This window comes from Dysosmobacter welbionis (genome assembly GCF_005121165.3).
Classification (GTDB): domain Bacteria; phylum Bacillota; class Clostridia; order Oscillospirales; family Oscillospiraceae; genus Oscillibacter; species Oscillibacter welbionis.
In genome coordinates this window covers 400656-457897 of the sequence record NZ_CP034413.3, presented here as the reverse complement: position 1 = coordinate 457897, position 57242 = coordinate 400656, and the positions used below count along the sequence as shown (strand labels likewise).

Annotated in this window: 63 protein-coding genes and 4 pseudogenes (1 of these 67 only partly in view); 63 read left to right on the top strand and 4 right to left on the bottom strand. The window is 54.2% G+C overall.

The annotated features are described in order from the left end of the window. Positions 1-56 precede the first annotated feature (56 nt). The 45 genes and pseudogenes from EIO64_RS02420 to EIO64_RS02205 form a co-directional block, all read left to right on the top strand. A complete protein-coding gene (locus EIO64_RS02420) occupies positions 57-716 on the top strand; it encodes a hypothetical protein (protein ID WP_006874039.1) in 660 nt (219 codons plus the stop codon). 85 nt (positions 717-801) lie between these two features. Then, the gene (locus EIO64_RS02415) at positions 802-1515 is read left to right on the top strand and encodes a hypothetical protein (protein WP_006874038.1); all 714 of its coding nucleotides are present in this window, start codon (positions 802-804) and stop codon (positions 1513-1515) included. Continuing rightward, on the top strand, positions 1500-2705 hold the full coding sequence (locus tag EIO64_RS02410) for an antirestriction protein ArdA (protein WP_021631398.1): 1206 nt from the start codon (positions 1500-1502) through the stop codon (positions 2703-2705). Before EIO64_RS02415 ends, EIO64_RS02410 begins: the two co-directional genes overlap by 16 nt. Positions 2706-2890: 185 nt before the next feature. Further along, complete coding sequence (locus tag EIO64_RS02405) at positions 2891-3838, top strand: DUF6329 domain-containing protein (RefSeq protein ID WP_238073982.1); 948 nt, start codon at positions 2891-2893, stop codon at positions 3836-3838. A gap of 75 nt (positions 3839-3913) precedes the next feature. Next, positions 3914-4474 (top strand): LPD28 domain-containing protein, encoded by a 561-nt coding sequence (locus EIO64_RS02400; protein WP_249390773.1) that lies wholly within the window; start codon positions 3914-3916, stop codon positions 4472-4474. Further along, the gene (locus EIO64_RS02395; protein ID WP_227127590.1) at positions 4444-5250 is read left to right on the top strand and encodes a hypothetical protein; all 807 of its coding nucleotides are present in this window, start codon (positions 4444-4446) and stop codon (positions 5248-5250) included. The genes EIO64_RS02400 and EIO64_RS02395 overlap by 31 nt, the downstream gene beginning before the upstream one ends. Beyond that, positions 5251-6245 (top strand): annotated as a pseudogene (locus tag EIO64_RS02390) (DUF4314 domain-containing protein). Between the two features lie 17 nt (positions 6246-6262). Next, positions 6263-7261: a hypothetical protein gene (locus EIO64_RS02385; protein WP_006874033.1), complete on the top strand. Its 999-nt coding sequence runs from the start codon at positions 6263-6265 to the stop codon at positions 7259-7261. A 343-nt stretch (positions 7262-7604) separates the two neighbouring features. Continuing rightward, positions 7605-8831 carry a hypothetical protein gene (locus EIO64_RS02380; RefSeq protein ID WP_227127593.1) on the top strand — a complete coding sequence of 409 codons (1227 nt, stop codon included), beginning with the start codon at positions 7605-7607 and terminating at the stop codon, positions 8829-8831. A 3-nt stretch (positions 8832-8834) separates the two neighbouring features. After that, a complete protein-coding gene (locus EIO64_RS02375) occupies positions 8835-9872 on the top strand; it encodes a hypothetical protein (RefSeq protein ID WP_006874030.1) in 1038 nt (345 codons plus the stop codon). Positions 9873-10046: 174 nt separating this feature from the next. Then, positions 10047-10379 carry a hypothetical protein gene (locus EIO64_RS02370; RefSeq protein ID WP_006874028.1) on the top strand — a complete coding sequence of 111 codons (333 nt, stop codon included), beginning with the start codon at positions 10047-10049 and terminating at the stop codon, positions 10377-10379. Positions 10380-10387: 8 nt separating this feature from the next. Continuing rightward, positions 10388-11224, top strand: coding sequence for a DNA adenine methylase (locus EIO64_RS02365; protein WP_006874027.1), 837 nt, complete (start codon positions 10388-10390; stop codon positions 11222-11224). Beyond that, entirely contained in the window at positions 11208-11633 is a 426-nt protein-coding gene (locus tag EIO64_RS02360; RefSeq protein ID WP_227123568.1) for a hypothetical protein, read from the top strand. Before EIO64_RS02365 ends, EIO64_RS02360 begins: the two co-directional genes overlap by 17 nt. A gap of 13 nt (positions 11634-11646) precedes the next feature. After that, positions 11647-12189 carry a hypothetical protein gene (locus tag EIO64_RS02355; RefSeq protein ID WP_006874025.1) on the top strand — a complete coding sequence of 181 codons (543 nt, stop codon included), beginning with the start codon at positions 11647-11649 and terminating at the stop codon, positions 12187-12189. After that, positions 12182-12601, top strand: a complete 420-nt coding sequence (locus tag EIO64_RS02350; RefSeq protein WP_006874024.1) for a hypothetical protein — start codon at positions 12182-12184, stop codon at positions 12599-12601. Before EIO64_RS02355 ends, EIO64_RS02350 begins: the two co-directional genes overlap by 8 nt. A 10-nt stretch (positions 12602-12611) precedes the next feature. Beyond that, entirely contained in the window at positions 12612-13343 is a 732-nt protein-coding gene (locus EIO64_RS02345; RefSeq protein ID WP_006874023.1) for a DUF3849 domain-containing protein, read from the top strand. Positions 13344-13366: 23 nt separating this feature from the next. Further along, positions 13367-13918 (top strand): YodL domain-containing protein, encoded by a 552-nt coding sequence (locus EIO64_RS02340; RefSeq protein WP_006874022.1) that lies wholly within the window; start codon positions 13367-13369, stop codon positions 13916-13918. A 54-nt stretch (positions 13919-13972) separates the two neighbouring features. Further along, positions 13973-14368, top strand: a complete 396-nt coding sequence (locus EIO64_RS02335; protein ID WP_006874021.1) for a SpoVG family protein — start codon at positions 13973-13975, stop codon at positions 14366-14368. A 52-nt stretch (positions 14369-14420) separates the two neighbouring features. After that, entirely contained in the window at positions 14421-14684 is a 264-nt protein-coding gene (locus EIO64_RS02330) for a DUF6133 family protein (RefSeq protein ID WP_006874020.1), read from the top strand. Positions 14685-14690: 6 nt separating this feature from the next. Beyond that, positions 14691-15110 carry a prepilin peptidase gene (locus tag EIO64_RS02325; protein ID WP_006874019.1) on the top strand — a complete coding sequence of 140 codons (420 nt, stop codon included), beginning with the start codon at positions 14691-14693 and terminating at the stop codon, positions 15108-15110. A gap of 5 nt (positions 15111-15115) precedes the next feature. Then, on the top strand, positions 15116-15244 hold the full coding sequence (locus EIO64_RS18740; protein ID WP_006874018.1) for a hypothetical protein: 129 nt from the start codon (positions 15116-15118) through the stop codon (positions 15242-15244). Positions 15245-15291: 47 nt separating this feature from the next. Continuing rightward, complete coding sequence (gene cpaB / locus EIO64_RS02320) at positions 15292-16137, top strand: Flp pilus assembly protein CpaB (protein WP_055244980.1); 846 nt, start codon at positions 15292-15294, stop codon at positions 16135-16137. After that, a complete protein-coding gene (locus EIO64_RS02315) occupies positions 16137-16952 on the top strand; it encodes a CpaE/TadZ family protein (RefSeq protein WP_006874016.1) in 816 nt (271 codons plus the stop codon). The genes cpaB and EIO64_RS02315 overlap by 1 nt, the downstream gene beginning before the upstream one ends. A gap of 260 nt (positions 16953-17212) precedes the next feature. Further along, complete coding sequence (locus tag EIO64_RS02310; protein WP_021631406.1) at positions 17213-18739, top strand: CpaF/VirB11 family protein; 1527 nt, start codon at positions 17213-17215, stop codon at positions 18737-18739. After that, entirely contained in the window at positions 18736-19665 is a 930-nt protein-coding gene (locus tag EIO64_RS02305; RefSeq protein ID WP_006874014.1) for a type II secretion system F family protein, read from the top strand. The genes EIO64_RS02310 and EIO64_RS02305 overlap by 4 nt, the downstream gene beginning before the upstream one ends. Then, positions 19662-19982: a hypothetical protein gene (locus EIO64_RS02300; RefSeq protein WP_006874013.1), complete on the top strand. Its 321-nt coding sequence runs from the start codon at positions 19662-19664 to the stop codon at positions 19980-19982. The genes EIO64_RS02305 and EIO64_RS02300 overlap by 4 nt, the downstream gene beginning before the upstream one ends. Positions 19983-20088: 106 nt before the next feature. Continuing rightward, on the top strand, positions 20089-20961 hold the full coding sequence (locus EIO64_RS02295) for a secretion protein F (protein ID WP_006874012.1): 873 nt from the start codon (positions 20089-20091) through the stop codon (positions 20959-20961). Between the two features lie 15 nt (positions 20962-20976). Continuing rightward, on the top strand, positions 20977-21330 hold the full coding sequence (locus tag EIO64_RS02290; protein ID WP_006874011.1) for a DUF3848 domain-containing protein: 354 nt from the start codon (positions 20977-20979) through the stop codon (positions 21328-21330). Beyond that, positions 21327-21722: a DUF4320 family protein gene (locus EIO64_RS02285; protein WP_154250560.1), complete on the top strand. Its 396-nt coding sequence runs from the start codon at positions 21327-21329 to the stop codon at positions 21720-21722. Before EIO64_RS02290 ends, EIO64_RS02285 begins: the two co-directional genes overlap by 4 nt. Further along, positions 21719-22264: a TadE/TadG family type IV pilus assembly protein gene (locus EIO64_RS02280; RefSeq protein WP_006874009.1), complete on the top strand. Its 546-nt coding sequence runs from the start codon at positions 21719-21721 to the stop codon at positions 22262-22264. Before EIO64_RS02285 ends, EIO64_RS02280 begins: the two co-directional genes overlap by 4 nt. 196 nt (positions 22265-22460) lie before the next feature. Further along, the gene (locus EIO64_RS02275; RefSeq protein WP_006874008.1) at positions 22461-23018 is read left to right on the top strand and encodes a DUF6550 family protein; all 558 of its coding nucleotides are present in this window, start codon (positions 22461-22463) and stop codon (positions 23016-23018) included. A gap of 67 nt (positions 23019-23085) precedes the next feature. Continuing rightward, the gene (locus EIO64_RS02270) at positions 23086-24783 is read left to right on the top strand and encodes a DUF8193 domain-containing protein (RefSeq protein ID WP_006874007.1); all 1698 of its coding nucleotides are present in this window, start codon (positions 23086-23088) and stop codon (positions 24781-24783) included. A gap of 15 nt (positions 24784-24798) precedes the next feature. Beyond that, complete coding sequence (locus EIO64_RS02265; protein ID WP_006874006.1) at positions 24799-25272, top strand: hypothetical protein; 474 nt, start codon at positions 24799-24801, stop codon at positions 25270-25272. Between the two features lie 14 nt (positions 25273-25286). Then, positions 25287-25751, top strand: coding sequence for a hypothetical protein (locus tag EIO64_RS02260; RefSeq protein WP_006874005.1), 465 nt, complete (start codon positions 25287-25289; stop codon positions 25749-25751). 132 nt (positions 25752-25883) lie between these two features. Further along, positions 25884-26225 (top strand): DUF3852 domain-containing protein, encoded by a 342-nt coding sequence (locus EIO64_RS02255; protein WP_006874004.1) that lies wholly within the window; start codon positions 25884-25886, stop codon positions 26223-26225. 34 nt (positions 26226-26259) lie between these two features. Further along, positions 26260-26724: a hypothetical protein gene (locus tag EIO64_RS02250; RefSeq protein ID WP_009261079.1), complete on the top strand. Its 465-nt coding sequence runs from the start codon at positions 26260-26262 to the stop codon at positions 26722-26724. A 44-nt stretch (positions 26725-26768) separates the two neighbouring features. After that, entirely contained in the window at positions 26769-27314 is a 546-nt protein-coding gene (locus tag EIO64_RS02245) for a DUF4259 domain-containing protein (RefSeq protein WP_006874002.1), read from the top strand. Positions 27315-27331: 17 nt separating this feature from the next. Further along, on the top strand, positions 27332-27760 hold the full coding sequence (locus EIO64_RS02240) for a hypothetical protein (RefSeq protein WP_009261080.1): 429 nt from the start codon (positions 27332-27334) through the stop codon (positions 27758-27760). A 119-nt stretch (positions 27761-27879) separates the two neighbouring features. Beyond that, the gene (locus tag EIO64_RS02235; protein ID WP_006876414.1) at positions 27880-28785 is read left to right on the top strand and encodes a conjugal transfer protein TrbL family protein; all 906 of its coding nucleotides are present in this window, start codon (positions 27880-27882) and stop codon (positions 28783-28785) included. After that, positions 28782-29171, top strand: coding sequence for a DUF7768 domain-containing protein (locus EIO64_RS02230; protein WP_006876466.1), 390 nt, complete (start codon positions 28782-28784; stop codon positions 29169-29171). The genes EIO64_RS02235 and EIO64_RS02230 overlap by 4 nt, the downstream gene beginning before the upstream one ends. Then, positions 29171-29725: pseudogene (locus tag EIO64_RS02225) on the top strand (DNA cytosine methyltransferase); the annotation flags it as partial. The gene EIO64_RS02230 and the pseudogene EIO64_RS02225, both read left to right, overlap by 1 nt. Before the next feature lie 164 nt (positions 29726-29889). Next, positions 29890-31110 (top strand): site-specific integrase, encoded by a 1221-nt coding sequence (locus EIO64_RS02220; RefSeq protein ID WP_136890739.1) that lies wholly within the window; start codon positions 29890-29892, stop codon positions 31108-31110. Then, positions 31107-32105, top strand: coding sequence for a tyrosine-type recombinase/integrase (locus tag EIO64_RS02215; protein ID WP_158629672.1), 999 nt, complete (start codon positions 31107-31109; stop codon positions 32103-32105). The genes EIO64_RS02220 and EIO64_RS02215 overlap by 4 nt, the downstream gene beginning before the upstream one ends. After that, positions 32098-33138 carry a tyrosine-type recombinase/integrase gene (locus EIO64_RS02210; RefSeq protein WP_158629671.1) on the top strand — a complete coding sequence of 347 codons (1041 nt, stop codon included), beginning with the start codon at positions 32098-32100 and terminating at the stop codon, positions 33136-33138. Before EIO64_RS02215 ends, EIO64_RS02210 begins: the two co-directional genes overlap by 8 nt. A 92-nt stretch (positions 33139-33230) precedes the next feature. Beyond that, positions 33231-34151 (top strand): annotated as a pseudogene (locus EIO64_RS02205) (DNA cytosine methyltransferase); the annotation flags it as partial. 199 nt (positions 34152-34350) lie between these two features. On the opposite strand, the gene EIO64_RS02200 reads toward EIO64_RS02205, so the two are convergent. The 3 genes from EIO64_RS02200 to EIO64_RS02190 are packed head-to-tail and all read right to left on the bottom strand — an operon-like array spanning position 34351 to position 37591. Next, the gene (locus EIO64_RS02200) at positions 34351-35385 is read right to left on the bottom strand and encodes a tyrosine-type recombinase/integrase (RefSeq protein ID WP_136890736.1); all 1035 of its coding nucleotides are present in this window, start codon (positions 35383-35385) and stop codon (positions 34351-34353) included. Further along, positions 35376-36347, bottom strand: a complete 972-nt coding sequence (locus tag EIO64_RS02195) for a tyrosine-type recombinase/integrase (protein ID WP_136890735.1) — start codon at positions 36345-36347, stop codon at positions 35376-35378. Before EIO64_RS02195 ends, EIO64_RS02200 begins: the two co-directional genes overlap by 10 nt. Next, on the bottom strand, positions 36344-37591 hold the full coding sequence (locus EIO64_RS02190; RefSeq protein WP_136890734.1) for a tyrosine-type recombinase/integrase: 1248 nt from the start codon (positions 37589-37591) through the stop codon (positions 36344-36346). The genes EIO64_RS02195 and EIO64_RS02190 overlap by 4 nt, the downstream gene beginning before the upstream one ends. A gap of 175 nt (positions 37592-37766) precedes the next feature. On the opposite strand from EIO64_RS02190, the pseudogene EIO64_RS02185 reads away from it, so the two are divergent. The 16 genes and pseudogenes from EIO64_RS02185 to EIO64_RS18735 all read left to right on the top strand — a co-directional run. Then, positions 37767-38111: pseudogene (locus EIO64_RS02185) on the top strand (DNA cytosine methyltransferase); the annotation flags it as partial. Between the two features lie 25 nt (positions 38112-38136). Next, the gene (locus EIO64_RS02180; RefSeq protein ID WP_006876464.1) at positions 38137-38685 is read left to right on the top strand and encodes a hypothetical protein; all 549 of its coding nucleotides are present in this window, start codon (positions 38137-38139) and stop codon (positions 38683-38685) included. 8 nt (positions 38686-38693) lie between these two features. Further along, the gene (locus EIO64_RS02175; protein WP_006876463.1) at positions 38694-38984 is read left to right on the top strand and encodes a hypothetical protein; all 291 of its coding nucleotides are present in this window, start codon (positions 38694-38696) and stop codon (positions 38982-38984) included. Beyond that, positions 38981-39562 (top strand): hypothetical protein, encoded by a 582-nt coding sequence (locus EIO64_RS02170; protein WP_006876462.1) that lies wholly within the window; start codon positions 38981-38983, stop codon positions 39560-39562. Before EIO64_RS02175 ends, EIO64_RS02170 begins: the two co-directional genes overlap by 4 nt. Before the next feature lie 183 nt (positions 39563-39745). Further along, on the top strand, positions 39746-41524 hold the full coding sequence (locus tag EIO64_RS02165; RefSeq protein ID WP_227127601.1) for a VirB4 family type IV secretion system protein: 1779 nt from the start codon (positions 39746-39748) through the stop codon (positions 41522-41524). Then, positions 41521-42330: an adenine nucleotide alpha hydrolase family protein gene (locus EIO64_RS02160; RefSeq protein ID WP_006876459.1), complete on the top strand. Its 810-nt coding sequence runs from the start codon at positions 41521-41523 to the stop codon at positions 42328-42330. The genes EIO64_RS02165 and EIO64_RS02160 overlap by 4 nt, the downstream gene beginning before the upstream one ends. Before the next feature lie 18 nt (positions 42331-42348). Next, the gene (locus EIO64_RS02155; RefSeq protein WP_006876458.1) at positions 42349-43743 is read left to right on the top strand and encodes a hypothetical protein; all 1395 of its coding nucleotides are present in this window, start codon (positions 42349-42351) and stop codon (positions 43741-43743) included. Continuing rightward, entirely contained in the window at positions 43740-44822 is a 1083-nt protein-coding gene (locus EIO64_RS02150) for a M23 family metallopeptidase (protein WP_006876457.1), read from the top strand. Before EIO64_RS02155 ends, EIO64_RS02150 begins: the two co-directional genes overlap by 4 nt. Positions 44823-44826: 4 nt before the next feature. Then, positions 44827-46161 (top strand): hypothetical protein, encoded by a 1335-nt coding sequence (locus EIO64_RS02145; protein ID WP_009261384.1) that lies wholly within the window; start codon positions 44827-44829, stop codon positions 46159-46161. Positions 46162-46207: 46 nt separating this feature from the next. Continuing rightward, on the top strand, positions 46208-47665 hold the full coding sequence (locus EIO64_RS02140) for a hypothetical protein (RefSeq protein WP_006876455.1): 1458 nt from the start codon (positions 46208-46210) through the stop codon (positions 47663-47665). Between the two features lie 13 nt (positions 47666-47678). Continuing rightward, positions 47679-47939 carry a DUF6103 family protein gene (locus EIO64_RS02135; RefSeq protein WP_006876454.1) on the top strand — a complete coding sequence of 87 codons (261 nt, stop codon included), beginning with the start codon at positions 47679-47681 and terminating at the stop codon, positions 47937-47939. Next, positions 47939-49381, top strand: coding sequence for a hypothetical protein (locus EIO64_RS02130; RefSeq protein ID WP_006876453.1), 1443 nt, complete (start codon positions 47939-47941; stop codon positions 49379-49381). The genes EIO64_RS02135 and EIO64_RS02130 overlap by 1 nt, the downstream gene beginning before the upstream one ends. A 165-nt stretch (positions 49382-49546) precedes the next feature. Continuing rightward, complete coding sequence (locus EIO64_RS02125; protein WP_006876452.1) at positions 49547-50002, top strand: hypothetical protein; 456 nt, start codon at positions 49547-49549, stop codon at positions 50000-50002. Positions 50003-50565: 563 nt separating this feature from the next. Further along, positions 50566-50973 (top strand): hypothetical protein, encoded by a 408-nt coding sequence (locus EIO64_RS02120; protein ID WP_006876451.1) that lies wholly within the window; start codon positions 50566-50568, stop codon positions 50971-50973. 22 nt (positions 50974-50995) lie between these two features. Then, complete coding sequence (gene mobP3 / locus EIO64_RS02115) at positions 50996-53992, top strand: MobP3 family relaxase (protein WP_006876450.1); 2997 nt, start codon at positions 50996-50998, stop codon at positions 53990-53992. Positions 53993-54005: 13 nt separating this feature from the next. Next, complete coding sequence (locus tag EIO64_RS18735; protein ID WP_255654015.1) at positions 54006-54140, top strand: hypothetical protein; 135 nt, start codon at positions 54006-54008, stop codon at positions 54138-54140. Here the strand turns inward: EIO64_RS18735 and EIO64_RS02110 are convergent. Then, positions 54134-54394: a hypothetical protein gene (locus EIO64_RS02110; RefSeq protein WP_136890733.1), complete on the bottom strand. Its 261-nt coding sequence runs from the start codon at positions 54392-54394 to the stop codon at positions 54134-54136. The two genes, EIO64_RS18735 and EIO64_RS02110, sit on opposite strands and share 7 nt — an antisense overlap. On the opposite strand from EIO64_RS02110, the gene EIO64_RS02105 reads away from it, so the two are divergent. Further along, positions 54388-55833 (top strand): DUF3991 and toprim domain-containing protein, encoded by a 1446-nt coding sequence (locus tag EIO64_RS02105; protein ID WP_006876448.1) that lies wholly within the window; start codon positions 54388-54390, stop codon positions 55831-55833. The genes EIO64_RS02110 and EIO64_RS02105 overlap by 7 nt on opposite strands. 290 nt (positions 55834-56123) lie before the next feature. Beyond that, positions 56124-57242 carry the 5' portion of a type IV secretory system conjugative DNA transfer family protein gene (locus EIO64_RS02100; RefSeq protein WP_009261382.1) on the top strand. It continues 696 nt past the right edge of the window, so the window shows 1119 of its 1815 coding nt (coding positions 1-1119); its start codon is at positions 56124-56126; the stop codon falls past the right edge of the window.

The window sequence follows — 57242 nt, the reverse complement described above, 5'->3', positions numbered from 1 at the left end:
AATCTCCGCTTTTTTGTTGTCGTCCCAACAGATAAAAAAGAAATGAGGTTTAACCATTGAAAAAATTTTTTGAAGAACTTTCCCGGCGCCTGAGAGAAGGCGGAGTTGAATCATCCAATGTAGAGGATAGGCGGCTGGAGATTTTCCTCCATGGTCAGCCTGTCCTCTTTGTTTCTCCAGGAAACGATGTGTTCCTTTTTCCTGCCGGAAGCAATAATCCGGAGGCCAGTGAATTGTACCACAGAGTCGCACAGACCGCAGATGAAGTGTACACTTATGTTGAGGAGGTTCAAACTGCGCCCACCCTTCATATCAGCGGTCTGAGCGAAAAATTCCATCTGCTGGCGGATTTTGGCGGCGCAGTGCTGGCTGGCCGGGAGTTGGAAAATGGCAGGGGCTATCAGTTTGTCACTTGGATCTGGGACTATAACAGAACCGGCGTGAGCTACGGACATTATTATGATGAAGATTTTTGCGGGGCCAAGCAGGATTTTGCCGTCCGCTCCGGGCTGATCTCCAAGACCCAGCTTTTCTCACCGGAGGAGCTAACTGAACTCTACCGGGCCACAGACTACCTGCTGGATGAAGGCCCAGAGCTGGAAGATGGACACCTCAAAGCCATGCAGACCGCAAGGACAAAGATCGAATACACTGTCCCAGATCTGGCGGACAGACTGGAGCAGGGACAAGCACAGGAGCCACAAATTGATATGTGACATCAGAAAAAGCGGGAGCCGCATCTGCACACACTGTGCAGCATAAGCAGCTCCCGCTTTTTTGTTTTGAAAGAAGGAGTGTGCCATGACAAGATATTTCGCTCAGAATACCCCTCGAGCTGGTCTGGAGCATATGATGATGAGCGTCCCTGGCTTCCAGAAGCGCGGCGGCGGGATGATGATCCTCAGCCGCTTCTGCTACAAGCCGGAGGATGTGGATTGCCGGTACTGCCTGCATTACCGCCGCCGATCCTGTCAAGTCCGCACCTGTCCGTATATCGCGGAGCGGTTGAAGTCCGGCGCGATTGAGTACCTGGATTTGATTCTGGAATATTTCGGACACATCCCTCATGCCGGCCTGCACAAGAGGATTCAGGCTGTGGAACACTGGAGCGGGCCGGATCAGGCAGTCCTGCACACAGTGTCCGTCCACCTCAGAAGCCGCTTTGCGGACAGGGTATGGGATGATGCGCCTCCTGGCTATCTGGCGGCGCTCTATCTTCTCGCCTCAAAGGAGCGACTCTGGCAACCGGCGCTCCCCGCTCTTTCACACGATTCCATTGATTTCAGCCGCATCGTATCCAAACCCCATGGATTTGCGATACAGGATTACCCCATCTTTTATTCCGCCAGACGGCTGTATGACCTGAAGTCACCCATGGAGGCAGAAGATTTGGCACACCCAAAACTGGTGAGTGATCTGGACTTCCACAATATTATTTACGCAACCATGATTGCCAGATATGGAAAGGCGGTCATGGATGCGAGTAAGGAGGCACCAGAATGGGCTATGTGCTGAAAGCGGTACTGAGCAGCGCTCAGCACCCGGAATATGGGCAGATTACGGTTCCATTCCCTATCCCCGATGAGAAATATGACCGCATGATCGAACTGCTGGAGCCATTGGAAATCGGTGACGCGCTCCGGCAGGATTGCCGGGTGGATGAACTGGACAGCTTCTATACCGTACTGAACAGGCTGGTTGGCTCATTGGTCAATTTTGATGAGCTGGACTATCTGGCCAAACGGCTGGACAGTTTTGATGACGGTGAGGCTGCCCAGTTCCAGGGAATGGCCTGCAAATTGGGCGTCTCAAATATAAAGGATTTCATCAATCTGACCTTTTGCTGCCAGCAGGCCACGGTCATCACAGACTTCTCCGACCTGGACGCCATTGGGCGGCAGCACTACATGACGATGCAGGGTGGGGGCTGCAGAATCGAGGAGCTCGAGCGGCTGGATGGCCGCAAGTTCGCTCTGGACCTGATCCTCAATCATCTTGAGGGAAGGATTACCCCTTATGGCGTGGTCTATGATAACGGGATGAAACTGGAGCAGCTCTATGACGGCCGCCACTTCCCCTGTTACCACTACCAGCCGAATCTGCTGGCGGTAGGGCTTTCCTCCCGGCAGGAGCCGGAAAATACAGATCAAATCACTTGGCTGCTCCTGCCCTGCTCCGAGCAACAGCTCCAGCGTGGAATTGCACGCTCAGGCGTTAACATCCACGATGCCCGCATCTGGTATGAGGACAGTCTGCTTCCATCCGAGGTGGAGGAGGTCCTGGAGGGACAACGGGAGGATCTATTCGCGCTGAATGATATGGCGACGGCCATCGCTGCACTGTCTGATTTGGAACAGAAAAAGTTGACGGCGGTCATGGAGATGGCCAAGCCGGAGTGTGCCGGCGAGATACGCGAACTGGCCAAAAATCTGGAGCTGTTTGAGTTTGCACCCAAAGTCCGCACTCCCGCCGAATATGGCAGATACATGATCCAGGACTCCGGCCATTATGAATATGACCCCAATCTGGAGGAGTTCTATGATTATGAGCGTTACGGCAAACTCCGTATGGAGAAGGAAACAGGAGCCTTCACGGAGAAAGGATATGTGGCCTACTGTGGCACATTGACATTGGGGGAGCTGATGGCCGGCGGTCCGGCAGAGCAGCACCAGCGGGAACAGGAATTTCAGATGGGAGGAATGTAACGATGATTCTGTTGACTCTGAGCCGGGGAAAAGGAGAAGAAACTGTCCGTCTGCAACTGCCCGCCAGTCCCGCTGAGATTGGGGAGACATTTGCCTTCCTGGACAGAATCAGCCTCGATACCACAGCCACCGCCATCCTGGATGTGAGCAGCAATGTACCGGTCCTTTACCGATGCCTGTACGATGTGGATGTAGAAGATTCGGAGCAGTTTCAAAAACTACAAAAACTGGCGGAACGCACAGAGGCACTTTCTCCGGCGAAAGCCGCCATCTTTTCCGGGGCATTGGATGCGGAGTGTGTCTGGAACTTGGAGGGGGCCCTTACTGTGGCGGACAGGCTGGATGAGTATATGCTCGTCAACAATGTGTCGTCTGATTCAGAATTGGGCATCTACCTTGTGAACAAAGGGATCACACCATTTCCGGATCGCTTCAAGCCCTATATCAATTATGCCCGTGTGGGGGCTGAATATCGGGAAAAGCATGGAGGAGAATATTCCAGCGGCAATTATGTGCAGAAAAAGACACCTGAACTTTTGGAGAACGAGAGATTGGACGGCGTTTTCCGGATATGGATGGAAAACCCCTGCCCTGTTCGTGTACAGAGCGAAACAGCGCAGATCACTCTGCCTGCGACCTTTGAGCAATTGGAGAGCGCCAGACAACTTCTGGGAGTGGACAGCCTCAATATGGCGAAACTCACTCGGGTGGAGGCCCTGCGGCCTTATCTGGGGGAATATCTTCCTCTCCAGGGGATGGATCTGAGACTGGAGCAATTGGACGAGTTGGCGGAAAATATCCGGATAATGGATCAGGAGGATGGCGCATTGCTGAAATACCTCTCTGTCCTTGAGGTGGAACAGCCGGCAACGCTCCAGGAGGCTTTGAGGTTTTCCATCGAACTGGATGACTACGAGCGTGTACCGGACGATCCGGAGGAATATGGCAAGCAGGTGTTGGAGCGGATCGGGGCGGACGAGGAGCTGATCTCTACCCTCGATGGCTTTACGGATTTCGAAGCAATGGGCAACTTTTATATGCGGGAGGATGGTGTGAGAAGGACCGAATTTGGCCTGCTCCGAAAGCTCAGTGATCCGTTCCCTGAAGTACAAGATGGGTTGCAGATGCATTAATCCCTGTACGCAGATACAAGATACGCTGTGGAACCAGCACGAGTGGGAAAACACTGTGAATATGGGAGGGATTAAATGAGCATTAACATCTGGACAGACTCCATGCAACACGCAGCGTTGCTTGGAAAACCTGTGCTGTTCACCAACTGGCTGATTCAGCGGGATATCATTCCTGATGGGTGGTACTGCTATGACCTGCGGGGGACACATAAATCTCCCAGCACCCGAACCACTCTGGTGGATCATGCCGCTGACTATCATGCAGGAACCGTACTTTCTCCAATCCCTTTAAAGCATGAAGGTACTGCTTCGCGCCGGGTCAACGGCACATTTTATCTGCTGGGAGAAGAAATGACGCTGGAGCAGTTTTGCGAGGAGCATGATCTGGCCTACCCCCAGGATAATCGTGAGTTTGTACTGCGCCCCGCCTCCCTGGATGAGGTGGGGCTGTTCTATTCCGAAGAAAAGCTGGACGAGGCACTGGGTACTGTAGGCCACCTCCGCATGGATTTCGGCCATGGTGAGAAGGAGTTCTGGCACACCTGGTGGCCCATAACGAGGATAGGTTCAACACCCCGGAGTTCAAAGAGGTGCTGTAGCGATTTGTGGACGACCTGCGTCAGACTGGACTCCTGAAGAATCTGGGGGCCATGGACGCCTACTGCTGGCAGCATGGCGGCTCCATCACAGAGGACCGCAGGAGTTATGGCTATATTGCGGAAACAGAAAATTACCGTTTCTGTCTACGCTGTACTCCCTTTCCCGGCGAGTATCAGGGGTACCTCTATTGCTATGATCTTTGCCAGCAGGAGATGTACCGACAGGAACACCCTGTGGTAGGTCGGGTAACCTTCGCCAGCGGCGAACAGCAGGAGTTCACGGATTCCAAGGCGTTGCTCCAGGCCATCCGGGAGGAACTGCCCTTCCGCAGCACAACCGGCTTCCGCTTTGAAACGCTGACAGACGATCCGGAGGTCAAAAAAGCGGTAGACGATATCCTGTTGGATTTTGCCGGTGAGGACAATTCACGCCGTACCTGCAACTATGGACTGACTGAAACTGGGAAGCAGGCTCTTAGGAAAGCCGCAGATCCCAGCATTCCCCACACCTATGCCTGGTTTGTCATGGCGGACACCAATACCCCGCAGGAGATAATCAGGCAAGATCTGACTCTGGAGGAAGCAATCCAAATCTACCAGGACAGCAATACCAGTGAGAAACGGCTGGGCGTTATTAAGGACGGTATCGCCACAGTGGACTTTGTTCATTTCCAGAGCGGTGAACAGCAATTCTTTACGGATCACGAAAAACTGGAAAGCTTCCGGTCGGACCTCGTGGTGGCGGAGGCGATGGAACGGCTCTATCAACAATTAAATCAGCCGGATATTGGGATTAGAATGGGAGAGATGTAAATGCAAAGCGTACCGAGAGAGTGGCTGGACTTCTTGCGGCAGCAGTTCCCCAAGGATTCCCGCATCCAACTCACAGAGATAGGCGGTAATCCCCGGCCCATTTCCCCCGGCAGTACCGGGAAACTGGATTATATCGACGATGCCGGGCAATTCCATGTAAAGTGGGACAATGGATGTACCTTGGCTCTGGTGCTGGGAGAAGACCGATTCTCGGTCTATCTGCCAGAGCCTCAGACATTCAAATTGTATATGCCGCTCACAGCGGACTTCTATGGACGGGACGAGTGGGGGATATGTCAGAGGACGGTGAGGAGTGGGATGGCCACACCCTCATGGATTATGAGGGACAAATTCTGTCCGCTCTGGTAAAAAACCGGGTACCAGAGGAAAACGAGAGCGGCCTCATGCGCTGGTACGGTGAGGACGACAGTGTAGATCACAAGGTCCGCTCGGCGGTGTTTACTGTTGAGGTCAGGAATCGCCAGCTCTGGGGCGTAGCGGAGTGCCGGGTGGCCGGAGAGCTGACTCCGGAAGAGCTTACCATCTTAAAAGAGTACCTGGGTGGACAAGCCTCTGACGGATGGGGCGAAGGCTTCGAGCAGCGCCCCATCGAGGTGGACGGCGGCGAGCTGTATGTCCATCTGTGGCAGCCTGATGATTGGAGCATCCAAACCGAACAGGAACGGTTTGCCCCCAAGGTGGCCGAGGGGTTGCCGGAACTGTGCTTCTCCACCCTGCGGACCACCGGACAGCTTATCTGCATCAAACGGGGTGAAACTGGCTACTACCCCTCCGACTGGGATACCGGCGACAAGGAAGGGAATGTGGAACTGGCGGATGAGTTGAACGAAGACCTGGGCGTCACCCCCATCCAGCGGCAAGCTATGGAGATAGGAAGCATGGCTGGGTGGGATGTGCCTGGTGCTGACCCCAAACACTATGAAGAGTCATACTCGGGACAGACAAGTTGTGCAAACTTTGAGCAGAAACAGTAAAATGGGAGGATTTTGTAATGTCGCAGCAAAAGCAGGCCCCACTTCCCCGGCAGGAGTTTCAAGAGTGGCTGGAAAATGCCGCTGTGCCAGTTTTAGTTCTGCAAAAGGGCAAGCATTTGGGCTCAGTAGTGAAAGTTCCCGCAACGCCAGAGATTGATTACCTCTTTGGATGCGAAACATTTTATGGAGAGAGGATCAGCTGGAGCGACCGTTTGGAGTTCTGCGGCCTGTACGACCGGCAACACCAGGCGCTCCATCTTCTGGATGACCCCCTTCCCAACTTTGTCTCCGGACTGACGGAAGAAGAATGCCAGGATTCTACGGCGTTTGGGAAGCGCATCGCTCAGGAGGTCGACCGCTATGTTGAGGCGGCCATTTCCAATGAGCGAAGTCGCCTCTCTGTCAGGGAACTCACCAGTGAGAGGAACATCAATTCATACCGGTATTACAAGGGAACCGAGGCAGGGCGGGAGGCAGCTTCCCTCGTTTTTTCTGGGGAGAAACCCGATGTACAGTTTCACAGTGAGTATTATACATCCTTGACAGAAGACACCCTGCTCTCCTACCTCAAATCCCCGGAGGATTATATAAAAACAACTGCGGAACAGTACATGCGGGACAACCAGGAGGAATTTCTGGCGCAGTTTCTAAAGAAGGATGCGTTGCTGGCAGAGTATCAGATGCTCAGCCAGGACAGCGATGCACCGGTCTATCGGATGCGGGCGATTACAGATGCCCTCCAAAAAAGTGGCGCAAAGACGGTCAATGTCACGGTACAGAAGGACGGAGTGGAACTGACCTTCAAAACATCGGCTGAATCCCTGAAAGGGCTGAAGTCTCAGTATTCCACATGGTACATTGCTCCGTCAGACCGCCTGCAGTTCAGGCATCTTTTTGGCGCTGGCTCCGACTACTCCGCAGAGGATATCATCCGCATCGCTTATGGCCGAAGCACACTCTATGAGGCCCCTTCCGCTCCTGCAGAAGATATTGAGATGCAGGGAATGAGTTTATAGAAAGAGGCGTATAAAATGGATCTTGATGGGAGAACGCGGCAGTTTTTTTCGGTATTGTCGGAGCGGTTAAAGGAAAAGGGCTTCTCCTCACGAATTGCCGATGACGGATGCCTGGCAGTGAAATCGAAAAAGATGCGAGGCAAAGAGCAGACACAGTGCTCTGTGGGAAAGGATGGCGAAGTATACTGCCGCTCCGTGGATTTTGCGAATATTTCTCGGAAAAGAGACTTGGAATCCATATTGGAAACCGTAAACGAAGTTCACTCAGACATGGAACCGCCCGAGGCTCCTGAGCAAGAGTCTACACAGGGAGGGATTACTCTTAGATAAGACAATTTTCGAGGTGGAGATCAGCAACAGTGGACCTAAATCTTATGAGACGGCCACGGTAATGAAAATGCCAGCATCCTTTGCGGAGTTCAGCGACGCACTCCAAAAGGCGAGAATCAAAGACGGTAGCTTCTGCAAAAATGAGCTAACCTGCATCCATTACAATGGCCTCACGCATGCCATGATTGGGTGGAATGCTAATCTATACGACCTAAACCTGTTTGCCCAGCGATTGGCCTCACTGACAGAGGAGCAGAAAAAAGGGATGGATGCTCTTTTGAAAATCAAGCAGAATCACCGCGTCGCTCCCATTCCGCTGAACCAATTGATTAACCTGACCTACAATACCGATATCTGCTGTTTTGCGCCCCGAGTTTCCAATCATGAAGAACTGGGGGCGTTTTTATACGCAAATGAAATGCTCTCAAATGAGGCTATGGCTCTGCTTGACACCACAGAGGAGGGCAGCGGCTTTCAAGAAAGACTGCTGGAACTGTTGGGAGAACAGCATCAGGAGGATCATGGCGGCGTGTTCACCGACTTCGGCTATGCGGAACTGGGTGGAGAAATCAAGGACATCTATGTGTGCCAGTCCAATGAAACGGCTTGCTTCCATCGCTCCGATGCTCCGGTGATGCTGGAGGTGCGTAAGGGATTTTTCAATGACCCAAGCTATGATAACGACAAAACCGCAGTGCTGAATCTTCCCGCAGCGGATGCCGGTATATGGAGAGCGGTGGAAAAAGTAGATGCCGCCTCAGTGGATGAATGTGCATTCCGCTGTGTGGATTGCCTGATCCCCTTCCTGCGAGATGCTATCAACAACGCTATCGACGATGAGGATGGCATTGAACAGGCCGACGAATTTGCCAAGCGGTTGGCTCAAATAGAACGGGAGTGGCCCGAATCGGATATGGTCAAGTATAAGGCGCTTTTATCCGTGGTTGACCACCCCAGTCTGCAGGACGCCACACGGTTGATGGGCGAGATTGACCAGTACGAACTCCGTCCCGAGGTAGCGCAGACCTGGGGCTATGCGGAGATGATGTTCCGTGAGAAGTATTCTGCTTTACCAGAGGAGCTGTTCCAGACCCCGCAGGCGGCCCAGATCGGCCAGAAGATGCTGGATGACCGGCTGGGGGTTATCACAGAGTATGGTCTGATCCGCAGAAAGGACGGCCAGCCTCTCCCGGTATTTCAGCCGGAACAGGAAATAGGACAAGGACTGGAGATGATGTGAGCGATGTCAGATCAAAACGCCGCCCTCTTTGACAAGCTGGACGGCTTCTATGTTACAAAATCGGAGCATGACTGGCTGGAGCGGCGCTTTTCCAATATGACAGAGAAAGAAAAGATCCTGTTCCAAGGGGCGATGGAGTTGGAGAAGCCCCAAGAGATCGGCCATGTGATGCGGATTGCGTCCCAACTGGACTGTTACGACCTCTTCTATGGCGCGGGAGACGAGGCCGCGCTTGGAAAATTTGTCATGGAGAGCATAGAGTGTTCCTCGGATGCCGCCCGTCCATTCCTGAATGCGGAGCATTTGGGGGCCGCCTACCACCAGTCGCAGAATGGAGCCTTTTGTAACGGTCACTATGTGCGGAACATCAAACTGGCAGATCCCTTCGTAGAGGAAGATCCCACCCTCCAGCCGGTCGCCGGTGACTATGCCATACGAGTTAAACTGGCCAGCCGGAGCAATATGGAGGGGATTTGGGTTGGCTTCCCGGATTCCGGCGAGTATATCGACTCAAACCATCCGGACGAACTCCTGCTGGGGCTGGACTCGCTACAGGCAGAGAGCCTCAGCGAGTGCATCGCGCTGGAGGTGGACTGCTGCCTGCCCCAGCTGACGGGTATTCTCGACCAGTACGACTCAGCCAGCGAACTGGTTCGCCATGCCATTGACTTCGGTTATGTTTGGGCGGAACAGGGTCAGGGGGCACCCCACTGGTTGGACAAATGGCAGGCGGTGCTGGAGCTGGAGGACTGCCACCGGCTGGATTTGGCTCTGGATCTCGCCCAGAATCTCCAGCACTATGAGTTCTTCCCCCGCGGCATGGACTTGGCCGCATACGGGCGGGAACTTGCGGTCCGAAACGGCGTGATCCCGCCCAGCAGACTGATAACAGACGCCTTTGACGGGGCTGCCTACGCAGAGGCCAATATGGGTCAATATGGCCTCTCGACCACCGACCACGGCTATGTAGCCTGGAACGGTGGAGAGCGCCGGTATGAGTATAGCCAGCCTGAGCACCACAGTCCCGCTCTGTCAATATAGCCGATCTATTGCCAAGTCACAAAAACCGCATCTGTCCGCTGCGGGAGCTGGGGGTGATTCGATGAAGTAAAAACAGGATATAGAATATGACACAGGGGCCGTTTTCCGAAAGGGGAAAACGGCCCCTTCTTTTTATGCCCTTTTTCGGAAAACAGGCCCGGAAAGGAGGCATTCATGGAGAAAGAACGGCTGGCGGAATATCTGGAGCAGTACCACATGGGAGCTCTCAACGCCGCCACCAGCCGGGAGTTGGAACTGACCTTCGGCATCAAAGGGATTCAGGTTCGACACATGGTCAATGCCCTGCGGCGGGATGGCGTCCCCATCGCCAGCAACGGGAGTGGATACTTCTATGCCGCCACGGACCAGGAGGTGCGGGCCACCATCGCCCATCTGACCAGGCGGATCAGCGGAATCGCGGCCGCCATCCGGGGACTGGATCGGACTCTGGAGCGAGAGGATACCGCACAGACCCGCCTGCCGCTGGATGGGGGTGATACGCCCTGAACAGTTTCATGTCCTGGATTGGAGGCAAGAAGGCCCTGCGGGAGTTGATCGTCCGGCTGTTCCCCCTCTACTATGAGCGGTACATTGAGGTGTTCGGCGGCGGGGGCTGGGTACTGTTCCACAAGCCTCCCGGCAACGACTTTGAGGTCTACAATGACTTCAACGGCCTGTTGGTCAACCTGTACCGCTGTGTGCGGGACAAACCGGAGGAACTGATGGAGGCTCTGCGGTATGTACTCAACGCACGGGAGGACTTTGACCGCATCCGCTCCGCCTTGGCGCGGGACAGCCCCGCCAGCGATGTCCAACGGGCGGCATGGTTCTATCAGCTCATCCGCTACAGCTACGCCTCCGGGCTGACCAGTTTTGGCAGCCAGCCCCACGATATGCGTAGCAACTTTTCGCTCATCGAGCAGGCCCACCGGAGGCTTGCCAAGGTGGTTATTGAGAACAAGGACTTTGAAAAACTGCTCCATCAATATGACCGGCCAGTGAGCTTTTTCTATCTCGACCCGCCCTACCATGCCACCGAGGGGTATTACCAGAACATTGGTGAAGACGGTTTCACCGAAGCCGACCACATCCGCCTGCGGGACGCCCTGATGCGGATCGAGGGCAAATTCCTGCTCTCCTACAACGACGACGCCTTTGTCCGCGGGCTGTACGACAGGCCAGGCATCTACCTCATGGAAACCACCCGTATCAACAACATCAAGCAGAGGTACGACAATGGGGCTCAGTTCCCGGAACTGCTTATCGCCAACTATGACCTGCGGGAGCGGAGCCGGGCGGTTCCCTCTCAAATGACGCTGTTTGACTGGAACGGGGGTGAGGCAATTGGATGAACAGCTCTCTGAACTGGAAAAGCTCCAGCAGGCGGCTCAGCTGATTGAGGAAATGAGTCAGGGCCGCCTTCAGGTCTGCCCCAGCGTAGTGGGTCAGGTCTATATCCGCCCGCAACACGATTCCAACTTGGGAATGGATATGCGGATCGACAGCATCCCCGGCCAGCCGCATTACCGAATCACCTTTACCGTGCAGCTCCGCCGGATGGGGACGGATATGGTTGCGGACGATCTTCGGGCACTGCTGTCCGAGGTTGGCCAGACCTATGCGCTGATGGCCGCCCTTGAAGCAAGACGCTATACGCCGACAGGAGAAGATCTGACAGCCTTCCGGGACGGGCTGGCTGCCCAACAAGGACAGGAATGGCCGGGAGCATCCAATCCAGCCCGTTCTACAATTTCAATGTAATAAGGAGAAGAAGATGAAATTCAACAAACAGATAAACAATGGTACTCTTTTGATTCCCGGCGGAGCGTTCAAGATCAGTGGCTTTGAGGGCGGAGAAAAGGTCGAGATCCACACGCTGGACAGCGCGGTGGTCGTTCTGAAAAAGCAAATGACCACCATGGAACTGATCCAGGCGATGGATGCCCTGCACCGGCTGGCCACGGAGCTCACCGTCCATCTGGCCAGAGTCTGTGGCACCTGTGATGACTGCGAGGATGGCTGCCCATTCGATGATCTGGAGGACGGCATGCTGGAACTGCCAGACTACCTGCGGGAAGAAGCCGGCATCCCTGCCGGGGCCAAGCTCTGTGTCTATGTGGATGACGAAGAAAAGACCGTCACCATTGCCGAGGCCGGATATGACCATGACCTGCGGGATGTGCCTCCCTACCTGCTGGAGATGCTGGGTGAAGCCGGAATCTGCCTGGGCGAGCTGGAGGAACAGCTGATGGTGGGGAATCTCATCTACGGAGAACGCACCGCATGCAATGGGCAGGAGGAACACGGCGATGAGTAAGATCCATACAACGGTTCGGGTCGGTGTAGACGGGTCTCTGACCCTGCCTGCATTTTTCATGCGCGGAATGGGCTATGAGCCGGGGGAAGAAGTTCCCATCACCACCCCAGCGAACCAGTACATCTGCGACTGTGACGCAAACAGACTCCTGGTGACCAGAACCTGTGACGACGCTGAGTGTACCGGATACACCAGCAGCGGTATGGAACTCAATCTGCCCGCCGCACTGTTATCCGAGGCATCTATCCCCGTGGGAGAAGAAGTCGCGGTTCTGGCCGCGGATGGAGCGCTCATCATCGTCCCCTCAACGGAGGAACTGCGGGAGCTTTCGGTGGAGCTTTGCTGCCTGCTCAATGAGCTGGGCATCAGCCCGCTGACGATCCCCCCAGCGGGCAAATGGCGCCTGCCGTAAAGGAGGCAAGATGGAACAGGATATCTACCTCTATCCCGGCTCACAGTCAGAGGCCCACAGACTTGGGGAAGCTGCGCTCTGGGATGCAAGTTTCCACGCCAATGTATCCTGTGCGCGGGACATCGAAGCCGTCATCCGCGTCTATGGCGACGGCCGCAGCGCATTAAAGCCGGAAGCATCCCAAATGGTGCTGAAACGGTGGGGCTTCAAGCGGACCAATTTCGTCCTGGCCAACACGATAGAAAGGCTGGGGCCTTACAAGGAGCAGCTCAGCGCGGAAAACCAAGAATGGCAAAAGAAAGCCTATGTCCCACCCGATGATGCCCATAACCGTTATTTTGAAGTGGACACCGCCCTGGCGTATCTGGACGCATTTATCAGTCAAGTGAGGGAGGCATACGGCAAGCTGGAACTATTTGGGCCGGAGCACTGCGAACCCAACTCCTATGAATCTCTGGACTATGAGGGCCGGGTGTTGGTGCTCAGTCCAGACACCCTCAAGGAGTCCTGCTGGACGCCCCAGAACCAGCTCTGGCTGGCCCATGACGGCTTTGGATGCAGCCCCCACGCTGTCGGTCGGTCTATCCGCTGTACCTGCCTGGGCGATGGAGAGCAGACCAGATGGAACCGCACAGACTTCACCGGCGTTCTGAAAGAGGAATTCCTCCCCGGCTGGGCCAGAGAAAAGCTGGAGGAGTTTCAAGGGCAGAACGCAGGCATGGGAGGGATGGAAATGACTTAACCGCAGAAAGGAGATATGCCGCCATGCGAAGTGTGGAAATGAAAAATCGATGTCTGCTCTACTATGGGAATCCAGTGGGCTACAGGACAGAACAAGGAGTGGTGGCGGACTCCATGTTCCGCCGTGAGGAGTTGGAGGACTGGCTGGCAAGGAAGGGGCTGGCTGTCCGGTGGGAGGACGGCATCTATGACCGTCTCTCCAGCGGTGGATACCAGAAGGCAGCAGACAACGGGCCAGCCCTGAAATCCTGCCGTATCTGGCAGCTCGGCCCCTCAGCTCCCGCCGCCATGCGCTTCATTGGGCTGGACCGCATGAGTGGTGAATATGGCGGACCTGACCTTACCCGTTACCAGGCAGTGTTTGACGGCACTGTCAGCACCAACAGTCTGGATGGGATCTGGGAGGCATTCTGTCGCAGGTCCCTGGGCAGCGACGGACAGCCGCTGGCCATCTCAGACCTTGTCGAACTCTACGACGATTCCGGCAGCGAGTTCTACTATGTGGACCGCACAGCTATCGTCCCCGTCCAACTGAAAGCCCCGGAGCAGGAATCAGGCATGACCATGACCCTGTGACCCAAGAGCGGAAAAGCCACTTATTTTTTATATTCAGAAAAGGAGGAACCCACCATGGCAAAAGCGCAGACCACAAGTGAAAACCCCCAGGGAGAGGTTTCCCAGCAGGATACTCCTGTCCTTCCCATGCAGTATGATGTCCGTATCCACTCTATCCAGTTTGACGGTCCCTGCCGGGCCACCGCATCGCTGAACATCAACGGCTGTTTTGCCGTCCGGGGCGTCAAGCTCATGGAGGGCAGCAATGGGCTGTTTGTATCCATGCCCGGCCAGATCAACAGCAAGGGTGAAATCAAGGACATCTGTTTTCCGTACACACGGGAGGCACGCGCCGAACTGGAATCGGCTGTCGTGACCGCCTACCAGCAGGCACTGACGCAGGGGATGAACCGCTCTCCCCAGTCCGCGCCGGACCCCACGGCACAGCAGGCTCAGAAGATGGGTATGTGACCCACTGACCACACAACAATCAACAATCTAAAATTTTGAGGAGGAACTCTCTATGAAGAAGATGTTCAACAAGATGTCCAACACCGTAAAGACGATGACCTGCAAGGCCCACTGCGCCATGACCTGCGCCCGTGCCCACCTGTCCGCCCCTCTCTGCAACACTCGCGGCGAGGGCTACATCGACACCGCCATCAAGATCCTGATTGCCGTGGTGCTGGGCGCCCTGCTCCTGGCTGGCCTCTACACTCTGTTCGGGGACACCGTCCTGCCCACCGTGACCGAGCGCGTAGAGGAAATGTTTGACTACAAGGGCTGATACCCGGTGCAGGCGTTCCTGTTTCTCACGGCACTGGCCGCTGCCTCTGCGGTGGACTGCCGCAAGCGTACTATCCCGGATTTCCTCTGTCTTTTGACCGCCGCGGCGGGGCTGATCTCCTTCAGCCCCGCCCAGTTTTTTGGAGTGCTGGCGGCTCTGCCCCTGCTGATTGCCGCCCTGATCCGGCCGGAGTGCATGGGCGGCGGCGACATCAAACTCACTGCTGCGGCCGGCTTTGTGCTGGGCTTTTGGCGGGGGATCTGGGGGATGGCGCTGGGTCTGCTGCTGGCGGTGCTGTATTTCTGCACCGCTATGTTATTTCAAAAATTCATTCATCATCCGCTACCCGCAATGACACGGGCGGCGCTACCGCTGGGACCATTTTTATCCATCGGCTTTGCCGCACTATACTGTTTTGGAGGTTGACTGCTATGAAGAAGTTCCATGTAACGAGAAAGACTGTGCTCACCATCGTTGGCGTGACCCTGCCCCTGACGGCGGCCGCCATTCTTCTGCCCCGGTTGAAGCGGAGCAGAAGGGCCAGATCGGTCCGGGCGTAATGCCCGGACTTTCCGACCCAACATGAAATCAAGGAGGAAATGCCAGTATGAGTTTTTTGAAAAATCGCACCGTGGTCGGTGTAATCTGCATCCTGCTCTCCCTGCTGATCTGCTTCGGTCTGACCCCGCTGTTCAACCAGAGCGTCAGCCAGAAAGCTGAGATCGTGCGGGTAGTCCAGCCCATCCGGGCCGGCGATGAGATCACCGAGAGCATGGTTCAGATCGTGGAGGTGGGCGGCTATAATCTCCCAGAGGATGTCCTTCGGCAGAAAGAGAGCGTCGTGGGTAAATACGCTACTGCGGATCTGGCTGTGGGCGACTATATCATCCCTTCCAAACTCTCAGACGCCCCAGCAGCGGAAAACGCCTACCTGTACAGCCTGGACGGGAGCCAGCAGGCCATCTCCGTGTCCATCAAAAGTTTTGCGGAGGGGCTCTCCGGCAAGCTGCAGAGCGGCGACATTGTGTCGGTGATCGCCCCGGACTACAAGCAGCAGGGCCAGACCGTTGTCCCCGCTGAGCTGCAGTATGTGGAGATTATCAGTGTTACCGCCTCCTCCGGCTATGACGCCAACACCGGTGAGCCTGTGGACGAGGAGGATGACAAGGAACTGCCCGATACTGTCACCCTGCTGGTGTCCCCCGAGCAGGCCAAAGTGTTGGCCGAGCTGGAGGCCGAGGGGACCATCCATCTGGCGCTGGTCTACCGGGGCGACCGGGAGAATGCCGACAAGTTCCTGACCTCTCAAGACGAGATCATTCTGGAATTGTATCCCCCGGAGCCGGACCCCGAGGAGAAACCACAGGAGAATCCCGCAGAGTCCGAACCCGCCGCTGACTCCAGCGAAACCGCAGAAACGGAGGCGCCCGCGAAAACCGAGGAGGTGGCCTGATGCTGAACTTCAAGAAAGCGGGTATTTTTTCCCGAGGAAGTGGCCAGGAGGACGCCTGTGAGCAGGAGGATCAGAGCGGCGGGGTGCTGGCGGTGTGGGGCAGCCCCGGCAGCGGCAAGACCACCGTGGCCGTGCGGCTGGCCAAGTATCTGGCCGACAAGCGCCGGAATGTGATCCTCCTTCTCTGCGACATGACAGCCCCAATGCTTCCCTGTATCTGCCCGGCGGCAGATCTGGAGTGCGAGCGTTCCCTCGGGAGCGTGTTGGCCGCCGCCCATGTGTCGGAGAATCTGGTCAAGAACAACCTGGTCACCCACAAACGCCTGGGTTACCTCACCATGCTGGGGATGCTCAAGGGAGAGAATGAGTACACCTACCCGCCTTACAACGAGGTGCAGGCGCGGGAGCTCATCGACTGCCTGCGGGAGATCGCTCCTTATGTGGTCATTGACTGCGGCAGTTACATCGCCAACGACATCCTCTCCGCTGTGGCGCTCATGGAGGCGGATTCCGTCCTGCGGCTGGCCAACGCCGACCTCAAGAGCATCAGCTACCTGTCCAGCCAACTTCCCCTCCTGCGGGATGCCAAATGGGATACGGACAAGCAGTACAAGACCGCCAGCAATGTAAAGTCCCAGCAGGCCGGGGATCACATGAGTCAGGCGCTGGGGACAGTGGCCTTCACGCTGCCCCATTCGGCGGAGCTGGAGGGACAGTATCTGGCCGGCAACCTGCTGGCGGACCTATCCATGAAGGACAGCCGGGTATTCCGCAAGGAGATCGAGAAGATTGCCAGGGAGGTGTTTGGGTGTTAGGCGAGAAGCGAAGTCAGTCCCTGTTCGCTCCCAAAGCGTCCGCTGAGAAAGCCGCCGCAACACATATCACGACAGGTCCGGACGGGCGGAAAAAAGAACTCCCCCTCTATTTCGGCCCGGACTGCCCGGTAAGCGGCAATATGGGTCAGAATCAGCATGAAGCCGGCGTTGGAGAACCCCAGCCCGCAGATGAGCCGCTGCGTCACGCCCCAGCTGATGATGGGACAGGGGTTGAAGCTGATCCCACAGATAGCGTGAACATGGCGGAGGATCTCCCCAGGCGGTCCCTGAATACAGAGTCTGCAGGCGGCTATCGGGCGCATTCTCTCTTCTTCACCCCGGAGAATGAAGGGCAGGATTTCAACACCGTCCTGCAGGATGTGCAGGAATATATCTCCGGCAAGTATTCCGCCCTCATCACCGAGGGCGGCGATGAAGACGCCAAGGCCCAGATCAAACGGTACATCACCAAATATGTGCAGGACCGGCGCATCGCGGTCAAAGGCTATTCCGGCGACCAGCTGGTGGACGCCCTCTACACGGAGATGGCCGAGTTCGGCCTGCTCACCAAGTACATCTTCGGAACCGGCATTGAGGAGATTAATGTGAACTCTTGGCGGGATATCGAGGTGTTGTACGCCAATGGCGAAACGGTCAAGCTGGAGGAACATTTCGACAGCCCTGAACACGCCGTCAATGTGATCCGCCGTATGCTCCATGTCAGCGGTATGGTGCTGGACAATGCCAGTCCCGCCGTCCTGGGCCATCTCAGCAAGAACATCCGCATCGCGGTCCTCAAGACCCCTTTGGTGGACGAGGATGTGGGCGTCACGGCATCCATCCGTATCGTCAACCCGCAGAATATGCAGAAAGAGGACTTCGTAAAAGGTGGAACAGCCACAGGCCCCATGCTGGACTTTCTGGCCGCCTGCCTGCGTTACGGCGTTTCCGTCTGCGTTGCCGGGGCCACCGGTTCCGGCAAGACTACGGTGGCAGGCTGGCTCCTGACCACCATCCCGGACAACAAGCGTATTTTCACCATCGAGAACGGCTCCCGTGAGCTGGACCTGGTGCGGGAGAAAGATGGCCGGGTGTGCAACAGCGTCATCCACACCATCACCCGTGAGAGCGAGAACGCCAAGCAGAATATCGATCAGGATATGCTGCTGGACATGGCCCTGCGGTACCACCCCGACATCATCTGTGTGGGCGAGATGCGGTCTGCGGAGGCGTATGCCGCACAGGAGGCCGCCCGTACTGGCCACGGCGTGTTGACCACCATTCATTCCAACTCATCCCAGGCTACATGGCGGCGTATGGTCACCCTCTGCAAGCGTAAGCACGAGATGGCCGACGATACCCTCATGGATCTGGTCACCGAGGCATTCCCCATCGTGGTGTTCGCCAAGCAGCTGGAGGATAAGAGCCGTAAAATCATGGAGATCATGGAGTGTGAGATCCTGCCCACTGGGGAGCGCCGGTACAACACCCTTTATCACTTCAAAATCGAAGAAAACCGGTTGGAGGACGGCAAATACCGTATTAAGGGCCGCCACGAGGCGGTCAACCCCATCTCGGAAAGCCTGCAGAAGCGGTTCATCGACAATGGTATGCCGCAGGAGGTGCTGACTCAGCTCGTGGGCAAAAAGTCCGCTCCCTCTAAGGGTAAGTCAGGCTCCAGTCCGGCAAAGGCAGGACAGGCAACGCCCGCTCCGAAGACCAGGAGCGCACAGTCCAAGCCGCCTGCCAAACCTGAAACCGGCAAGGAAGGAGGCGAATCTGTATGAATCTGATCCAGTTGATTGCCTGTATAGGGCTGATCACAGGTTGTTTTGTCCTTTTACACATCTCCCCTATGGACTTCACTGAAGGGGTGTTCCGCAGAATCACCAGTAAGCCCAAAAGCATCCGGTCGGAGGTTAATGAGAGTACACGGCGCAAAAAGAAATCCTTTCTGCGCCGGGAAATCGAGGAGACACAGACCATTCTGCGGATGACTGGCCGGGCCGCCAAGTTTCCCATGGTGTGCGCCCTGTCCCTGCTTCTTTTTCTGGTAGGGGCCGCCTTCGCCCTGACGCTGGGCAACCTCTTCCTGGTGCCGGTGCTGGCGGTGGGCATGATGTTCGTGCCGTTCTGGTTTATCCGTCTGACCGCAAATCACTACAAAAAGAACATTGCCGCTGAACTGGAAACCGCCCTCTCTATCATCACCACAGCTTATCTCCGCAATGAGGACATCCAGACGGCAGTGGAGGAAAACATTGACTATCTCAACCCGCCCGTCCGGAGTGTGTTTGTGGAGTTTCTCACCCGGATCAAGCTGGTGGACCCCGATGTGGACGCCGCCCTCCAGGACATGGGGACGAAGATCGACAACGCCGTGTTTCGGGAGTGGGTGGCCGCTCTGCTGACCTGCCGACACGACCGGGGGCTCAAGACCATCCTGACTCCCATCGTGGCTAAACTCTCCGATATGCGGATCGTCAACGGTGAGCTGGAGAATCTGGTGTTTGAGCCCCGCAAGGAGTTTATCACCATGCAGGTGCTGGTCATCGGCAATATCCCGCTGTTGTACTGGCTCAATCAGGACTGGTACGATGTTCTGATGCACACCCCGCTGGGGCAGGCGCTGTTGGCAGCCATTGCCGCTGTGATGTTCATCAGCACCGCAGCGGTCATCAAGCTGACCCAGCCCATTGAGTATCGGAGGTGATCCTCATCAGTAACCAGGAAAAGGGCTATTTTATTACCGCAACGATCAACCATGGTTCCTATATTCCGGAGGCCCTCCATGTAGAACGCATCGATGACATGGCGCTCTATGATGGAGATTTTGAAGCAGCAAAGGCAGCGGAGCAGGATGGGGTCCGGCTCATCTATGGGATGGACGGCATCCCGGACGGTATCTATATTGACACCCCGGAAAACCGGGAGCTCATCCGAAAGGGTTTGGGACTGTATCCTGACTATCGAAACTGGCGGGATGACTTTGATCCGTCATTTGTTGCGGAGTTAGATGTGATGCAATAATGCTATAGAAAGAGTGCCTTGTAATACAGCATAAGAAGAAAAACAGGGCCGGTACACATCTGTCGTGTACTGGCTCTGTTTTTATGTGGAGGTGAACAAAACAACCATGACTTTCCTTCTGTTTTTATTTGGCATATTCCTTGCGCTGGGTATGTTTCTTTTGACGGCTGATCTGCTCAGGCTCCCCCGTCTGGCCACCCAGCGTGCCATGCTCTCGGTGGGCCGCCAGGAGAAGAAGCAGGCCCGCAGTGTGGAGGCCCTGCTCATGGGCTGGGCGATCAAGCTGGCCCCACACATCCATATGGATGAGTATAAGCGGGGCCGTCTGAAAAATACGCTGGCCGCTGCTGGGCTGAACATGACACCGGAGGAGTACACCGCCTTTGCCATGATCAAGACCGGTGCAGTGCTGCTGACGGTGATTCCGTGCCTGTTGATTTTCCCAATGTTGGCGTTGATAGTTGTTCTTCTGGCGGTGGCGGTTTATTTCAAAGAGATTCGCAGGGCGGAGGAAAAACTCTCTGCCAAGAGGGACGAGATTGAGGCGGAACTGCCCCGGTTCGTGGCCACCATCACCCAAGAACTGGCCGCCAGCCGGGATGTGCTGAGCATGATTGAGCATTATAAGCAGAATTCCGGTCCTGTTTTCTCCGCTGAACTGGATGTCCTCACCGCGGATATGCGTTCCGGCTCCTATGAGGCGGCGCTGACCCGCTTTGAGGCCCGGTTCAACTCTCCGCTGCTTTCGGACATTGTCCGCGGACTCATCGGCGTGCTGCGAGGCGACAACGGGGTCCACTACTTTCAGATGCTCAGCCACGATATGAAGCAGCTGGAACTCCAGCGCCTCAAGGCAAAGGCCATGAAAATCCCGCCTAAGATCCGTGTATTCTCCTTTGTCCTGCTCATGTGCTTCCTGGTGACTTATCTGTCCATCATCATCTACGAGATTATCCATTCCCTGGGCGGGATGTTTTAAGAGAGGAGGTGCCCAATGGACTATACAGGCAGCATCTATCGATTGATTGATCGTGCGGAAGATGAAATGAAGGAATATGCTCAAAGGGTGAAGCAGCTATCTGCCGATGAAATTTATCGCCATTCAGCTGAAACTGCGGCAAAGGAAAGCCTGCTTTCTGCTCTTATCCATGACAGTTATGAACTCGACGATGATGACTTGGATTTAATCCTTAAGCCAAAAAATCCTGTGGAAGCACTATACCAATTCCTGACAAGTGATAAAACTGATCTTTCATCGGAAAGCTCTATCTCCAGTATTTTGAGCGAATATAATGCTCAGTGTCAGGAAAGGGATCTGACTTTAGGCGAGGAGGTAACCATGTGCTGAAACGGATTTTGAGATCCCGACGCGGAGAGGGATACATCGATGTGTGCGTCCTGGTGCTCTGCGCCATGCTGGTGATCGCGCTGGCAGTGCAGGTCCTCCCAGCCTTTATTGCCAAACAGCAGCTCGATACCTTTGCCACTGAACTGGTGCGTGAGGCGGAAATCGCCGGCAGGATCGGGCCGGAAACTGACCGCCGGGAACAGGCCCTGCGGGAGCAGACCGGCCTGGACCCGGAGATTGAATGGAGCGATACCGGCCGCATCCAGCTCAACGAGGAGGTCACGGTCACGCTCACTCATGAGATCGACCTCGGTCTCTTTGCCGGCTTTGGCAGTTTCCCCATCACCCTGCGGGCAGATGCCACAGGAAAGTCGGAGGTGTACTGGAAATGAACAGACTCAGGCAGATTTTGAAAGACCGGCGCGGCGTGGCCTTCCCCCTGATTATTGCCATTGTGCTGGTGCTGGTAATGCTGATGTGCTGCATCAGCGAATATTTCCGTCTGCTCATCGTGGCCCAGGGGGTTCGGGATGCGGTGCAGGAGGCTGTGATCTCCACCGTCAACGACAACTATGACGATGTGTACCATGGCGTCCGGGAGGGCTACTCCGGCGCCTACCAGCCGTTGGCGGGAGATTTTGAGGAATCACTGGACTATGGCGATATCTATGGACGCTTGGACGATATCCTTGGGCTGACCTATCGGGGCGGCTACCATACTCAGTACACAGAGGATGGTGGGATGGAGTTCCGTGTGTGGGGCCTTGATGTGGAGATCCGCAACGCACCGTTCGCTTCCGGCGACAGCGCCGGCGACCGTTTTGTGGCGGACTGTGAAATCGAATTGGAGGTTCCAGTGTCTTTTGGAGGAGAGCTTCTGCCGCCCATGCGGATGACAGTCAAGGTCAGCGCGGGCTATGCCCCTCGGTTTTAACGCAGTTTTCAAAAAGTTTTCTATTGTCCCAATAGACTTCTCTGCCTGTTTGTGGTAGGGTTCGTGTTGACAAAGGACGGGCGGTATAGGAAAATGTAGGCAGCAGATCTTAAAGCCGAACTATCCTTGGCCGCCTGAAGTCACACAGACAGTTTGACAAGAAGCATAATCAACAGAAAAAGGAGGAATCCAAACGATGACGGAGAATACCAAGAAGTGGCTGACCGTGGCCGGATGTCTTGTGGTCTGCGCAATCCTGGTTGCTGTGATCGCAAGCAGCTTCAGCAAAGACAAGGTCACCGATGACCTGCTCCCGCCCAGCAGCTCCCAGCAGGGCGATGTAGTGGTGGACCCGGACAGCAGTACCCCGCCTCCCGCAGAATCCGGGGATGACCAGAAGCCGGGAGATAATGTGACCGTTAACCCGGAAACCCCGGATGCCAGTACCAACACCGATGATGGAAACGGCGCTGATTTTACCGGCACAGAGCAGACCATTCAGCCGGACCCGGTCAAACCGGAATATACAGAGGATGAACTGAAGGACCCCACCAAGACGCCGGATGGGACTCCGGTCGAGGGTACTCCTGAGCCGCAAGATCACAACAATGTGACGCCTCCCCCTGAACAGCCCTCCACCAACACCAGTGGCGGCCTGCCTGGTTTCGATAATGTTCCCAACGCAGGCGCAAATCAAGGTGGAAGTATCGATAGTGATGGAGATATCAATACTCAGGTTGGCATAATGGGATAAAGTAATATCGCATCTTCAAAAAGCACAGCTTTGGCTGTGCTTTTTATTTTGTGGGAAAGGAGATCAAGTGAAACGACTCTTTAACCTGTTTCTGGCCGTTGTGATGATATTTTCCTTTACTTGCATACAAGTTTATGCCGCGAATGGAACTGGCGGGTCTGGTAACATTGATGGTGGCGGCGGGAGTATGGGGGATGCGACGAGTCATGGCAGTTGGAACCCCGGAAACGAAGGGGTGCGTGTAACCGTAGTGCGGGCAAGTGACCATGCCGTTGTTACTACACCATTTGATTTGACCAACAAAACACCATCTGCAGGAATATATCATTTCGGAAAGGTCAGTAAAATCCAGTACAATAATGGTACTGGGCTCTCTCCCGTACAAGGCGGGTATAGCTATAAAAACCCTGTACAACCAATGCCTCGCATCATAAGTACAAACGGGCGTAATAACATCGAGGCCATCAAAAAGTATTTTTGTTCAGAATATGTTGTCAAGTTCATTGCGGAAGAAACTGGTATGGATTATGACACGCTCATCAGCGGCGAATACAAAATTCTGCTGGAACCCATCGCCTATTATAAGTTCCAAGGTGTCATGATTGCCACAACAGCGACAGAGGCCGCCCTTTATGACGAGGTGGTTGGAGGACAACTCCGCTATTGGATGGGATCGCTGACGGCCAAAAACCTTCCCCTGTCCATGTTTCTGGAAACCCCAGATTTAGGCTATCCCGCATGGTCCGGCCCCACCAATAAGAATGTGTCCAACTCGGACATCAAGTCCTCCCTTGGGCTTGGTATCGTCCGCTTTGAGGAGCAGCCGGAGGAGCCGGAGATCAGCACCTATGACTATGAATACCGAACCAATACCGAGGTCATCACGGCGGTAGAGGTCAGCGGTGGCCAAAGTGACCCGGATGATCCGGTCACTGTACAGTTCCATATTGATGGGACGACCTATACGGTCAGCAATGTCTACTACCCGGACGGAGATTCCCAATTGGCCTGGGTACGCTGGACTACACCGGACGAGCCGCAGGACATGACCATCGATGTGGATGTATCCGGCCCAGGATCAGCACAGGCCACCATCCACTGTAAGATCGTAGATCTGGACGAGAATCCGCCGCCCAATCCAGTAGCAGATGACCGGAACGACTCCTTCACACCCTCCCCGGTCCCAGACCGGCCGGAGAAAACCTCGGCCCAGTGGACCATTTGGGACCCATGGTGGCAGGAGTATTGGGTATGGCATGGCGATGATGAGGACGGATACTGGTGCGACCACGGCTGGTGGGAATTTGATCTGGACCGCTACAGTGCCAGCCTTTCCGCTGCTATGGAAATTACTCCAGACGAGAAGAATCCCACCGCCAGCGACAGCACCATGAAGTCCGGCTATGGGGTCAATCAGGTGGTCACCGCCAGAGTGAACAGTTCCCAGAGGTCGGCTACCACCGCCCTGCAGAATGCAGTCAGTTACTTCCCAGAGTTCAACTATGAATCCTTTTGGCGGCTATTGGATCGCATTTCCATCAGTTCCTCGTCTTCCAGGCTGGAGTTCCAGAAGAACGAGTATAGCACCTATAACCGGCGTACCCATTTCACTCCTATCTGGTACCCGGATGGCTCCTATACAGTCAACACCTGGGTCATTGACTGCTGGACCCCGGCAGGGATGCTCTCGGTCAACCTCACCGATTCACTGAATATCCGGGGCAATCTATGGGACGATTGGCATATCGCTCCGCTTGATCTATAGGCGGGAGGTGAAGCCATGGGATACATCCGACTGGATGAGCAGCCTGGCGAGGTCTACCACTACACGCACCGAAAGAATCTGGACAGCATCCTGCGGGATGGCCGAATCAGGCGTATGGGCGATAGGGAGTGCTGGTTTTGCGCCTCTTTGGAGGATACCCTGACGCTCATGCGGGCCACGGTCATGATGGAGGGAAAGCCCTACTATAAGGTGGGCGGCAGCATCGGCCGCTATCCCAAGTTTGTGCCGGAGGACTATGTGATCCTTCGGCTAAATCCCCGCTTTCAGAAAGGTGAATGGGTACAGTGGATGCAGGAGATGCCTCCAGGATCGCCGCCCGAACTGCTGAAGGCCGCCGAAACATTCAGTAACCTGAAACTGGGCTTCCGGGGAGATTTGAAGTTCCAACAGAATCCAGAGGTCATTGAAGTAGCCCCACTGGTCGAGGCTGCTCAAACGCAGTTTTTAGATATTTCTTTCTTGATGTAAAGAGGCGGTTGACAATGTGCAAAAAAGGGCTTCCGGCAGTATGGACCAAGGAGAAAATCGAAGAAGCCTTTGCGGGATTTGTAGAAAAGAACAGAAGGCTGCCAGTGGCAAGGGAAATGAAGCCTCAATATGGGCTGCCGACACGCAGAACATTTGAACGCTATATGGACACGACCGCCCAAGAGTATGCTGAACTTCGTTACCCCACGCTTCTCTCCGCAAGAGATGAGCGCCATGTTCAAACCGTCTTGGCATATCGGAACGAAGTACGTGAGTGGTCTATTGAGCGGCTTATGGAGGCGGAAAAGAACTTTTTTGCAAAATGCGGGCGGTTACCTGAACCGTATGAATACACGGCTGAGAACGGTCTGCCTATGTACTCTGTCTTCTGTAGGTTAGCAAAGGAAGCGTTTGAAGAAATAATCCGGGCTCAGTTCCTGGAAACACAGGAACTGAGTGGACCTGTGCTCACGATGTAAGCATTCACAGTAACAAAATCAGAAAAGAAACGGGCCGTGGGAAAGTGCCTCGCGGCCTGTTCGGGATAGATCATCCATCCGCGGGAACACCCCTGCGGCCTTTCTTTTTTCAGCAAAGAAAGGTGGTATTTGATGATGAAAACGAAAAAGATGCTCTGTGCGGTCGTAATGGTAATGATGCTGGCCATCATGTTTACGGTACCCGCATTTGCGGCAGGAACCGGGGATGTGGCTGGTGCCATTGAAGGCACTTGGACGGACGCATCCGCCCAGATCAAAACGGTTGTCAATAATGTGGTCTTTCCCGTGATTGACCTTGTTCTGGCTGTGTTCTTCTTCGCCAAATTGGGCATGGCGTATTTTGACTATAGAAAGCACGGCCAGTTCGAATGGACTGCGCCGGCCATCCTGTTTGCCTGCCTTATCTTCACCCTGACGGCTCCCACCTATGTCTGGACGATCCTGGGAATGTAAAGAATTATTCTGAGAATACAGGAGGAAGGAAGCAATGGAATATCCAATTCCAAATCCATCCGGAAATAAAATGCTTTCATTGGTTAACGAGCTGTACCAGCGGTCTACCGGGATGTGCAGAGCAGGTGCAGGTCCATACGGCATCGGGGTAAGCGTGGTAGAAGATACTCCCATTGATGTGTTTTTCACCTTTGATCCAGATCCGGTTCTGGATTGTAAAATACTGCCGGAGGAAATCCCTGAGTACACTGTCGGCGTGATTGGCTCCTGGAGCGGAGAACGCAAATATCTTTCGCGGGAGGAGGTGGGGCAGCTTCTCTCTGCCTCGGACCCGAAGACCAGAATATTGGCGGAAATGCTCCGGTACTTTGAAGGAAAGACCTGGATCGTGAGCTGCGCAGATTGTCAGGAAGCGTTCGGGATTCTGGCGGATGCGGAAATGCGCGAGGCATTTGGGCTGGATGAGCAGGAGCAGATTGGACCGAAACTGGAAATGTAGGACAAGAATGATGAGGCGTAAGCCGGAAATGGGAGACGGTTTCTATGGGCTGTTGGGGAATCACCGCACTGGAGTCCGACAATGGACTGGATGCGGTTAGATGTGTCCGGTACAATTTACCGGCAGATGGACAACTGGACTTGGGAGAAATGCTTGAACGATTAAAGAAAGACCGATGGAATGCCCCCTGTGATGTAAAGCTGGGGTGTGCGCATACCAGCCCTATGGCACTGGCTGAGATCGTTGTAAAGTATCTTGACGGTGATCCCGGCAGTTTGGACTATGATGAGGAGTGGGCGGCCGAGGACAACAAGTTCCGGTCCGTCACCTCGTTTACAGCATCAAGGGCTTCTCTCCGGGAACTCCGGGATTACCTTGCGGACACTTTGAAATACGCCAGGATCAGAGCGGAGCGGCAGATCAAAGCCGGCGAGCTGCCCGGCGGCTGGTTTGATCCGAAGGATTGGGACGGATGGCAGAAACACATGGAGGGCCTTATTCACCGGCTGGATGGCGTTCTGGCCTTGGAAGGCAGTACGCTGGAGTTAGCTCATCCACCGGCGCCGACTGTCCCGGAATTAACCATGTAGGGAGGGAAAGAAGAAAATTGAATCCATTTGGACAGGAGTTGAGGAAAATCCTCACTCAGTGCAAAACCAGCGGCGTTGTGTCTTATGCGGGCAGATCCGCCTATATCCAGCTTGACCCGGATTTGCGGGCCAGGCTGGAGTTTGTTTCTCTGAACATTGCCGGCCAGTACAATGCCCTCAAGCTGACGATCCTGAACCGGACCGAGGGCGCGGTGGATGTGAATATCCTACGCTTTGGCGATTTACTGGGAAAGAAAAAAGTGAGCAATCCCAACTTCTCGGATGGTATCTTACCACACCTCTGGGACGATTATGGGAAGGTAGACTGGTATGTTTACCAGCCTACTCAGGCGGATTACAGGCTGCTGGCGGGTACGGTGGACGAATATCTGCAGGTGTTCCAGCGTCAGGAGGAGGCGCAGGAACACAGCCCGCAAATGTGCTAAGAAAATAGGAAGCGAATACAAGCAGGGGCCGTGCCCAGCCACGGCCCCTGTGCCTTTGAGCAGGAGTATGCGTCCAATGCTGGCACGGTCCCCCTTACGCAAAGGGGTGAAACCACCAGATGTTTATATTGGACTTTTTCCTTGGCGGGCTGATGGATCAGTTTATCGACTGGGTCTACAGCCAGCTTGTTGGTTTCTTTGGCAACTTTTTTGCCGAGATGGGGAACATGGGCGTCGAGCTCTTCGAGATGAGCTGGGTACAGTCCATTGTTCTCTTTTTTTCTTATCTGGCCTGGACGCTGTATGTCGTCGGGCTGGTGGTGGCCGTGTTCGAGGTCGGAATCGAATACCAGACCGGACGGGCCAGTATCAAGGACGCGGCTATCAGCGCCGTCAAGGGCTTTATGGCCGTGGGGTGTTTTACCCTGGTGCCGGTGGAACTTTATAAACTCTCCGTCACGCTGCAGGCCAGCCTGACCTCTGGAATTACCGGGTATGGCGAGAGCTTTGATGCCCTTTCCACTGATATCATCAACTCCCTGCAGGGCGTGGATATCGGGGCCGCGGCCTCCTCCGGCGTATTCGGCGGGATTGGCAGCATCACCAGCCCCATCATGGTAATTTTTATTATCATCATGATGGGGTACGCCGTCATCAAGTGCTTTTTCTCCAACCTCAAGCGCGGAGGAGTCTTACTCATCCAGATTGCTGTGGGTTCCCTGTATATGTTCTCGGTGCCCCGCGGCTATATGGACGGTTTTGTGCAGTGGTGCAAGCAGATCATCGGTCTGTGTCTGACCACCTTCCTGCAGGCCACCATCCTTACAGCGGGACTGCTGGTGCTGAAGGATCATGCGCTGCTGGGCCTTGGCCTGATGCTGTCGGCCGGTGAAGTGCCCCGCATCTGCGGCGCCTTTGGGCTGGACACCTCGACACGCGCCAACATCATGTCCGCCGTCTATGCAGCACAGTCAGCGGTCAACACCACCCGCACCGTGGTACAGGCAGTGGGGGCGGCGAAATGAGCAGAGAAAAACTGATTTACATCGCCTCTCCCTATGCAGGAGATATTGAGACAAACACCGCGTTTGCGAAAAAGGCGTGCTGGTATGCCATCCATCAGGGGCATACGCCCATCGCCGTCCACCTGCTCTACCCACAGATGTTGGATGACGCTGAGCCAACAGAACGGGAAATTGGACTGCGGCTGGGACACCGGGTGCTGGAAGTCTGCGATGAACTGTGGCTCTGCGGCGGCAGGGTCAGTTCCGGCATGGCCCGTGAGATTGAGGAGGCCCAACGGCTCGGCATCCCCATCCGACAGATTGGGGAGCTGGAAATCAAGCAGGAGGCTCTGCCCGCTGAGATGGAGCAAAGCGAAGCTCCAGGGCAGAGCATGGGTATGGCATAATGCCCACGCTGGGCAGCCTGTTCGATGGAATCGGAGGGTTCCCACTCGCGGCGGTCCGCAACGGCATCGAGCCGGTGTGGGCCAGCGAGATCGAAGCCTTCCCCATCGAAGTGACAAGAAAGAGGTTCCCCTCCATACTCCATGTCGGGGACATCACGAAACTGAATGGTGCCGAACTTCCCCCGGTAGACATTATCACAGGAGGCAGCCCTTGTCAGGATCTCAGCGTGGCGGGGGCCAGAGCCGGTCTTGCCGGAGAGCGTTCCGGCCTGTTTATGGAGCAGATCCGCGTTGTAAAAGAAATGAGGGATGCAGATGAGCGGCGCGGCAGAACAGCTCACACTGTTCGACCTCGATATATGTGCTGGGAGAATGTACCAGGATCATTCAGTTCAGCGGGCGGCGAAGATTTCCGCATCGTCCTCGAGGAGATTGTCCGAATTAAAGACGGCTCCTGTTCAGTGCCTCGACCTGACTCCGGGCGCTGGGAATCTGCTGGGGCAATCATTCTGGGAAATCAATTCAGCCTGGCTTGGAGAGTCATGGATGCTCAATTATGTTCAGCTGAACATAATTTGCTTAATGTATAGTTGAAAATAATGTATAGTCACCTCCTAAAACTGATGAAAAATCAGAAAAAATCATCGTCACACTTAACATAATTCCGTATAATTTAAACAATGGCATTGCCATATCAACTAATAGGAGGAATATGCTAATGACGATAGAGCACACAGGCTCATTGAGCGAATGGCTCAGGAAAACGATCAGCAAGTTAAAGTCACACTTAGCTGAACTCGGCTACAGTGAAAGCACGATTTTAAGGTTAGACGCGACATGGAAGGAGTTGATTGTATACTGCGAAGCGCATCAGACAACTGAGTTCACCGTGGATTTAGAGCGGAGATTTGTCTGGGAACGGTATGGTGCCGATCTTGGCGATAGGGATATATCTCAGAATGTCAGCCGGGCTATTCATATGTTGGACGATTATTTACAGTATGGGATGGTCTTTAAGCAATCAAGTATCACCTTGAAGGGCTTTTCTCCAGCCTATAAGGAGCTATTTGAAGGCTTTTTGGACAGTTTGCGCCAAAACCAAGTGGCTGAAGGTTCTATCAGAACTTGGCGGAGCAGGCTATTTCGCTTTGAGTATTTTCTGCTGGAGTCCGGCATTGAGCATTTCCACCTGCTTGAGCTGCACCATGTAAATACTTATATTGAATCTTTGACTGGATTTTCTCCCGGTACGGTTGCGGCAACAATTCGCATCTTAGGCAAGCTGTTTGATTACGCATTGGCCAAAGGCTACCATTATATCAGTTACGCCAATGCTTTGCCCTGTATCAGACGGACGCATAAGTATCGCCTGCCTACTGTTTTTTCACCGGATGAGGTAGAGTGCATTCTGACTCAGGTAGACCGATCCAATCCGTTGGGGAAGCGGAACTATGCGATCCTGTTGTTGGTTACCCGGCTGGGGCTGCGCATCAGTGACGTGCGATTGCTTCGATTCGAGAATATTGACTGGAAAAACAAGCGAATTTCAATTCATCAACAAAAAACCGGGATACCCTTAGAACTTCCATTGCTCGAAGATGTGGGCTGGGCAATCATTGATTACCTCCAGCATGGCCGCCCAGAGACAGACTGTCCATGTATATTTGTCCGGCACCTTGCACCGTTTGATGTCATGAGCGGTTCTATGCAAAGGTTGGTTTCCAAACTCGTTTCTAAAGCAGGTATTCATGTCTCTACGGATAAACCGATTGGGATGCACAGCTTCCGACACAGTGTCGCTACCTCCATGCTGAATAATGGAGCAGAATTAACTGACATTGCGCAAACGCTGGGTCATGCCACACCGGAAAGCACACAGGTATACGTTAGCCTCAATACAGAAATGCTGAGACGATGTGCATTGGAGGTGCTTCTATGAGTAAGAAGCCCTTCTTTACAGGACCATTTGCTCCAATATGCGAATCCTATGTGGCACAAAAAAGGGCATCTGGTCTGGACTATAACCAGCAGGCCAAACTGCTGCGGCTATTTGATAATTTTTGTAAAGATTATGAGATTCAGAGTTACACAATTACGAAAGAGATTGCATTGACATGGTGCAAGAAGCGCCCAAATGAGGCGGACGCCACCCGATATAGCCGAGTGAGTGAAATGCAGAGGTTTGCCCAATACCTGTGCAAACAAGGTTATCCATCCTACCTGCTTCCAGCCCTTCCCAAATGCGGAGAACAACACGTACCCTATATTTTTTCAACGGATGAGTTACATCTCATTTTTGAACGACTTGACTCACTTTCTCCGACTAACCTATCCCCTAACCGACATCTTACTATGCCACTCTTATTTCGCGTACTCTATGGCTGTGGCCTTCGAATTTCTGAAGCGTTGGCGTTACTAAAAAACGATGTGGATTTGAAAGACGGAATTTTGCACATACGGCACGGAAAGAATGACCGCGAGAGGATTGTCCCAATGTCTGCCACATTGACGGAAGAATGTAGAAAATATGCGCAGGCTGTTCATAAAAACACTGTCGAATCAACGCCGTTCTTTTATGCAAAGGGCGGGACCCCTTATACAAAATCCACCATTGGAAAGTTCTTTCGCGGCATTTTGTGGGATGTGGGGATTCCATATAAAGGGAAGCAATTTGGGCCGCGCGTGCATGATCTCCGTCATACATTTTGCTGCCATAATATCCAAAAATGGGCTGAAGCTGGACTCCCAATATACAGCAATCTACTGATTCTTTCCCGTTATGTTGGGCATACATCGATTAGTTCCACCCAGTACTATCTCCGCCTGACCGCACAATCCTTCCCCCATATCATGGATATTTGTGAACAGAATTTGGGCGGCATGTATGCTCCGTTTGACCTTGCCATGGAAAGAGAGGGATTGCAGGATGGCTAATCGTGGACCGACTTTTTTTGCCAAAGCGTTATCAAGATATTTCTTTGAGTATTTACCATCTGAAAGGGGACTAAGCCAAGAAACAATTCAATCCTATCGAGACGCAATGTCCTTGCTACTGGATTTCTGTGAACGGGAACGCAAAATTCGAAGAGATAGGCTGGAAGTTAGCGATTTCAATAGAGAGCTAATTGATGCTTTTTTTCGGTGGCTGGAACAGGAGAAAGGTAACTCTATTACGACAAGGAACCAACGGCGAGCAGCAATCAATGCGTTTTTTAAGTTCCTGCAGTATGAAGATCCAGGCTTTGTACTGCTATGCCAACAGATCCGGGAAATTCCTCCGAAGAAATGTGAGCAAAGGGTTGTCCCGCATCTTTCGGAAGAAGCCATCCAAACTATTTTTGGACAGCCGAACCTTACAACGCGTGAGGGACGGCGTGACTTTGCCTTCTTGACCTTAATCTATGAATCTGCTGCTCGTGCATCTGAAATCGCTAACCTTCGCTTTGGTGATATCCGTTTTGATAAAAAATGGGCCGTTGTACATCTGAAAGGTAAGGGAAGAAAGTTCCGAGATATACCAGTTCTTCCTGTACCTGCAAAGATCTTGAAGGATTATCTGGCTGAGGAATCCCAATATCGCCAATGTGATATAGATGCCCCGCTTTTTTGCAACAGAAGCAAGGCCCCTCTAACACGAGGCGGTGTCTACTACATCATACAGAAATATGTTTCCCTTGCACAAAAGGAGAAGCCTGATTTGTTCCCAGTGCGGGTCCATCCTCATGTATTCAGACACAGCCGAGCGATGCATTGGTTAGAGGCCGGTGTGGATTTGCAATATATAAAAGACCTGTTAGGGCATTCTGACATTAAAACTACCGAGGTGTATGCCCGGCTGAACATTAAAATGAAGCAAAAGCTGTTGGAGCAAGTGCATCCGCAGCAGCTTAGTGACCAGCAGCCCTCTTGGACAGATGACGAAAATTTGATGCAATGGTTGACTCAGCTCTATATTCCAACTAAATAATTTCACAGAATAATGTAAAGCCAGCAGGAGCATTCTTGCTGGCTTTACTACACTTCAGGAGGTGACTTTACATTATTTTCTGCTATACATTAGCTCAATTCTGGGGTGTCGCCCAGCGTCGCAAGAGAATCTTCCTTGTCGCAGATTTTGCAGGACGATCCGCCCCGCAAATACTATTTGAGCAAAACCGCCTGCCTGGGTATTCTGCGTCGAGCGGAGGCCAGAGGCAAGGAACTGCCGCCTCAGCTCCGGGATGCTCTGATCCTCCAGGCGGGACTGGCCCCATCGGATTCGACGGATACAACGGAGACCTGACAGGAGAAAAGGCAGCCACTCTCGGTGTTAATTGTGGTATGTCCACTGGACGAAACGGTGTGCTCACCGCCTTTGCCGCCAATCAGCGGGACGAGGTGCGGGATCTTCATGATGTAGCCGCGGCGCTGACCGCCCAGCCAGGGATGAAACAGCAGACCTTTGTGGCCGGAATCACGGCCAAAGGCAACGGTGATTGCTTCCTTTCCGAGGAGCGGCACACAGCACTAAGCGGAGGCGGCGGTATGCCCGGACAAGGGTATCCCGCCATTTTTACAGCTGCTTTTTCTGCTGGAGCTGGTGCTTCTGCGGGCAGTATTGGCTATGGAGAGGAAGTCTCGCCTACCTTGAAAGGAACCGCCAGCGGGAACTGTATGCCATCCATCCTGTGCCTTAATGACCAGGGCGGAAGCGCCATTGCCTGCAGCGAAAATGTTGCCGGAACACTTCGGGCACAGGAGCATGGCCACCAGCCACTTGTATTCGAGAACCACGGGATCGATGCCCGCTACACCGGCCCACATTCTGTGGCGCCCACAATGTCAGCCCGTTACGGTACGGGTGGGAACAATGTCCCGCTGGTCGCAGAACCGGACACGATATTCTGTATCACCGGAAATGCCATTGACCGGCAGCCTATGAACGGCGGGAACGGGATTGGGTATCAACAGGGCATCGCCTATACTCTCACCGCCACCGATCACTTATCTGGATATCCAGATAAGTGATCTAATCCCGAGGATTGAGTTATCCCGAGGGAGTAAGATTGGCCATCGGCTTTTTGTTGCGAGATAGTGTTTTTGCTGCTGTAATTCATGTTAAAACCTCCGGATAATAAATTTGCGGCGACCAGCTATGATCTGGTCGCCGCATTGTGAACACGATTAAAATGTGGTAAAATCAAGCCAAACCATAAAGGCGCTTTATCAACTCCTCATCGTTTGCCCATATTGGTTCAATAGTATCTCCCTCTGTGACCTTGGATACCTTTTGAATTGCCTGCCGCTTCATCTCAGTATCGGCCCATGCATAGATCCGGGTTGTGTTGACGTCGGCATGCCCAAGGAACTCCGCGAGGAGGACAAGCGGCATCCCGGCACGATACAGATGCATGGCACGGGAATGCCTAAGTTGGTGTGGATGTACTCGTTCTGGCACTTCAGGACAAGCCCGCCTTGCCATTTCACCATATTTTTTCATAAAGAGATTAACGGCATCGGTGGACATTCTGCTTTTGCGACCATGATGCGTTGTAAAGAAAAGATAGTCATCACTCTGCCTTTGCTCGGTCGGATGTGCTTTATCCAGATAAGTTTTGAGCAATTCAACCACAGAGGGGGAGATTGGAACTATTCGCAGTTTATTTCCCTTTCCAGTAAGGCAGATTGTTGCATGAGTCTTTCGAATGCTCAAATCATGAATTTTTGCATCCACCAGTTCCTGGCAACGTGCTGCGGTGTCGTACATCAACCGCATAAAGCAGAAGTCACGGTATCCATTCGTCTTGAAGCGGTTGGGCTGCTCAAAAAGAGTTTCCAATGCAGGAGCCGTCAGAAACTCCACGACTTTTCCCGGAGTTTTCCGAACAGAAATATTGCCGACTTCGACCTGCATATAGATTTTGCCGGAATCTAATATCCCTGCATATTTTGTGAAAGAACGAATTGCCATCAAACGCAGATTTACCGTTGCTGGAGAACATCCTCTGGATTTTGAGAGCCATTCGAGAAAACCGGTTATATTTGAGTAAGTGATGTCCTCGAACCCAATACTGGCATATTCAAGCCCCAGTTCCGTTTTAAAATAAAGGAGAAGAAGATTTATTGCCTCTCGATACGATTTCTGAGTATTTAAGCTATAGCCTCTATGCTTGATCAAGTAGATGTCAAGGAAGTCCCTTACCGTTTTATAGAATTTCTCGTCTTTCAGTCGCATAAATCTGCCTCCATTTCAAGGGAACTATCAAGACGCAGTTCTGGCAAGTCGGTATAAAGCGTTGGAAGAAGATGAATATAATATGCCGTGCTCTCGAGATTTGAATGGCCCATATACTCGCTCAAATACGCAAGGCAGGCATTTATATCTTTTCCTTCCTTTACCCACTGGTACAGCCGATGTGTTGCAAATGTATGCCGCAGGTCATAAAGTCTGGGCCGGATCTCACCGTATCCGGATATGCCTGCCGTCTGAAGGAACCTTCTGAATGTCGGAATAATCCACTCCATTGAGTACATTCCGTCACCTCGGACACTTGGACTCTGGAAGAAATATTTGCGGTGAGGGTATATCTTCTCTACGCGCAGGTCATAATTCCTGCACAGTTCAAGCATATCTTCGGACAAGACAACGATTCTGTCTTTATGTCCTTTCGATTCAAGGATATTCACCGTCCCATCAAACAGGTTGACATCCTCTCTTCGGAGCCGTCTGGCTTCTACGGGTCTGAGACCGCAACAGTAGATCAAGCGAAATATTACAGATACCACCAGATGCTTTGTGGGTGCTCTAAGGCTGGGCTGCAGAGAATCTATTTCCTTGAACAACTTGGGCAAATCTTCCTTTGAATAAATGTAGGGGATATGGCGTCCGCTTTTCTTCGTGAGTTGAAGTGGTAAAAGATAAGCCTGTTCTCCTACACTATTCATGTATTTAGCGAGCTCCCGAATCACAGATACCCTATTCAATCTGGACAGATTTTTCTCGGTCTTGAACTGTTCAGCCCATTTCATGGCTAACTCCGCAGTCAAGCAGGTCTCGTTCGGAAATTGCTCACGGCAGAATTCATCAAAAGTTCGAAGAATGCACGCACTTCCGTGGTAGTCATAGCCGAGGGCTTGTTTCTTTTCAATCAAGCCGCAAATATAGGGTGCAAATGCCCCGGTGAATGCAGATCTCATAACAAAGCCTCCTGGACAACCTCAATACCGTCAAGTCCGAGTGCACACATTGCGAGCTTGTCCCGGCTGATCCGCATATATGCTTTCATGGAGCCAATCTGCGTATGCCCTAAGATTTCTTTCACTGTATCGATCGGTACTTCTTGGTTTATCATGGAACTGGCAACATACCTTCTGAAACTGTGAAAGCCTTTTCCATCGCCCGGAGTATACTCAACATCTGAGAGTTTCATATATTTTCTGAGCCGGTCTCCCGTAGCAGTCGAAGTCATGAAGTCAAAAGGAATACGGGAACGCACAAAGAGAGCTGGGGACTGCGTTTTGGGCCGCTCGTGAAGAATATAGTTCGCAATGGCGTTTCCTACCGATGCTTCGAGAGGAAGGTGCAGTTCCACTCCGGTTTTGTTCTGTACGAAGCGTATTTCATGATGAATCCAGTCAATGTCCGAGAGCGTTAAGCGAACAATGTCCCCAGCTCTCAGTCCCAAACTGGCGGCAACAGCAAACATCGCAGTATCGCGGAGCGATAAGGACGGATTTTTTGCCGCTGCATCCACGACGGTGTGAACCTCTTTTGCGGAAAAGGCAGGCCGCAGTTTCTTTCGGGGCGCGGGACGAGTAGTCAATGCGGCGCTGAAATCGCAGCAGTTTTGTATGGACACCAAGTATGCGCTCAGATGTTTCAATGTGTTGCACACTCTGTCCATGCTCGATTTTCGTTGAGATGCGATGAACAGCAGAAAAGCGTTGACATTTACTAAATTAATATCTTGGCAAGTATGGCAACCGCTGGCATCGAGGTATGCAAAGAATTTGCGGCAGACATTCTCCTCGTCCCGTAAGCTCTCAAATCCAATGGCCCGCGTATTCGCTTCATGTTGACAGAATCTACGCAGGAGTTCATGATAGTACGGAGCTAAGGAAATTTTCGGATCAGGTCTAACACGTTTCCAGACTATTTTTCCGGTTTGAACATACTCCTCGAAGAGAATGGATGCCTTTCTGACTTTTGCCCAGATCCGGTCGGCTACCAAACCATTTTCATGATCCAAGTGAAAACGATTCACAATTTCATTTGTAAATGCAGCACTATAAAATATCACCCCCTCGGAACGGTAGACCTTTATGATTGGCCACATCCCTTCGTAGTAGTAGTTTCGTATGCTGAACTTACCAAGCCCCAGAGCCCGTAATGCATCCAGCACTTTTGTGCATAGAACATCAAACACAATTTCATCGGACATAAAAACACCTCTGAATGCAGTTAGTCGACTTTCGCCGCCAACTACATTATAGAGGTGTTTTTATATTTTTCTTATCTGGAGGTTATTTATGAACAACACACAAAAAGTATTGAAAAACCAGCACATTTGCGAACAGGCCACGCCTAATCTCGGGATAACTCAATCCTCGGGATTAGATCACCATGCCGTGTTCAGCCGCCAGCGTGTGGATGTGTTCAAAAGCAACGAGGTGGTCAGCACTCAGAGCGCTCGTCAGCACAAAGACGCAACAGATTTGGTCGTGGATATGGACGAGCCAGATAACAGCGCCTCCGCTCCAAGAGGTGCCTCGGTTCTTCTGATCCGCCGTCTGACCCCGCTGGAATGCGAGCGCCTGCAGGGATTTCCGGATGGTTGGACTGATATCGAGGGTGCTTCCGACTCCGCCCGCTATAAAGCACTGGGCAACAGTGTAGCGATTCCTTGCGTCGACTATGTTTTGCAAGGAATCGCATGGGCGACCACAGCACAGATAGCTTGAATGATTATGAATAGGAGATGCGATCATGGAACCGATGAAAAACCTCTGCGGCTTGATTCCCGAGTCGCTTCACAAGCGGCTGATGGAGGGCAAAAGTCCTGAAATGACAAACGGTGAGTATCTCACTAAGATACTCACTACCTATCTGGACCAGCCAGCCACAGCAAAGCAGGAACAGCGCACCCTGGCCGTTCAGATCTCAGATGACATGTTTCAGCGGCTGAAGTCCTACCTGGATGCTCATGCGCCCCTCACCCAAAAGGCACTGGTTCAGAGCCTTTTGAATCAGGCACTGGATCAGTGGGAACATGGCGAGGAACCGCTCCAGAGTGCGGTCCTTCAGGACAACAAGAAAGAACGGACGCTGGCCATTGCTATGCCCGAATCTCTTTTCCACCGCGTTGAGCAGTATGTGGAGGCGCATAATGGCGTATCCAAACGAGTCTTCGTTGTGGGGTTGGTGGCACAGGAACTCCAATCTTGGTTGATGGAACAAAGCCCAGACGAAGTACAAGATCAGGAATTCGGCCCCGATCAGGATGAACAGGGGTTTGGAATGAGCATGACGATGTGAGGTGAAACATGTACATTTATCCCGATAATCTGAAATCCAAAGCCGTACTGTGGCTGTGGGAACTGCGGGACATCGCTATCATTGGCGTGGGCGCCCTGATCTCTGTGTTTGCCATGGCCCAACTTGGCTTCCTGCCCCCAGTGGTAATCACTGCGGCCTATGCCTTCCTCTCGATTCGGCTGGAGGATACCAGTATCTTGGACTTCCTGCGCTATGCAATCCGATATTTCCTCCTGGGCCAGCAGACCTATGCCTGGGGGCTGTGTAATCCATCAACGGATAGGAGTGATAGAAAATGAGCAGAAAAAAAGAAGCAACGGCCAAACAGACTACCCGGCAGCTCATCGGGATCGACGAGATCACCGACAGCGGCCTAAAGACCAGTCATGGGAGGCTGATTTTCTTTGCCATCAAGCCCACCAACCTCTCGGTCCAGCCCCCGGAGGCTGTGAGCAATCGCATCTATGCCCTCATGACCGTCCTCAAGGGGCAGGCTGAGATCGAGATGTTGGCCCTCAACTCCAAGGAGAGCTTTGAGGACAACAAGAGGCACTATCGCCAGCGGGCTGCCGAGGAGGACCTGCCGGTCATCAGCCGGCTGCTGGAGGCGGACGCTAAATCACTGGACCGTCTACAGATCCAGATGGCGACCGCCCGTGAGTTCTTCATACTGGTCCGGTTGCGTGAGGAAACAGGGATGGAGCTGCACACCCACCTCTCCCGCATCCAGAAAAGCCTCGAGGATCAGGGCTTCAAGGCAAGCCTCGCCAGCGGCGAGGATCTCAAGCGCATGCTGGGCGTGTATTTTGAGCAGAATGCCACCACGGAAAAATATGAGGATTACGACGGGGAACGCTGGATCATTCTGAATGACTGACCCGTGCCCCACAATTTAATTGATATGGCCGTCAGGAGAACTTCCGGGCCATATCAGGAAGAAACAGTGCGATAAAAGATCTCCTGCCGGCCTGGACAGGAGGTTTTTTCATTGCCGAAAAACAGAACAAAGAACTCTCCCCGGCCTGTGGTGGAGGAACCATATATCAAGGATTTCCTCGACATGGTCGCCCCCTCGGTCATCGACTTCAAGGTGGACCACTACCTGTGCGGCAACACCTGCCGCTGTGTATGGGCGCTGCGGGAGTACCCCACTTCTACCGATGAGCAGGCCATCCTGCGGCATCTGGGCGAGATGGACGGGGTCACCATCCGCATCTACACCCGGCAGGTCACCCCCAGTGAGGAGCGCCGGATCATCCACAACGCCGCCAACAAGCACCGAATGTCCCGCTCCAGCACCGAGGATCTCCAGCAGACTGTCACTGCCGAGGCCAACCTGCAGGATGTGGTTACCCTGGTCTCCTCCATGCACCGCAACCGGGAGCCGCTCCTCCACTGTGCGGTGTTCCTGGAGCTGACCGCCCCGGACTACGACACCCTCAAGCTGCTCCAGACCGATGTGCTCACCGAACTGGTTCGCTCCAAGCTCAATGTGGACCGGCTTATGCTCCGTCAGCAGGAGGGCTTTGTTTCTGTTATGCCAGCCGGCCGCAACGCCTTCGGCGCCCAATTTGAACGGGTCCTTCCGGCCAGCTCGGTGGCCAACCTGTATCCCTTCAATTATTCTGGCAAGACCGATCCTCACGGATTCTACATCGGCAAGGACAAGTACGGGGCCAATATCCTCGTAGATTTTGATAAGCGGGATGACGATAAGACCTCCGCCAACATCCTGATCCTCGGCAACTCCGGCCAGGGTAAGAGCTATCTGCTCAAACTGCTCCTGCTCAACTTCCTCGAGGCGGGCAAATCCGTGATTTCCCTGGATGTGGAACACGAACAAAAGGATATGTGTGAGACGGTGGGCGGCTGCTTCATGGATCTGATGGGCGGCGTGTACCGCATCAATCCGCTGGAGCCCAAGTGCTGGGATGACGGCAGTGGCCCGGAGGACAGGGACGCGCCGGAGGCATTCCGCAAATCCACCCGGCTCTCCCAGCACATCTCCTTTCTCAAGGACTTTTTCCGGGCCTACAAGGATTTCTCAGACCGCCACATCGACGCCATTGAGATCATGGTGGGCAAGCTGTACGCCAAATGGGGCATCAGCGACAGCACCAACTTCGCCGGCCTCAAGCCCCAGGACTATCCCATCCTTTCCGACCTCTATAAACTCATTGAGCAGGAGTACAGAGAGTACGATGGGAACTGCCACCAGCTCTACACAGCGGAACTGCTGCAGGAGATCCTGCTGGGCCTCCACTCCATGTGCCAGGGCGCCGAGGCTCAGTTCTTCAACGGGCACACCAATGTGACCTCCTCCCGCTTTATCGTCTTCGGGGTCAAGGGGCTGCTGCAGGCCAGCAAGAATGTGCGCGGCGCCATGCTGTTCAACATCCTGTCCTATATGTCCGACCGCCTGCTGACCATCGGCAACACCACAGCGGCGCTGGACGAGCTGTATGTGTGGCTGTCGGATAATGTGTCGGTGGGTACCACCATCATCGAGTATATCCGCAACACTCTCAAGCGGGTCCGCAAGAAGGAATCCAACCTCATCATGGCCTCGCAGAATCTGGAGGACTTTGACCGGGAGGGCATCCGGGAGTTGACCAAGCCCCTGTTCGCTATCCCGCCCCACCAGTTCATCTTCAACTGCGGCTCCATTGACAAGCGGTTTTATATGGATCTGCTCCAGCTGGAGGAGGCGGAGTACAACCTCATCCGATTCCCCCAACGGGGTGTGTGCCTGTTCAAATGCGGCAACGAGCGGTATCTGTTGGAGGTTCACGCTCCAGCCTATAAGGAGGCGCTGTTCGGCACAGCGGGCGGGCGATGAATGTGGTTGGGTATGGAGGCGGAACGGACAGCACGGCAATGCTGGTAGGACTGTGGCGGCACCATGTCCCAGTCGACCTGATCCTTTTTGCCGATCCCGGAGCCGAGCAGCCGCATACCTATGCCTACCTGGACACCATGAGCCGCTGGCTGGAGAACCATGGGATGCCGGCGATCACGCGGGTGTGGTACACCGAGAAGAACGGCCAGAGGCTGACGCTGGAGCAGGAGTGCCTCCGCTCAGGAACGCTGCCCTCCATTGCTTATGGGTACAAAAAATGCTCCCTCAAGCACAAGGTTGCCCCGCAGGAAAAGTTCTGCAGGCACTACCAGCCCTGCATTGATGCCTGGGAGAAAGGAGAAAAGGTCGTCAAGTTCATTGGATACGATGCCGGAGAGGAGCGCCGTCTGCTCAACGCCCTTCCTCATGACCTTCAGGATAAAAAATACCAGAAGGAATATCCCCTGATGGAGTGGGGCTGGAGCCGAAAGGACTGCATCCAGGCGATCCGGGATGCCGGCCTTCCCCTGCCGGGCAAGTCTTCCTGCTTCTTCTGCCCCAGCATGAAGCGGTGGGAAATTCGGACATTGTACCACCGCTACCCGGATTTGCTGCGGCGGGCTTTGGCGATTGAAGACGCAGCCATGCCAAACCTCACATCAGTGCGGGGGTTGGGCCGGAACTGGGCCTGGCGGGATTTTATCTGCGCGGATGAAAATCAGCTGGCGATTCCGGGCGCTTTCTCAGATGAGGATCTGCCCTGTTCCTGCTGTATGAAGGGTGAACTGCCAACAGCAGATCTATAAAAGAGAAAGGAAATTCGAATGAAAAAAATTGAATTGGAGCAGTGGGAGCCGTTTCCGGGAGATCCCCGGAGGATGCAGTATGCCGGTCAGCGCGTCGCACAGGAAGTCTTCGAGGAACTGAAGCACCGTCTGGAAAGTATGGGATATCTTCCGGACGAGTATTTTCTCATGGACCGGGAATGGGAAAATGGCCGGGAGATCCCCAAAGACGCCGACATCTTCTGTACCACCGACTACGGCGGCAACGAGGGCGTCTATTTAGATGTGTACCTGAAGTGGTATGAAGACAGCCGCCCCGTCACCAAAAGTTTCATCACCGGCAAGACGCTGGGCGAAACCGGCGCAGATCTGGACCGGATGTTCCTCATCTCCTCCGCCATCACCAAGGCGTTCCACGGGGACGGCGAAACCTATGCCCGACATCTCCGTCAGGGTGAGCGGGCGGAGCCGGAGGGCATGATCGTCCACCTGAATCCTACGGAGCAGCGCACCATCATCGAGGCGCTGGTGGAACAGCAGGAACGCCAGGAACAGGCCATGTCCCAGACGGAACAGCTCCTGCGGCGGATGACCGGGAGCATCACCGCCTATATGGATGAGGTGGGACGGTACCCCCTGCACATCAGCGACTACGATAAAACCGTGTTGGCCATTCGGGACGGAGAATTTGACGCCTTCAAAAACCTTTATCCCAGGGTATCAGACCAGACGGATGACCTGCTGATCGAGGTGGCGGGACGCCCCGGTGTCGTGGGAGGAAATATGACCCTGATACTTCTTGCGGCGGTGGAGAGGTTTTCCCCGGAGGCATATCTCACTGCCTGTAAGCGGGCGGTGGAAACGGGAGACAGTTGGCGGGTACAAACATTGGTGAAGGAATCAGAAGGCCGCCTCTCGGAGCCGCTCCCCTCCCTCCACGGTGAGGTGATCCTCTATGCCTATACAAATAACTGCCGGAACATCGCCAAAGACCTGATCGCCCAATGCACGCCGGAGCAGATTGCTTCTGTGCCCCCGAAGCTTCTCCGCTGGGTTGCGGAAAAGCTGGACTTCCAGACCGCGGTGGATCTGGTGGACAAGGGCGTCCGACCGGGCGATGAGGTGGCCGGCATCCTGCGCACCCTCACGGGCCAGCATCAGGAGTGGATGGCAGAGAGACTGCTGGAACACGGGATGCCGGTGGAGCCGGACAACTACGACGCGCTCTATGCCTGTGTCAGCAATCAGGCGGTCGGAGCCGCCAAGCTCCTGCTGGACCGGGGAATTGATCTGGAGCAGTACCAGCTGTGGGCGGAGCATCGGCCCAAAGGCGATGGGTACACGGAAACCATGGAGGAGCTGGCCGCGTACTGGTCTGAACTGCAGAACAGTACGCAGCCAGAGGATTCGCCCATGAAAGGTATGAACCTATGAGTGCCACCGTTGCAGCGGCCGTCAAAGCGGCGATAGTAATTCTTTCCAATGAGGAAGCCCGCAAAAAGGTGGGCTGGGGCATTGTGGCTATCCTTTCCCCGCTGATCGTTCTGGTGGTTCTGCTTTGCGCCATCCTCTCAGGAACCTCACAGCACAATGTGTCCGCCGTGGAGCTGTGCTTCCACGGCGGCTCCATTTCCGCCAGCGCCACGCCGGAGTACCAAAGATACATCGAGGATATGCGGAACAGCTTTGACCAACTGGACGAAGTGATCGCGGAGATCAATAGTCAATGCGAAGATGGAAAAAGCCTTGACGATACCCGCGTCAAGGCCATTTTTTATGCTCTGTATTTCGCCGCAGAACAGCCAGATACAGATGGCATCCATGAGTTTGCGGACTGTTTCGTGGATTATGAGGAGCGAACCCGAACGGTTACCACCACCGACGAAGAAGGCAATGAGGTGGAGACCACAGAAACCTACATGGTGGCCGTTCCTATTGAAGACCTGGCTGAAATTTATGAGCGGATCAGCCATGCCATTGGAGTCGAGGTCACCGCGGACCATCAGGCCAACGCTGACAGTATCTATCATCTCATCCTTTATGGCAGCCCCAGCGGGGAAAGCGGCGGCTGGTTCCCTGGGGCTGATGTCCCGTTCATTGGGGTGGATGGCTTCTGCTCTCCCATCGGAGCAGGCTGGGAGTCCGTGGTCACCTCGGAGTTCGGGTATCGCAGCGACCCCTTCACTGGCGAGACACGGGGACACACCGGGATAGATCTGGCAGTACCCACAGGCACCCCTATCCGGGCCGCACTGCCTGGGACGGTCACAGTTTCCCAATATAACAGCAGCTATGGTTACTATGTGATAATCGACCACGGCAATGGACTATCCACCTTGTATGGCCACAATTCCCGTCTACTGGCCCAGGTTGGCCAGACAGTGGAGGCTGGGGATATCATTTCCCTCTCCGGTTCCACTGGGAGGTCTACAGGTCCGCATCTGCATTTTGAAGTGCGGGTCAATGGGGAGCGTACCAATCCCCGCTATTATTTACCGAAGACTGGAGGATGATATTTTGCGGCTGAAACTTCAATTGCCGGCCAAGGCCGGACGCTTCCACATCTTTGAGTGTGAGGCAGTTCGGCTGGTTACGCTGCCGGACGAGGAATTCCAAGACTTTTTGAATGGCCCTCACCAGGATGGCCGCTGGGCTGCAGAGCCGTTCTATGCTGATGAACACGGTAGACGGATCTACCAGGGCGTCCTCGTTTTGGGAGAGGGGCATAAAGACGGAGTTTTTGCCTATGATGGGGGGAAACACTTTGCCTACTTGCCCGGAGCAAGAGCGGTGGTTGATTCCATTCTGGAGCAGGCAGTGGAAAAGATCATCAGGGAGGGAGCGGAAAACACCAACGAGGGTAGCTGGTGCTATTATTTCAGTGAGCTTTATGAGCAAATGGGATTGGTGATAGAGGACGGGAACGGCTTCGATACCATGCTCCTTGAGAAGCTGGAGCAGCGGCCGGAGGCGGCGGATGTCACCCTGACGGACGAGTGCTTTGATGTCTGCTATTATCTGGACTACTGCAAAAACCTGGCGCCGGAGCAGCCCGCCCCCTCTCTTTCCGCAGAGCGGAAGGAGGAGATCATATCAGGCATTCTGAACTATATGGCAGAGTATTTCGATGACAGCAGCCTCTACGATATCCTTCATAACACATTGGAAATCTGCAACGATGAAATTGGATGCCTCGGCTTCGCTCTGTATGATGAATATGTGGACGAGCAGATCGAAGCATCTGAGGTGCAGTCTGACCTTCTCCCAAAATCAGGGAAGCTGGTGAATCTGCTTTCCGCCTATGAAGAATTACAACAGATCCCAGATGAGGAACGAATCACCCGCCTGGCTCCAGGGGCTTTCGGTTACTGCCTTGACCCAAATGTGCCGGATGAACGGCTTCATACCGCGTACCAGCAGGCTCTGTCCGCTCTCGAACTGGAGAGCGATGAAATCCAGGAGGCCGAGAGCTTCACCTCCCGTGATGAAATCATTTCCCGTATGCGGGACTGCCTGTTAGCTAAGGAGCTGACGGCTGGAGACAAGGTGCTGTTTGTCGCTACCGAGCCATATGGAGGCCCCGGCGATTTCGATCTACGCGGTGGAGTAATAGAGAGCGTGGATGAAAAGGACAAGACTTGCTCTGTGCGGGGAACTTTTTTCACAATGGAAAAAGTCCCCCTTCACTATGTGCTTGGGCGGTACAACCCAGCGGTTGGTGAGGAGCACTATGGGGTCCGCGGCATCGTCCCCTTCTTTTGCGAGGACAAAGAACTGGCTGGGTATTACCTGAATGAGGTCCGGACCATGTGGGATGTGGAGATGGGTGAGGAACAGGATCTCTCTATGTAAAACAGACAGAACACGGTAATAAAACGATGGGAGGGATACTACGGCAGTGCTGTATCAAGTAGAGCAACGGGGACGGCAAACCGCTTTTGTAGGCGAGGATGGAGCTGGGCTTGTGGGGCTGTATCCACTGTTAGCGCGGGCCGCTGCCATCGCGGAAAATGAGAACAGCAGCTTCGCGGAGGCTCTTTCTCTCGCTGCCGCTGAACGCGGCACTCCACTCAGGCGGGTATTTGCAGATGAAGCGGAGGCCCTGAGCCATGACCTTGGTCATGGCGGGGCTGCGGAACAGCGGGCGGTCATTGATCTGGACAATGGGCGAATACGGTTGGAATATGACCACCGGGCCGGCAGCCTGCGGGAGAGCTTGGATGCCCTGGCAAACCATTTTCCAACGGCAGGCGCCAACAGAATCCAGAACAGGCTCATAGCTTTCCTTGCGGAGCATGACGGAAGTGAGGAACTCTACAAGACGCTTCACAATGAGTTGGGACTGACTAATCAGGAGATTGAGGCCATGGGCTTCGATCTCGCCCACCGCTATGAGCCTGACTGCGATGACGCATACCAGGACATCGTGGACTACATTCGCTTTGAGCAGGAAACCTCGAAGATGTGGCCCTGGCTTATCTCCGGCGATGAGATGCTTGCCCAGGAAACGACCCTGCGGGAGATCGCTGGCCGGCTGACTGCCGCTGGCGAATGGGATACGGAGAGCATCTACGAGAGCTTGACGGAAGCCTTTGGAAACAATCTATCGCTGGATAAACAGTCCAAGGATGACACGAAAGAGGAGGAAAGAAACATCAATATTAAACAGGATCAGTTGGATCTGCTTTGGCAGTTGGAGGAGTTCAGAAAGAAACATGAACATCAGGCAGAGCCGTCCGACTGGGCGATCCGGATGTGTGAGGCGTTTGTTGCCCGAAGTATGGGCTTCACAGACCGGGTACAGTGGACGGAACTGCTCCGGCAGAAGGGTGAAACTCTCTTCACCTTCGACTGGAAGTCCGGCAGCGTCAGCGACCATGTAGTCCAGTGGTGCAAGGAAAATAATCGGAACTGGAGATACAGCCATCTTGGGGAGTTGCAGGTTGCCCATGGCGGCGAGTGGAGAAAGGTCGATTATTTCTGCAGGGATGGCAGTGAAACCAGAGTGTATTTTCCACCAGAGCCTGTGCAGGAGCAGCAGCTCCATGCGCTGGCGGAAGCCCCGGCCGTCCATCTGCGGGATCTGTTGACACTTGGACTGCCGGATCATGATGTCTATTTAGTTCATGCCGCCGAAGATGTTGGCTGGGTGCCCGCAGCGGACCTTCCCCGTCTGACCGCCCAGGGCAAAGAAGAATTCTCGGCTCTTCTGGATGCCAAGATTGCCGCCATCCGCCCCGGCCCCTATGGAGTGGAACTGGTTCTGGACGGCGTCAATTCACAGCTTCTGGCACAATACGATGAAACACTTGCCAACAGTTCCAGGGCAGAACATGCCATGGAACTGTTTCTGTAATGGAGGGATCACGATGAAAAAAGCCACAGTCACGGTTTCATTTGAGCAGGAAAAACTCAAAGCCGTCCAGTTCTATGCGGGAAAGAACGGTACCTCTTTAGAGTTGGAACTGGATATGTTCATGGAGAAGCTCTACAAAAAATATGTGCCTTCTCAGACCAGGGAGTATATTGAAAGCATGGCGGAGCCGGAGGAACAGCCCCGCCCGCGGCCTGCCCGGTCCCCTCGAAGCGCCGCGCCGGATACTTTTGACGAGAAGAAGGGGGTTGAATAATGGCCGATTCTGTATCTACCGAGGCGTGGCTGGATCAGCGGCGCTGGGCGGCGCTGGAGGAGGCGCTGAAGGCGCAAGGCAGTAATGTTAAACGGCATCTGCAGGATTATTTGATAACGCTGTACAACGAAACTGTTCCATTAGAACGGTGGGTACAGATTGAAACAGCTATCACAAAGGAAGAACTGGAGTCAGCACAGGCAGCGGAAGACCAGAAAGTCTATGCGGCTTTTCATATTCGGGAGAATGGCCATGACAGTATCTTCTCAACGGGTAATGGCGAGGAATTTCTGGATGTGGCCATACGGCTGCGCCGTTATCTGCAAGGAGACGCCGAGGCGGTGAAGGGCGGTTTCTCCCACCACTTTTATAAGACACAGCCCATTACGCGGGAGCGGTTTGATGAATTGGCCGCCTTGCGCCTCGAAAATACTGGCAAAGTATCAGGTGCGTTTGAGATTGATCTGGATGCCGGCTGGTGTTCCGCGCTGAATCTCGCAGACGGTTGGCAGACCTTCAAAAACAAGGATGTATCTACGGCCGCCTACCACGCCAACCGAACTCGCAACCTCCAGAGAAACGAACAATGGCGCAGACTTGTAGATTATCTGTACGGCCGGAATATTGAATTGCAGACCTTTGGTTCGATTGAAACCAGAGGAATCCGACCTCTGCGGGAGGGCGATCTTACCTTCTCGGAGGAGATCATTCTGTCAGGCCATGGACTGAATTTTCAGTTTGACTTCACCAGCGATGAGGCCCAGCGGGAGGTTCTTGGCCCGGCGGCGGACTGTTTAGAGCCGGGGGGCTGGCTGGATATTCTCTGCAATTACGACGCCGCACGGCAGGAGGCCGACGCCACCCTTTCCCTTACTCTACATCGCCAGGATGGAGTGGTACAGAAACTTTTCACCTATCCCCTGGGAAAAGAAGAACGGGCTCTTTTGCGAAAACAGATGGAAGCGGACTACCTCGGCAGGACCGGGAAAACGCTGAACGATTACTACGCACAGTTGGATATGGAGCGTGAAGCCCCTCCGGAACTCACTGCAGGTACCAAAAGGCTGCCGGTAGATGCGGTATCCTTCACCGATGAGATCACAGAGTGCGATGGGAAACTGAACTTCTATATCCCCATAAACTTCGATCCTGACGCAGTATTTGGTACCAATGTTGCCTCTGCCTTCAACGATGACTGGCTGAATGTGTACGCCAATTTTGGCTGGAAGACCGGGCGGATAGACAGCGCATTGACCGTATGTCTCGTCTGCTCTGACGGTCATGAGTTTGAGTTTTTCTACCCGCTGACTTCCGCGGAACAGGTCCAGTTGTGGAACCAGATGGACGCCTACTGTCACCAACAGAATGGACAGAGCTTGGGGGAAACAAGGACCGCCCTGCTGCGGGAGCAGGCGGAAGAAGGGCTGGAGATTCGGCTGTAGGAAACGCCGCTCGGTAAATTTTATCGACTTCCCACAGCTTCTCAAGCCGCTTTTTATTGGCAATGATGAATGGATTTCTCTCCGGAAGTGTGGCATTGTGTTGTTGCATGGGCAGCCAACCGGCGCCTGAAACAAACCAAAAATCCGAGGAAAGGAGTTCAACGAATGAAAGCCAAACAAGTATGTAAACTGCAGGAAAATCTCGCAAAGGAGGCCATTGCATACCTTATGCTCTATGGAACAGCTGTGGATGTAACTCCATATCGAAAGGCTGTGACACAGGTTGGAACGGCATGGGGACTTCCAATACCAGACACACAGCGGTGGCTGGACTTGATCCGTCAGGAAGAAATCGCAGTTACCCAAGCAGCCGAGCCCGAAAAGGTGAATCATGTGATGGAGGAAAAAGACCTGCCGATAAACGCCAGCGGCCTCCAAACCCTGGATAATATCTGGGGCTTGTTCGAGACAGCAGTGAAGCTGAACAGCGCCGATGGCCGCCGTGAAATGTACGCACTGGCCAGGGAATTGAGTGAATGCCAGAACCTGACGGACTGGATCATCAAGAGCCAGACAGAGAACGAGGGGGCCCAGGTGTCTATGGCCTGCACACAGAACTGAGCAAACCAATAGCCGATGCTCCATGAGAAGCCGTGCGGCAGCACGGCTCTTTTTGTGAAGTGGAGCGCATTCCCCCGCCATTGCCCCCTGTGCGGCCCGGTGTGCCCTTTTCCGGGGCTGGGTGGCATCCGTACCCCTGCCGTCCCTCCCGGCGATTTGTGGGGGCTTTGTGCGGGCCGTTCCTAAAATGAGCAGTGACCGTCCTGCGTTGATGGCCTCTCACTTTCGCCTTTAGCGAGGGTGAACCGAGGGGTCGAAAACAGTGCAGGATAAAGAGCGGGGGTCGCAAAGCGTCCCCCGCTCGGCTCACACCGCCCCGCAATGCGGGCCGGGGAACGGTTTTGCGGGGGTCACTTTTCAGGGGATGGGATCACACCGGGGGTCACCACGGCTGGAATGGCCCATCACTTCGGCGTTTATCCGGCATTATAACAGGGATATGGACAGAAAAGGAGGCACAAAAGCAAAGTATGGGCGGCATTCAGCTTTGAAGTAAAGAAGCCTCTTAAAGAAAACGAATCCCTGGCCATGCAAAGGTCAGGGATTTTTGATTGGAGGAAAGTATGGCGAGAGAAAAAATCAAGTTCGCTCTGCGTATTGCTCCCGAAACACAGCAACTGGTCAAAGAACTCTGTGAAAGGGATAACTGCCAGAGCCAGAACGAGTTTATTGAAAAGGCAATCCGCTTCTATGCCGGCTATGTTTCCGGCAAGGAAGCCACAGCATATCTGCCGCCCGCACTGGTGGCAGCCATGCGCGGAACCGTCCAGGACAGTGAGAACCGCATCGCCCGCCTGCTCTTCAAACTGGCGGTGGAGGTCAACATGATGATGAATGTACTGGCGGCGGGCATGGAAATCAGTGACGAGGATCTCAAGACACTCCGCGCCCGGTCCGTCCGTGAAGTGAAGCAGACCAATGGGCGCATCAGCTTCAAGGACGCCATCGACTACCAGCGGGGCGTGGAGTGATGCACAAAGGTGGTGACAGTCTGTGCCGCGCCTGATTTTCAAGTGCCCCTACATCAAGGGCGGTACCTCCTCCGCCACCGCTCATCTTGAAAACTATGTGAAATATATGGCCACACGGAATGGTGTGGAGCGCATCGATCCGGGACGCAGTGAGTGGCCGGCCACCTCAAAGCAGAAAAAGATGGTGGAACAGATCCTGCGGGACTTCCCGCTCAGCCGTGGGATGTTTGAATACGAGGACTATGCGGCCGAGCCGACACGCACCAACGCATCGGAGTTCATCACTCGCGCTCTGGAGGACAACTATAACCAGATCGCCAAGAAGGATAACTATCTGAAGTACATCGCCACCCGCCCCCGCGCCCAGCGCGTCGGTTCCCATGGATTGTTTACCGGTGAGGAAGATCAGCTCGTACTGGCGCAGGTAGCGGAAGCGGTCGCGGCCCACCCCGGTAATGTGTGGCTGCCCATCATCTCTCTGCGGCGGGAAGACGCTGCCCGTCTCGGCTATGATAAGGCGGAAGAATGGAAAGCACTGCTCTCCGAGTATGCCATGGAAATGGCGGAGGCGATGAAGATCCCCTGGGAGGATTTTCGGTGGTACGCTGCATTCCATGATGAAGCACACCATCCCCATATCCACATGGTCTGCTACAGCGCCGATCCGTCGAAAGGCTTTCTCACCACGCAGGGCATCGCCCAAATCAAGTCGGGACTGGCAAAAGAGATCTTCCGGCAGGAGCTGACAGAGCTTTACCAGCAGCAGACCCAGAGTAGGGACACGCTGAATGAGGATGCCCGCTCTATGCTGGAGCAGTTAATTGAACAGATGTGGAGCGGCGCCGTGGTCAACCACCGCATGGAGAAGCTCATGGAGCATCTGGCGGAACGCCTGCGGCACACCGGAGGCCGGAAGCAGTACGGCTACCTCAAGGCTCCGCTGAAGGCTGTAGTGGATGAGATTGTGGACGAGCTGGCCAAAGAGCCATGTGTCGCCGCAGCCTATGCCCTGTGGTATGAGCTGCGGGAAGATGTGCTGCGTACCTACAAGGATGACCTGCCTCCACGCCTTCCCCTTTCCCAGCAGAAGGCATTCAAGCGGATCAAAAACATCGTCATTGAGGAAGCGGTAACACTGGGGGCGCGCCAGCAGGTTTTCCATCCAGATGACCAGCAAGACCGTGTCCCTGTGGAGGACCAGGAAGAAGCGCCGCTGCCGGAGGCGCCCCAGCCTGATAATGACTGGAATGATTTCTCGGAGTCCCCACCGGACGATGTCCCAGACAAAACGGTGTCTGCGCCAGCCAAAGCGCAGATGAACTGGAGCGATGAGTACCGCCTGGCCCGCCGCTGTTTGTTTGGCGGCAAGGATCAGCCCCAGGATCTTGAGCAGGCGTTTACCCTGTTCCAACAGGAGGCGCAAAAAGGCAATGCGCTGGCCATGCACGATCTGGGCCGGATGCTTGCGGACGGGCTGGGCCGGAAGATTGATATGCAGGCCGCCCATGTGTGGTACAGCAAGGCGCTGGCCGCTTTCTATGCTGTTGAGAGGCAGAAGAAAAAACGCTATGCGGAGTACCGGATCGGCAAACTGTATGCCGCGGGCCTCGGCTGTGAGCAGGACTATGGTGATGCCGCCCGGTGGTTCCAACTTTCCGCAGACAAAGGGTACAAGTATGCGCAATATTCCCTTGCCGGCCTGTTTCGCCGTGGACAGGGTGTGGAACAGGACGATGCGCGGGCGCTGGAGTTATACACAGCCTCCGCACAGCAGGACTTCCCCTATGCCGCCTACGAGTTAGGAAAGATGTATCGGGACGGCATTGGCTGTGAGAAGGACGCCGAAGCGTCGGAACAGTGGTACCGGCAAGCCTTCGCCGGATTTCTCGAATTGGAACAGCAGAGCCATGACGATAAATTGCAGTACCGCATCGGATGGATGCTCCTCCATGGTGTAGGGACTGGTAAAGATGAGACGGCAGCCAGGGAGTGGTTTGAACAGGCGTCCAAACTGGACAATCCCCACGCGCAGTACCAACTGGCCCGGATGATTTTCAATGATCCATCCTCTACACCGGAGCAGACAGCCCAGGCATTGGAGCGGCTGACAAAGGCGGCGGAAGCCGGCCAGGACTGTGCTCAATACGCGCTCGGCAAAATCTATCGGGATGGTCAGGGCGTGGAAAAAGACATTCAAAAGGCGGTGGCTCTGTTCACACTTGCGGCAACGAAGGAAAACAGCTTCGCCGCCTTTGCTCTTGGCAAGCTGTATCTTGCCGGTGACGCAGCCCTGCCCAGAGACCCGGCGGCCGCACTGAAATGGCTCACATACGCTGCGGAACTTGGGAACCAGTTTGCCCAGTACCGCCTGGGAAAACTGCTGCTGAAGGGAGACGACGGTATCCCAAAGGATGTAATAACCGCCATCCGCTGGCTTACTGCCGCGGCCAAACAGGAGAACGGGTATGCGGAATACGCCCTGGCTCTGGTCTATCTCACAGGAGAAGATGCACCCAAAGACAGCGTAAAAGCACTAAGTCTGCTGAAGCGGTCAGCAGGCCGGGGTAATCAGTTTGCGCAGTACCGGCTGGGCAAGCTGCTGCTCCAGGGGGAAGATGCGCCAAAGGATGTGAAAGCCGCCATCCGCTGGCTCACCGCCGCAGCGGAACAGGGCAATCAATACGCCCAGTATGCCCTCGGCAAGCTCTATCTGCTTGGGAAGGAGGTCCCAAAAGATAGATCCAGTGCGATCAAGTGGTTCCAGCTGGCAGCGGATCAGGGCAATGAATATGCTCAATATTTCCTGAAACACATGGATGACCGCTTGGGCCAGCCTCCTGTGGCGGCCGTCATTTCGCTGTTCCACCATCTGGCCAACATTTTCCAGGAGCAAAACCAACCACCGCCCTCCGGTGGCGTTCGGGTCGCGGTGGATCGGAAGCTCCTACGAAAAATCAAGGCGAAGAAGATCGCTCAGGGCCACAAGGCGGATGACCATGAGCCGGAAATGCAGCTATAAGGGAGGTAATCTTTTGAAACAGAAAGTGCAGTTTAAACAGCAGATTTTATTGGCGCAGCCAAAAGGCATTCAAGGGCTGAAAAGGCAAAAGCCAATCCCGTGCAGACCTGTTCTGTTCCACCGGAAACTCAAGGGAAGGAATCAGTGAGAGGCATATGAGGTATGAACCTGCGGACTCCCATTAATAGCCTCTGGAGCTTCAACAAGAAGTTCTGAAATCTTTTTCTCTTTTTCAGTTACCCTTTCAGGCACCTTTCCAGTCACACTATCGCTGTGGTCTATGGGCGTTGGGATCAAGTCCAAGAGCTCCGAAAGATGCCAACCAACCGAATGAATTAACACAGATTTGAGAGGCCGCATACTGCGGTCTCTTTTTTGATAAGGAGGGATGTAGCGTGCCATATATCCACTTCACAGAGGACCAAAAACTCCGTGCCAACTCCGTTGACCTGGTGGAGTTCCTGCGCCGGCAGGGAGAGAAACTCATCTCCTCCGGCCAGGACAAACGCCTCACCTCAGATCACAGTATTACTGTGCATGGGAATGAGTGGTATGATCATGCTGCAGAAAGGGGTGGCCATGCAATCTCCTTTGTCCAAAATTTCTACGGCCTGACTTACCCTGAAGCAGTGACCCGTCTGCTCAATGGTGAACAGGGGGAGGTGTATATACCGGCGGAGAAAAAAGAAAAAGAGCCGCCAAAGGAATTTGCCCTGCCTCCCTCAAACCAGGCCATGCGGCGGGTATATGCTTATCTGCTCCAGCAGAGGCACATCAGCCGGGAGGTACTAAGCGCTTTCGCACAGAAGGGACTGATCTATGAGAGCCGGGAATTGTCCATAGATCAGACAAAGGTGTATCACAACGCCGTGTTCGTCGGATTCGATGAACGCGGCGTTGCCCGTCATGCCCACAAGCGGGGGCTCTATACCCAAGGCAAAAGCTACCGGGGCAACATAGAGGGCAGTGATCCCCGGTGCAGTTTCCACTGGGTCGGTACCAGCGACCGTCTCTATGTATTCGAGGCCCCCATCGATCTGCTTGCCTTTCTCACCCTGTACCCGGACGGCTGGCAGCAGCACAGCTATGTGGCTCTCTGTGGTACGGCGGAACATGCCATGCTGTGGATGCTGGAGAAAAATCCAAATCTGCGGAAAACCATCCTCTGCCTGGACCACGACGCTGCCGGAATTGAGGCCGTCGGCCGGCTCTCGGATGTTCTGCGGGAGCATGGCTATTCTCAAATTGCCCCGCTGCAATCCGAATACAAAGACTGGGACGAGGATCTGAAAGCACGGCATGGACTGGAGGCACAGCCCGCCGAGGAGCATCCGCAGTTTGTGGCGGCAGACCTCGTCTGCCAGCGAATCGGGACCAGGTGCAAGGAAGTTCAGCCGGACCGGGCGGCTTATCAAATCCCCGGCCTGCTCCTGCAGTACCGGAACGACCTTCATTGGGGACGCTTTGACCAGGCGATGGAGCACATGGAAACCATGGCGGCGCTGTCCCTCTCGGTGGTGCTGCGGGAGTGCAAACAGATGGGTACCGCGCTGACCGTTGAGCAGGGAGTCCGGTTTTTAGAAAGCCACATCCTGCCTCACCAGAACCGGAGTATCCTCAAGAACCGGGCGGATGAGATCGCCATGCAATTCCAAAGCGTATTGGCCAAGAACAATCGCCAGGGTATCCGTACCCAGGCAGAGAAAAAAGAGGTGGCCAGCGCATGGCTGGAGCTGGCCATCTCCTGTGCCAAGGTGCCGGTCAAGTACGAGGCCGACGAGATCAAACGGCGGCAGAAAGAGGAAAAGACCCAGAGGGAAACTGAGCCAGTGATGGCCTAAGCCTGAAACAGCAAAGCGGAGGAATGGCTCAGTCCCACTCCTCCGCATCTTCCTGGCTGCTTGTTTGTCTGCTGAGATATTCTGCCCGCTCCTGCTTATTGGCTGGCCGGGTTGCCTGCTTTCCACAGTCCGGGCATTGCTCCGGCAGTTCCGGCGCCTCAAACAGATAGTAGCAATGGTCACATGCGCAAATCAAAGCAATCACCTCATACCAATTTATTATAGCAGACAAAGCGAAAACTGAACATCCCCTTCTGATATTAAGGCGTAGATATCAAAAGGAGGATCATGTGCCAACGCAAGTTATAACACTTATCGTGGTAGGCGCCATCATGTTTCTCGTGATCGGCGGCCTCGCGTTTCTCTCCCATTACTATACCCTTGACGGAATCAAATCCAAGACTGTGGGCGACGGCCAGCACGGAACCGCACGCTGGGCTACCAAACAGGAGATTCGGCAGACCTATGCCCATGTCCCTTTTGAACCAGAGCTGTGGCGCAAGGGAGAGCATCTGCCGGAAAAGCAGGGCCTTGTCCTTGGCTGCGAAGGGCCCAAAGACCATGTTACAGCTCTGGTGGACACCGATGACATCCACGCCATGGTCACCGCCGCCAGCGGCGCCGGAAAGACCGCGTTCTTTTTGTACCCCAACATCGAATATGCCCTCGCCAGCGGGATGTCCTTCCTCTGCACGGATACCAAGGGCGACCTGTTCCGCAATTATGCCGGTATTGCCAAGGACTGCTACGGATACCAAATCGCCGTGTTGGATCTGCGTAATCCCACCCGCTCGGACGGCAACAACCTGCTTCATCTGATCAACAAGTACATGGATATCTATAAAGCCGACCCCAAAAACCTGGCGGCAAAGGCCAAGGCAGAGAAATACTCCAAGATCCTCGCCAAGACCCTCATCAACACCAGCGGCGGCGACAGCGCCCAGTATGGGCAGAATGCTTTTTTCTACGATTCCGCCGAGGGCCTTCTGACTGCCATGTTCCTGCTGGTGGCCGAGTACCTGCCCACCGAGGACGCGGACGGCAATCCCATTGAAAAGCGCCACATCGTGTCGGTGTTCAAGTTGGTGCAGGAACTGCTGGCCCCCAGCCGGGTGAAGGGAAAGAATCAGTTCCAGCTCCTGCTGGAAAAGCTCCCGCCTAATCATAAGGCCCGCTGGTTTGCCGGGTCCGCCCTCAACACGGCGGAGCAGGCCATGGCCTCCGTAATCTCAACGGTACTGTCCCGCCTAAACGCCTTCCTCGACTCGGAGATGGAGCAGATCCTCTGCTTTGACACCGCCATTGACGCGGAGAAGTTTTGCAATGAGAAATCCGCCATCTTTATCGTACTGCCCGAGGAGGACCAGACCAAGTATTTTATGGTCAGCCTGATCCTCCAAAACCTGTAT

Coding starts and splice junctions, on each gene's coding strand:
- EIO64_RS02415 (WP_006874038.1), top strand. CDS start 802: ATGACAAGATATTTCGCTCAGAATACCCCTCGAGCTGGTCTGGAGCAT.
- EIO64_RS02410 (WP_021631398.1), top strand. CDS start 1,500: ATGGGCTATGTGCTGAAAGCGGTACTGAGCAGCGCTCAGCACCCGGAA.
- EIO64_RS02400 (WP_249390773.1), top strand. CDS start 3,914: ATGAGCATTAACATCTGGACAGACTCCATGCAACACGCAGCGTTGCTT.
- EIO64_RS02385 (WP_006874033.1), top strand. CDS start 6,263: ATGTCGCAGCAAAAGCAGGCCCCACTTCCCCGGCAGGAGTTTCAAGAG.
- EIO64_RS02375 (WP_006874030.1), top strand. CDS start 8,835: ATGTCAGATCAAAACGCCGCCCTCTTTGACAAGCTGGACGGCTTCTAT.
- EIO64_RS02370 (WP_006874028.1), top strand. CDS start 10,047: ATGGAGAAAGAACGGCTGGCGGAATATCTGGAGCAGTACCACATGGGA.
- EIO64_RS02365 (WP_006874027.1), top strand. CDS start 10,388: ATGTCCTGGATTGGAGGCAAGAAGGCCCTGCGGGAGTTGATCGTCCGG.
- EIO64_RS02355 (WP_006874025.1), top strand. CDS start 11,647: ATGAAATTCAACAAACAGATAAACAATGGTACTCTTTTGATTCCCGGC.
- EIO64_RS02350 (WP_006874024.1), top strand. CDS start 12,182: ATGAGTAAGATCCATACAACGGTTCGGGTCGGTGTAGACGGGTCTCTG.
- EIO64_RS02345 (WP_006874023.1), top strand. CDS start 12,612: ATGGAACAGGATATCTACCTCTATCCCGGCTCACAGTCAGAGGCCCAC.
- EIO64_RS02340 (WP_006874022.1), top strand. CDS start 13,367: ATGCGAAGTGTGGAAATGAAAAATCGATGTCTGCTCTACTATGGGAAT.
- EIO64_RS02335 (WP_006874021.1), top strand. CDS start 13,973: ATGGCAAAAGCGCAGACCACAAGTGAAAACCCCCAGGGAGAGGTTTCC.
- EIO64_RS02330 (WP_006874020.1), top strand. CDS start 14,421: ATGAAGAAGATGTTCAACAAGATGTCCAACACCGTAAAGACGATGACC.
- EIO64_RS18740 (WP_006874018.1), top strand. CDS start 15,116: ATGAAGAAGTTCCATGTAACGAGAAAGACTGTGCTCACCATCGTTGGC.
- cpaB (WP_055244980.1), top strand. CDS start 15,292: ATGAGTTTTTTGAAAAATCGCACCGTGGTCGGTGTAATCTGCATCCTG.
- EIO64_RS02315 (WP_006874016.1), top strand. CDS start 16,137: ATGCTGAACTTCAAGAAAGCGGGTATTTTTTCCCGAGGAAGTGGCCAG.
- EIO64_RS02310 (WP_021631406.1), top strand. CDS start 17,213: ATGGCGGAGGATCTCCCCAGGCGGTCCCTGAATACAGAGTCTGCAGGC.
- EIO64_RS02305 (WP_006874014.1), top strand. CDS start 18,736: ATGAATCTGATCCAGTTGATTGCCTGTATAGGGCTGATCACAGGTTGT.
- EIO64_RS02295 (WP_006874012.1), top strand. CDS start 20,089: ATGACTTTCCTTCTGTTTTTATTTGGCATATTCCTTGCGCTGGGTATG.
- EIO64_RS02290 (WP_006874011.1), top strand. CDS start 20,977: ATGGACTATACAGGCAGCATCTATCGATTGATTGATCGTGCGGAAGAT.
- EIO64_RS02280 (WP_006874009.1), top strand. CDS start 21,719: ATGAACAGACTCAGGCAGATTTTGAAAGACCGGCGCGGCGTGGCCTTC.
- EIO64_RS02275 (WP_006874008.1), top strand. CDS start 22,461: ATGACGGAGAATACCAAGAAGTGGCTGACCGTGGCCGGATGTCTTGTG.
- EIO64_RS02265 (WP_006874006.1), top strand. CDS start 24,799: ATGGGATACATCCGACTGGATGAGCAGCCTGGCGAGGTCTACCACTAC.
- EIO64_RS02260 (WP_006874005.1), top strand. CDS start 25,287: ATGTGCAAAAAAGGGCTTCCGGCAGTATGGACCAAGGAGAAAATCGAA.
- EIO64_RS02255 (WP_006874004.1), top strand. CDS start 25,884: ATGATGAAAACGAAAAAGATGCTCTGTGCGGTCGTAATGGTAATGATG.
- EIO64_RS02250 (WP_009261079.1), top strand. CDS start 26,260: ATGGAATATCCAATTCCAAATCCATCCGGAAATAAAATGCTTTCATTG.
- EIO64_RS02245 (WP_006874002.1), top strand. CDS start 26,769: ATGGGCTGTTGGGGAATCACCGCACTGGAGTCCGACAATGGACTGGAT.
- EIO64_RS02235 (WP_006876414.1), top strand. CDS start 27,880: ATGTTTATATTGGACTTTTTCCTTGGCGGGCTGATGGATCAGTTTATC.
- EIO64_RS02230 (WP_006876466.1), top strand. CDS start 28,782: ATGAGCAGAGAAAAACTGATTTACATCGCCTCTCCCTATGCAGGAGAT.
- EIO64_RS02220 (WP_136890739.1), top strand. CDS start 29,890: ATGACGATAGAGCACACAGGCTCATTGAGCGAATGGCTCAGGAAAACG.
- EIO64_RS02215 (WP_158629672.1), top strand. CDS start 31,107: ATGAGTAAGAAGCCCTTCTTTACAGGACCATTTGCTCCAATATGCGAA.
- EIO64_RS02210 (WP_158629671.1), top strand. CDS start 32,098: ATGGCTAATCGTGGACCGACTTTTTTTGCCAAAGCGTTATCAAGATAT.
- EIO64_RS02200 (WP_136890736.1), bottom strand. CDS start 35,385: ATGCGACTGAAAGACGAGAAATTCTATAAAACGGTAAGGGACTTCCTT.
- EIO64_RS02195 (WP_136890735.1), bottom strand. CDS start 36,347: ATGAGATCTGCATTCACCGGGGCATTTGCACCCTATATTTGCGGCTTG.
- EIO64_RS02190 (WP_136890734.1), bottom strand. CDS start 37,591: ATGTCCGATGAAATTGTGTTTGATGTTCTATGCACAAAAGTGCTGGAT.
- EIO64_RS02180 (WP_006876464.1), top strand. CDS start 38,137: ATGGAACCGATGAAAAACCTCTGCGGCTTGATTCCCGAGTCGCTTCAC.
- EIO64_RS02175 (WP_006876463.1), top strand. CDS start 38,694: ATGTACATTTATCCCGATAATCTGAAATCCAAAGCCGTACTGTGGCTG.
- EIO64_RS02170 (WP_006876462.1), top strand. CDS start 38,981: ATGAGCAGAAAAAAAGAAGCAACGGCCAAACAGACTACCCGGCAGCTC.
- EIO64_RS02165 (WP_227127601.1), top strand. CDS start 39,746: ATGGTCGCCCCCTCGGTCATCGACTTCAAGGTGGACCACTACCTGTGC.
- EIO64_RS02160 (WP_006876459.1), top strand. CDS start 41,521: ATGAATGTGGTTGGGTATGGAGGCGGAACGGACAGCACGGCAATGCTG.
- EIO64_RS02155 (WP_006876458.1), top strand. CDS start 42,349: ATGAAAAAAATTGAATTGGAGCAGTGGGAGCCGTTTCCGGGAGATCCC.
- EIO64_RS02150 (WP_006876457.1), top strand. CDS start 43,740: ATGAGTGCCACCGTTGCAGCGGCCGTCAAAGCGGCGATAGTAATTCTT.
- EIO64_RS02135 (WP_006876454.1), top strand. CDS start 47,679: ATGAAAAAAGCCACAGTCACGGTTTCATTTGAGCAGGAAAAACTCAAA.
- EIO64_RS02130 (WP_006876453.1), top strand. CDS start 47,939: ATGGCCGATTCTGTATCTACCGAGGCGTGGCTGGATCAGCGGCGCTGG.
- EIO64_RS02125 (WP_006876452.1), top strand. CDS start 49,547: ATGAAAGCCAAACAAGTATGTAAACTGCAGGAAAATCTCGCAAAGGAG.
- EIO64_RS02120 (WP_006876451.1), top strand. CDS start 50,566: ATGGCGAGAGAAAAAATCAAGTTCGCTCTGCGTATTGCTCCCGAAACA.
- EIO64_RS02110 (WP_136890733.1), bottom strand. CDS start 54,394: ATGGCACGCTACATCCCTCCTTATCAAAAAAGAGACCGCAGTATGCGG.